This is a genomic window from Amorphus suaedae (assembly GCF_053629675.1).
The window spans coordinates 624,750-682,420 of sequence record NZ_JBRJIT010000001.1 but is presented as its reverse complement, the minus strand read 5'-3'; the positions used below and the strand labels follow the sequence as shown (position 1 = coordinate 682,420).

46 protein-coding genes (2 of these 46 cut by a window edge) are annotated in these 57,671 nt (G+C 70.1%); 32 read left to right on the top strand and 14 right to left on the bottom strand.

From position 1 onward, the window contains the following. Positions 1 to 37, bottom strand: the 5' portion of a protein-coding gene (gene gph, locus AB7M35_RS03015; protein ID WP_453957139.1) for a phosphoglycolate phosphatase. It extends 644 nt beyond the left edge of the window; 37 of the gene's 681 nt are visible here — the first part of the coding sequence; the start codon lies at positions 35 to 37; its stop codon lies off the left edge, out of view. Positions 38 to 249: 212 nt separating this feature from the next. Between gph and rpiA the strand changes: the two genes are divergently transcribed. From rpiA to AB7M35_RS02940, 15 genes are all read left to right on the top strand, one after another. Continuing rightward, a complete protein-coding gene (rpiA, locus tag AB7M35_RS03010) occupies positions 250 to 960 on the top strand; it encodes a ribose-5-phosphate isomerase RpiA (protein WP_453957137.1) in 711 nt (236 codons plus the stop codon). 46 nt (positions 961 to 1,006) lie between these two features. Then, positions 1,007 to 1,552: a DUF2059 domain-containing protein gene (locus AB7M35_RS03005; RefSeq protein WP_453957135.1), complete on the top strand. Its 546-nt coding sequence runs from the start codon at positions 1,007 to 1,009 to the stop codon at positions 1,550 to 1,552. 244 nt (positions 1,553 to 1,796) lie between these two features. Next, positions 1,797 to 3,185 carry a glutathione-disulfide reductase gene (gene gor / locus AB7M35_RS03000; protein WP_453957133.1) on the top strand — a complete coding sequence of 463 codons (1,389 nt, stop codon included), beginning with the start codon at positions 1,797 to 1,799 and terminating at the stop codon, positions 3,183 to 3,185. Further along, positions 3,182 to 3,808 carry a gamma-glutamylcyclotransferase family protein gene (locus AB7M35_RS02995; protein WP_453957131.1) on the top strand — a complete coding sequence of 209 codons (627 nt, stop codon included), beginning with the start codon at positions 3,182 to 3,184 and terminating at the stop codon, positions 3,806 to 3,808. Before gor ends, AB7M35_RS02995 begins: the two co-directional genes overlap by 4 nt. A gap of 337 nt (positions 3,809 to 4,145) precedes the next feature. Beyond that, positions 4,146 to 5,249 (top strand): LLM class flavin-dependent oxidoreductase, encoded by a 1,104-nt coding sequence (locus tag AB7M35_RS02990; protein ID WP_453957130.1) that lies wholly within the window; start codon positions 4,146 to 4,148, stop codon positions 5,247 to 5,249. A 73-nt stretch (positions 5,250 to 5,322) separates the two neighbouring features. Further along, entirely contained in the window at positions 5,323 to 7,410 is a 2,088-nt protein-coding gene (locus tag AB7M35_RS02985) for a hydantoinase/oxoprolinase family protein (protein ID WP_453957128.1), read from the top strand. After that, positions 7,403 to 9,151, top strand: a complete 1,749-nt coding sequence (locus AB7M35_RS02980) for a hydantoinase B/oxoprolinase family protein (RefSeq protein WP_453957126.1) — start codon at positions 7,403 to 7,405, stop codon at positions 9,149 to 9,151. The genes AB7M35_RS02985 and AB7M35_RS02980 overlap by 8 nt, the downstream gene beginning before the upstream one ends. 110 nt (positions 9,152 to 9,261) lie before the next feature. Then, positions 9,262 to 10,827 (top strand): ABC transporter substrate-binding protein, encoded by a 1,566-nt coding sequence (locus AB7M35_RS02975; protein ID WP_453957124.1) that lies wholly within the window; start codon positions 9,262 to 9,264, stop codon positions 10,825 to 10,827. A gap of 108 nt (positions 10,828 to 10,935) precedes the next feature. Further along, positions 10,936 to 11,967, top strand: a complete 1,032-nt coding sequence (locus tag AB7M35_RS02970) for an ABC transporter permease (RefSeq protein ID WP_453957123.1) — start codon at positions 10,936 to 10,938, stop codon at positions 11,965 to 11,967. Further along, a complete protein-coding gene (locus AB7M35_RS02965; protein ID WP_453957121.1) occupies positions 11,964 to 12,845 on the top strand; it encodes an ABC transporter permease in 882 nt (293 codons plus the stop codon). The genes AB7M35_RS02970 and AB7M35_RS02965 overlap by 4 nt, the downstream gene beginning before the upstream one ends. Beyond that, a complete protein-coding gene (locus tag AB7M35_RS02960) occupies positions 12,838 to 14,595 on the top strand; it encodes a dipeptide ABC transporter ATP-binding protein (RefSeq protein ID WP_453957119.1) in 1,758 nt (585 codons plus the stop codon). The genes AB7M35_RS02965 and AB7M35_RS02960 overlap by 8 nt, the downstream gene beginning before the upstream one ends. Positions 14,596 to 14,626: 31 nt before the next feature. Next, the gene (locus tag AB7M35_RS02955) at positions 14,627 to 16,027 is read left to right on the top strand and encodes an aminotransferase (RefSeq protein WP_453957117.1); all 1,401 of its coding nucleotides are present in this window, start codon (positions 14,627 to 14,629) and stop codon (positions 16,025 to 16,027) included. 46 nt (positions 16,028 to 16,073) lie between these two features. After that, positions 16,074 to 17,144 carry an LLM class flavin-dependent oxidoreductase gene (locus tag AB7M35_RS02950; protein ID WP_453957116.1) on the top strand — a complete coding sequence of 357 codons (1,071 nt, stop codon included), beginning with the start codon at positions 16,074 to 16,076 and terminating at the stop codon, positions 17,142 to 17,144. 15 nt (positions 17,145 to 17,159) lie between these two features. After that, positions 17,160 to 18,161 (top strand): transcriptional regulator GcvA, encoded by a 1,002-nt coding sequence (gcvA, locus tag AB7M35_RS02945; protein WP_453957114.1) that lies wholly within the window; start codon positions 17,160 to 17,162, stop codon positions 18,159 to 18,161. Between the two features lie 100 nt (positions 18,162 to 18,261). Continuing rightward, a complete protein-coding gene (locus tag AB7M35_RS02940; RefSeq protein ID WP_453957112.1) occupies positions 18,262 to 20,532 on the top strand; it encodes a molybdopterin-dependent oxidoreductase in 2,271 nt (756 codons plus the stop codon). Positions 20,533 to 20,554: 22 nt separating this feature from the next. Here AB7M35_RS02940 and ssuE read toward each other — a convergent pair whose 3' ends face one another. Then, entirely contained in the window at positions 20,555 to 21,103 is a 549-nt protein-coding gene (gene ssuE, locus AB7M35_RS02935; RefSeq protein WP_453957111.1) for an NADPH-dependent FMN reductase, read from the bottom strand. Positions 21,104 to 21,273: 170 nt separating this feature from the next. Continuing rightward, a complete protein-coding gene (locus AB7M35_RS02930; RefSeq protein WP_453957110.1) occupies positions 21,274 to 21,993 on the bottom strand; it encodes a VIT1/CCC1 transporter family protein in 720 nt (239 codons plus the stop codon). 203 nt (positions 21,994 to 22,196) lie between these two features. Between AB7M35_RS02930 and AB7M35_RS02925 the strand changes: the two genes are divergently transcribed. From AB7M35_RS02925 to AB7M35_RS02910, 4 genes are all read left to right on the top strand, one after another. Beyond that, a complete protein-coding gene (locus tag AB7M35_RS02925) occupies positions 22,197 to 23,582 on the top strand; it encodes a class II 3-deoxy-7-phosphoheptulonate synthase (protein ID WP_453957108.1) in 1,386 nt (461 codons plus the stop codon). Positions 23,583 to 23,732: 150 nt separating this feature from the next. Next, the gene (locus tag AB7M35_RS02920) at positions 23,733 to 24,521 is read left to right on the top strand and encodes a DODA-type extradiol aromatic ring-opening family dioxygenase (protein ID WP_453957107.1); all 789 of its coding nucleotides are present in this window, start codon (positions 23,733 to 23,735) and stop codon (positions 24,519 to 24,521) included. Positions 24,522 to 24,671: 150 nt separating this feature from the next. Beyond that, on the top strand, positions 24,672 to 26,354 hold the full coding sequence (locus AB7M35_RS02915; RefSeq protein ID WP_453957106.1) for an NAD+ synthase: 1,683 nt from the start codon (positions 24,672 to 24,674) through the stop codon (positions 26,352 to 26,354). Beyond that, on the top strand, positions 26,351 to 27,718 hold the full coding sequence (locus AB7M35_RS02910) for a glutamate--tRNA ligase (protein ID WP_453957105.1): 1,368 nt from the start codon (positions 26,351 to 26,353) through the stop codon (positions 27,716 to 27,718). Before AB7M35_RS02915 ends, AB7M35_RS02910 begins: the two co-directional genes overlap by 4 nt. On the opposite strand, the gene AB7M35_RS02905 is transcribed toward AB7M35_RS02910, so the two are convergent. Continuing rightward, entirely contained in the window at positions 27,630 to 29,030 is a 1,401-nt protein-coding gene (locus AB7M35_RS02905; protein ID WP_453957104.1) for a DUF2865 domain-containing protein, read from the bottom strand. The genes AB7M35_RS02910 and AB7M35_RS02905 overlap by 89 nt on opposite strands. Positions 29,031 to 29,300: 270 nt before the next feature. Beyond that, a complete protein-coding gene (locus tag AB7M35_RS02900) occupies positions 29,301 to 29,843 on the bottom strand; it encodes a MarR family winged helix-turn-helix transcriptional regulator (RefSeq protein WP_453957103.1) in 543 nt (180 codons plus the stop codon). 255 nt (positions 29,844 to 30,098) lie between these two features. Between AB7M35_RS02900 and AB7M35_RS02895 the strand changes: the two genes are divergently transcribed. The 6 genes from AB7M35_RS02895 to pyrB all read left to right on the top strand — a co-directional run bounded on the left by AB7M35_RS02895 (position 30,099) and on the right by pyrB (position 41,367). After that, positions 30,099 to 31,724 carry an FAD-dependent oxidoreductase gene (locus AB7M35_RS02895; protein WP_453957102.1) on the top strand — a complete coding sequence of 542 codons (1,626 nt, stop codon included), beginning with the start codon at positions 30,099 to 30,101 and terminating at the stop codon, positions 31,722 to 31,724. Between the two features lie 10 nt (positions 31,725 to 31,734). Beyond that, positions 31,735 to 31,956 (top strand): DUF2783 domain-containing protein, encoded by a 222-nt coding sequence (locus AB7M35_RS02890; protein WP_453957100.1) that lies wholly within the window; start codon positions 31,735 to 31,737, stop codon positions 31,954 to 31,956. Between the two features lie 564 nt (positions 31,957 to 32,520). Then, a complete protein-coding gene (locus AB7M35_RS02885; RefSeq protein WP_453957099.1) occupies positions 32,521 to 34,290 on the top strand; it encodes a type I secretion system permease/ATPase in 1,770 nt (589 codons plus the stop codon). Beyond that, the gene (locus AB7M35_RS02880) at positions 34,290 to 35,603 is read left to right on the top strand and encodes an HlyD family type I secretion periplasmic adaptor subunit (RefSeq protein WP_453957098.1); all 1,314 of its coding nucleotides are present in this window, start codon (positions 34,290 to 34,292) and stop codon (positions 35,601 to 35,603) included. The genes AB7M35_RS02885 and AB7M35_RS02880 overlap by 1 nt, the downstream gene beginning before the upstream one ends. Before the next feature lie 487 nt (positions 35,604 to 36,090). Continuing rightward, on the top strand, positions 36,091 to 40,164 hold the full coding sequence (locus tag AB7M35_RS02875) for a Calx-beta domain-containing protein (protein ID WP_453957097.1): 4,074 nt from the start codon (positions 36,091 to 36,093) through the stop codon (positions 40,162 to 40,164). A 186-nt stretch (positions 40,165 to 40,350) separates the two neighbouring features. Next, positions 40,351 to 41,367 carry an aspartate carbamoyltransferase gene (pyrB, locus tag AB7M35_RS02870; RefSeq protein ID WP_453957096.1) on the top strand — a complete coding sequence of 339 codons (1,017 nt, stop codon included), beginning with the start codon at positions 40,351 to 40,353 and terminating at the stop codon, positions 41,365 to 41,367. Between the two features lie 83 nt (positions 41,368 to 41,450). Here pyrB and AB7M35_RS02865 read toward each other — a convergent pair whose 3' ends face one another. From AB7M35_RS02865 to AB7M35_RS02850, 4 genes are all read right to left on the bottom strand, one after another. Then, entirely contained in the window at positions 41,451 to 44,570 is a 3,120-nt protein-coding gene (locus tag AB7M35_RS02865; protein WP_453957094.1) for an efflux RND transporter permease subunit, read from the bottom strand. Further along, on the bottom strand, positions 44,570 to 45,697 hold the full coding sequence (locus tag AB7M35_RS02860) for an efflux RND transporter periplasmic adaptor subunit (RefSeq protein WP_453957093.1): 1,128 nt from the start codon (positions 45,695 to 45,697) through the stop codon (positions 44,570 to 44,572). Before AB7M35_RS02860 ends, AB7M35_RS02865 begins: the two co-directional genes overlap by 1 nt. Before the next feature lie 217 nt (positions 45,698 to 45,914). Then, positions 45,915 to 46,481: a disulfide bond formation protein B gene (locus AB7M35_RS02855; RefSeq protein ID WP_453957092.1), complete on the bottom strand. Its 567-nt coding sequence runs from the start codon at positions 46,479 to 46,481 to the stop codon at positions 45,915 to 45,917. Positions 46,482 to 46,490: 9 nt separating this feature from the next. Continuing rightward, positions 46,491 to 46,643 (bottom strand): DUF5993 family protein, encoded by a 153-nt coding sequence (locus tag AB7M35_RS02850; protein WP_453957090.1) that lies wholly within the window; start codon positions 46,641 to 46,643, stop codon positions 46,491 to 46,493. Between the two features lie 119 nt (positions 46,644 to 46,762). Between AB7M35_RS02850 and AB7M35_RS02845 the strand changes: the two genes are divergently transcribed. The 6 genes from AB7M35_RS02845 to AB7M35_RS02820 all read left to right on the top strand — a co-directional run bounded on the left by AB7M35_RS02845 (position 46,763) and on the right by AB7M35_RS02820 (position 52,167). Then, positions 46,763 to 47,326 (top strand): hemerythrin domain-containing protein, encoded by a 564-nt coding sequence (locus tag AB7M35_RS02845; RefSeq protein ID WP_453957088.1) that lies wholly within the window; start codon positions 46,763 to 46,765, stop codon positions 47,324 to 47,326. Between the two features lie 279 nt (positions 47,327 to 47,605). After that, complete coding sequence (locus AB7M35_RS02840; RefSeq protein ID WP_453957087.1) at positions 47,606 to 49,108, top strand: alkaline phosphatase; 1,503 nt, start codon at positions 47,606 to 47,608, stop codon at positions 49,106 to 49,108. Positions 49,109 to 49,227: 119 nt separating this feature from the next. Next, positions 49,228 to 49,653 (top strand): hypothetical protein, encoded by a 426-nt coding sequence (locus tag AB7M35_RS02835; RefSeq protein ID WP_453957085.1) that lies wholly within the window; start codon positions 49,228 to 49,230, stop codon positions 49,651 to 49,653. A 1-nt stretch (position 49,654) separates the two neighbouring features. Further along, positions 49,655 to 50,338 (top strand): ABC transporter ATP-binding protein, encoded by a 684-nt coding sequence (locus tag AB7M35_RS02830; RefSeq protein ID WP_453957084.1) that lies wholly within the window; start codon positions 49,655 to 49,657, stop codon positions 50,336 to 50,338. After that, positions 50,331 to 51,653, top strand: coding sequence for an ABC transporter permease (locus tag AB7M35_RS02825; protein ID WP_453957083.1), 1,323 nt, complete (start codon positions 50,331 to 50,333; stop codon positions 51,651 to 51,653). The genes AB7M35_RS02830 and AB7M35_RS02825 overlap by 8 nt, the downstream gene beginning before the upstream one ends. A 22-nt stretch (positions 51,654 to 51,675) precedes the next feature. Next, a complete protein-coding gene (locus AB7M35_RS02820) occupies positions 51,676 to 52,167 on the top strand; it encodes a copper chaperone PCu(A)C (RefSeq protein ID WP_453957082.1) in 492 nt (163 codons plus the stop codon). A gap of 140 nt (positions 52,168 to 52,307) precedes the next feature. On the opposite strand, the gene AB7M35_RS02815 is transcribed toward AB7M35_RS02820, so the two are convergent. From AB7M35_RS02815 to AB7M35_RS02795, 5 genes are all read right to left on the bottom strand, one after another. After that, entirely contained in the window at positions 52,308 to 52,865 is a 558-nt protein-coding gene (locus AB7M35_RS02815) for a TlpA family protein disulfide reductase (protein ID WP_453957080.1), read from the bottom strand. A gap of 302 nt (positions 52,866 to 53,167) precedes the next feature. Further along, positions 53,168 to 54,772 carry an FAD-dependent monooxygenase gene (locus AB7M35_RS02810; protein ID WP_453957078.1) on the bottom strand — a complete coding sequence of 535 codons (1,605 nt, stop codon included), beginning with the start codon at positions 54,770 to 54,772 and terminating at the stop codon, positions 53,168 to 53,170. A gap of 23 nt (positions 54,773 to 54,795) precedes the next feature. Continuing rightward, positions 54,796 to 55,809: an amidohydrolase family protein gene (locus tag AB7M35_RS02805; RefSeq protein WP_453957076.1), complete on the bottom strand. Its 1,014-nt coding sequence runs from the start codon at positions 55,807 to 55,809 to the stop codon at positions 54,796 to 54,798. A gap of 106 nt (positions 55,810 to 55,915) precedes the next feature. Then, positions 55,916 to 56,524 carry a hypothetical protein gene (locus AB7M35_RS02800; RefSeq protein WP_453957074.1) on the bottom strand — a complete coding sequence of 203 codons (609 nt, stop codon included), beginning with the start codon at positions 56,522 to 56,524 and terminating at the stop codon, positions 55,916 to 55,918. A 3-nt stretch (positions 56,525 to 56,527) separates the two neighbouring features. Beyond that, the gene (locus AB7M35_RS02795) at positions 56,528 to 57,172 is read right to left on the bottom strand and encodes a permease (protein WP_453957072.1); all 645 of its coding nucleotides are present in this window, start codon (positions 57,170 to 57,172) and stop codon (positions 56,528 to 56,530) included. A gap of 300 nt (positions 57,173 to 57,472) precedes the next feature. Here AB7M35_RS02795 and AB7M35_RS02790 point away from each other — a divergent pair, with 300 nt between their 5' ends. Next, a protein-coding gene (locus AB7M35_RS02790; RefSeq protein WP_453957070.1) for an IclR family transcriptional regulator crosses the window boundary here: on the top strand, positions 57,473 to 57,671 show its 5' end (the start). It continues 542 nt past the right edge of the window; the window shows 199 of its 741 coding nt (coding positions 1–199); the start codon lies at positions 57,473 to 57,475; the stop codon falls past the right edge of the window.

Genomic DNA, 57,671 nt, shown 5'->3' with positions numbered 1-57,671 from the left:
CGTCCAGGTCGAACACCAGCGTGTGTGGGCGCGTCATGGGAAACTCCGGGTGTGCGGTTCGCCGCCCCGCATAGCAGGAAGCGCCCCGGCGGAACACCGCGGCGGGAGGCCCGGGTCTGCGGCGTTTCACCCGGGAAGCGGCCGCATCCCCGATTCCCCTTTGCCCGAAAATGCTCTAAGTGCACCGGTCAGGTTCGGGCACGGAACGCTTCCGCCCGCACGCAGGCTTGCAATGGGAACGATGGACGCATGAACGATCAGGCTGGCGCGGCATCGATGAAGGAGAAGGCGGCGGCCGCGGCCCTTGCCCACGTCGAACGCGGCATGCGGCTTGGCCTCGGCACCGGGTCGACGGCGGAAATCTTCGTGCGGCTTCTCGGCGAGCGCGTTGCGGAAGGGCTGACCGTCGACTGCGTCGCCACCTCCGAACGCACCGCGACGCTGGCCCGCGAACTCCGGATTCCCCTGTCGACGCTGGACGAACTGCCAGAGCTCGATCTCACCGTCGACGGCGCCGACGAGCTCGACGACCGGCTGCGGCTGGTCAAGGGCGGCGGCGGCGCGCTGCTGCGCGAGAAGATCGTGGCGGCCGCCTCGGCGAAGATGATCGTCATCGCCGACGCCTCCAAGCGCGTCGAAACGCTCGGCCGGTTCCCGCTCCCGATCGAGGTTGTCCCGTTCGGTCTGCAGGCCACGTTGCGCGCGATCGGGTCCCGCAGCCAGGCCCTCGGGCTTGACGGCCCGCTCACCGTCAGGCAAGCGGCGGGCGGTGGATCCTACCTGACGGATGGCGGCCATCTGATCGTCGATGCGGCGTTCGGGCGAATTCCCGAGCCCGAAGCGCTAGCCGAAACCCTCAATTCGGTGCCCGGCGTCGTCGAGCACGGATTGTTCATAGGACTTGCGAGCGCGGCGCTGATAGCCGACACCGATGCAGTCATTCACCTTGTGCCGGCCTGAACCCGTTCGGTCGGTGCGTCAACGAACCAACATGCGGAGATCGTTTATGCGCTTTATCTCCTTGAGCCGTACGGCGGGCGTGGCGATGGCCGCGGCACTCGTAATGGCCGGCTCTTCGAGCCTTTACGCCCAGACGTCGACCGGCTCCGGCCAGTCCGGCGAGCAGCAGACGTTCACGCAGGAGCATCTCCACGCTGCCCAGCGCGCGATCGATGCGTCGAAGGCGACGGAAGGGTTCGACCAGATCCTGCCGACGATCGCCGAGCAGACCACGGGCCTGTTTACCCGCAGCTATCCGGCTCTCGCCGGCCAGATCGAGGAAGTGACCACCCAGGTCGCCATCGAGATGGCCCAGCGTCGCCCGCAGCTCGACCGCACGATCCAGGAAATCTGGGCGCGCCGCTTCTCCATCGAGGAGCTGGACGAGATCACGGCGTTCTACACCTCGCCGATCGGCGAGAAGGTGGCCGACCTCAGCCCCAGCATCTCCGCCCTGTCGGTGGGTGCGTCCAAGCAGTGGGCCGATGCGCTGTCGACCGAGATGGTCGAGGAAGTGCGCCGCCGGATGCAGGCGCAGGGCGCGCCGCTCTAAGCGTGCAGTGACGGCCGGGTCACGCGCCCGGCCGGCTCGGTTTGCGCCAGCGCGCGCGAACGCCCATCTGAGCAGGTGCCCGCCGCCGGGATCGGTGCGATCCGGACCGGGCGGCCGGCGCATCCGGATCACCTGATCTGGAGGGGGATCCGGTCGGGAAACTCCGCGCCCGTGCGGTATCCTCCCGCTTCGGGATCGCAACGGACCGCGACCGGCGGCTGGCCGGTCGGACGGTGAGGGCACAATGGCCGAATTCGATTATGACCTGTTCGTCATCGGCGGCGGATCGGGGGGTGTGCGCGCGGCGCGCATCGCCGCCCAGCACGGCGCCCGCGTCGCGCTCGCCGAGGAGTTCCGCTACGGCGGCACCTGCGTCATCCGCGGCTGCGTTCCCAAGAAGCTCCTGGTCTACGCCTCGCACTTCTCCGAAGCGTTCGAGGACGCCGCCGGTTACGGCTGGAGCGGGCTGGACGGCGCGTCGTTCGACTGGCCGACCCTGATCGCCAACAAGGACCGGGAGATCGACCGCCTCGAGGGCGCCTACCTGCGCAACCTCGAGGGCGCCGGCGTCACCGCGATCCGCAGCCGCGCCACGCTGGAGAGCGAGCACCGCGTCTATCTCGAGGCGGAGGACCGCTGCGTCACCGCCGGCACCGTCCTCATCGCCACTGGCGGGCGCGCCAACGTCGATCCGAAGCTGCCGGGCGTCGAGCACGTCATCACCTCCAACGAGGCCTTCCACCTCGAGCGCTTTCCCGAGCGGATCGTCATCGCGGGCGGCGGCTACATCGCGGTCGAGTTCGCCGGCATCTTCAACGGCCTCGGCGCGGAAACCACGCTCGTCTATCGCGGCGAGGAGATCCTGCGCGGCTTCGACGACGACCTGCGCAACGCTCTTCACGCCGAGATGGAGGAGAAGGGCATCCGGATCATCCTGGGCGACGTCTTCAGCGACATCGAGAAGACCGACGCCGGGCTGATCGGCCGGACGCGGGCAGGGCACGTGCTCGCCGCCGACGAGATCATGTTCGCCATCGGCCGCCGGCCGAACACCGACGGTCTCGGCCTCGACAAGCTCGGCGTGGAGCTGGGCCCCGACGGCGCCATCGTCGTCGACGAATGGTCGCGCACCAGCGTGCCGTCGATCTACGCCGTCGGCGACGTCACCAACCGCATCAACCTCACGCCCGTCGCCATTCGCGAGGGCCACGCCTTCGCCGACACCGTCTTCGGCGGTCGCGAGGTGAAGGTCGACCACGCCTCCGTCGCCAGCGCGGTCTTCTCCAGCCCCGAGATCGGCACCGTCGGCCTGACCGAAACCGAGGCGCGCGCGGCGTTCCGGGTCGTGGACATCTACAAGACGTCCTTCCGGCCGATGCTCCACACCCTGTCGGGCCGCAACGAGAAGATGCTCATGAAGCTCGTCGTCGACGGCGACAGCGATCGCGTCCTCGGCGTCCATATCATGGGTCCGGCGGCGGCCGAGATGATCCAGTTCGTCGGCATCCTCATCAAGATGGGCGCCACCAAGTCGGACTTCGACGCCACCATCGCCGTCCATCCGTCGGCCGCCGAAGAGTTGGTGACCATGCGCATGAAGCCGGAACGGCACGTTCGCGAAGCGGCGGAGTGAGCATGGCGGCCGAGGCGGCCGCCGACGGCGGCGTCTTCCACTATTTCGGCTACGGCTCGCTGGTGAACTCGGCCACGCGGCCCCAGAGCCACGAGGTCATCCCGGCTCGGCTCAACGGCTTCCGCCGGGCGTGGCGTGTCTCCACCCGCCGCTCGCTGCTCTCCGGCGCCTGCTCGCTCACCATCCGCGCCGCCGAGCCCGACAGCGTCGTGCGCGGCGTGCTCGCCTCGGAGAACCGCGTGAGCCTGCCGACGCTCGACCGGCGCGAGCGCCACTACGACCGGCTGACGGTCGGCGCCGAGGGCGTCGCCCCGGAAACCGACTACGCCCACCCGGGCGAGGTCTACGTCTACCGCGTGAAGTCCGCCCACGACCGCTACGGCAGCCGCCGCTTTCCGGTGCTCCTGAGCTATGTCGACTGCGTCCTGCAGGGCTACCTGAAGGTGTTCGGCGAGGAGGGCGTCGCCGAGTTCATGGCCACCACCGACGGCTGGCACGTTCCGATTCTCGATGATCGCGCCGACCCGCTCTATCCCCGCGCCCAGACGCTGTCGCCGGCCGAACGCGTGCTGGTCGACGATGCGCTCGCCACCGCCGGCGCCACCCGCTTCAAGCGCCGCTGACGCCTTCCGGCCATCGCGCCGCCAGCGCCCGATCGACAGAAACTTCGAATTTTCAGATGGTTGGAGCGACTTCCTTGCGCGGGAAGCCGCCCCATTTGGCGTGCCATTTTGCTCCCGGCGTGCCGGGATCGCACGCACCGCTGCCGCCCCTGCGTCTCTTATGCATAGAATCTAGGCGATCGACTTAAGTGACGCTTACGTGTGCACGTCCCGGTTAGCGTCGGTGTCCTGTCTGCAACGAATAATCCGTTGTGGGCTCCGGCATGGGCCCCGACACTCCTGGCATCGACGAACCACCGGCCCTGTCCGGTTTCGCCCGAGCGCTGCGGAGTTGGTCATGAAGTTCGGTCTCTTCAATCTCATGACGCACCAGGACAATCCCGGCGGGATTGCCGGTGTCGTCGACGACACGCGGACGATGGTGGAGCTAGCCGACCAGGGCGGCTTCGACACCGCCTGGTTCGCCGAGCACCACTTCACCAACTACTCGCTCTCCGTCTCCCCCCTGATGATGGCGGCGCACCTGGCCGGCACCACGTCGCGCATCAAGCTCGGCCCCGCGGTGGTGGTGCTGCCGCTCCACAATCCGCTGCGTGTCGCCCAGGAGATCGCGCTGCTCGACCAGCAGAGCGGCGGCCGCGCCGCGCTCGGCCTCGGCAGCGGCTACCAGCGCTACGAGTTCGACCGCTTCGGCATCGACATCGAGCAGAAGAACGAGGTCTTCCTGGAATACTGGGAGGTGGTGGAGCAGGCGCTTTCCACCGGCCGCGTCGCGTTCTCCGGCAAGCACTTCTCGGCGCCCGAGACGGTGTTTGCCATGCGTCCGGCGCAGCGACCGATGCCGCCGCTGTTCATGACGTCGCTGCATCCGACGATCCTCGCCCGGCTCGGGCCGCTCGGCGCGGTGCCGTTCGTCTCCGGCGCCTGGGCCGGCAAGCCCGGCGCCTTCGCCGCCTCGCGCGCGCACGCGCTGAAGTCGTGGGCGTCGGCCGGCCTCGATCCCGCCACCATGCCGCTGGCGGCGCAGCAGTACATCGCCATCACCGACGACAAGGCCGAGGCCCTCGAGGCGGCGGAGCGCGGCCGCTCCTACGCGCGGATGGTGTACGCGCTGCGCGCCTCGATCCTCGCCCTCGACGGCGCCCGGCTGGCCCCGGTGCCGCTGCCCGACGAGGCGAGCCTGGAGGATTTCCGCGACAACTTCGTCATCGGCGATCCGCACCGCTGCGCCGAGCGCATCGTCGAGGACATCCGGACCCTCGATCCGATCCACTACAACTGCTTCTTCCAGTTCGGCGACATGCCCATCGCCCGGGCCCGCCGCTCGCTGGAGCGCTTCGTCACCGAGGTGATCCCGCTGATCGAGAAGGAAGTCGGGCCGCTCGAGGAGATCGGACGGCGCCCGCCGGCGGCGCCGCTGCCAGCCCGCGCCTACGCGTGAGCCCGTCGACCGGGGCGCGCCCGAGCCCCCGGATGGCATGTCAATTGCCTTGGAAAGCGTGGATGGAGTGCAGATGAGCTGGAGAGTGGGAGTGGATATCGGCGGCACCTTCACCGATGTCGCGATGGTGGAGGAGGCGACCGGCCGCATCGGCGTCGCCAAGGTGCCGACGACCCCGCTGGACTTCGCCGAGGGCGTGCTGGCGGGTCTCGCCGGCGGCCTGGCCGGCTCCGATATCGCGGCGGCGGACGTGGCGCTGCTCTCCCACGCCACCACCATCGTCACCAACGCGCTCCTGGAGGGGAAGGGCGCCCGCACCGCCTTCGTCGGCACCCGCGGCTTCCGCGACCTGCTGGAGCTGCGCCGCTCGACCCGCGTTGACCTCTACGACCTCTTCCAGGACCCGCCGCCGGTTCTCGTGCCGCGCCTCCACCGCTACGAGATCACCGAGCGCGTCGACGCGCAGGGCGAGGTGGTGACGCCGCTGGTCGAGGCCGAGGCGGCGCCGCTGGTCGCCGCGCTGCGCGCCAGCGGCGTGGAGACGGTCGCCGTGTCGCTGCTGTTCTCCTTCCTCAACGACACCCACGAGCGGCGTCTGGGCGAGCTCCTGCGCGCCGGCCTGCCGGGCGTCCAGGTGTACCTCTCCTGCGACGTGCTGCCGGAGATCCGCGAGTTCGAACGCGCCAGCACCACCGCCGTCTGCGCCTATGTCGGCCCGCTGCTGAAGAGCTACCTGGAGCGGCTGAGCGAGGCGGTCCGCGGCGAGGGGATGCCCGACCTCCACGTGATGGGATCGAGCGGCGGCGTCGTCGACATCGCCGAATGCCTGCGGATGCCCGCCCAGGCGGTGGAATCGGGGCCGGCGGCCGGCGTCATCGCCGCCGCGCTCGTCGGCAACCAGCTCGGCGAGGACCGCATCATCTCGTTCGACATGGGCGGCACCACCGCCAAGGCCAGCGTCATCGTCGACAGCGAAATCGCCGTGACCGCCGACTACGAGGTCGGCGGCGCCAGCCACGCCAAGCGCTGGATCAACGGCACCGGCCACCCGATCCGGGTGCCGGTCGTCGATCTCGCCGAGGTCAGCTCCGGCGGCGGCTCGATCGCCTGGATCGACCCCGGCGGTTCGCTGAAGGCCGGCCCCCACAGCGCCGGCGCGCTGCCGGGCCCGGTCGCCTACGGCAAGGGCGGGACCCTGCCGACGGTGACCGACGCCAACGTCGTGCTCGGCTATCTGAACCCGGTGGCGCTGCTCGACGGCGGCCTTGCCATCGACCATGCCGGCGCGGTCGCGGCGATCGAGCGCCACATCGGCGATCCGCTCGGCCTGACCGCGTCCGAGGCGGCGGCGCGCGTCATCGAGGTCGTCAACGCCAACATGGTCGAGGCGCTCAACATCGTCTCGGTCGAGCGCGGCCACGACCCCCAGGAATTCGTCATGATCGCCTTCGGCGGGGCAGGGCCGATCCACGCCATGGCGCTCGCCTCCGAGCTCGGCATCCCGCGCGTCATCATCCCGCCGGCGCCGGGGGCCTTCTCCGCCCTCGGGCTGGTCGCCACCGACCTCAAGCGCGATTATTCCCGCACCCTCTACGCCGAGCTCGCCAGCGTCGAGCTGGCGCGCCTCGCCGAAGCGGTGGCGGCGATGGAGGCGGAAGGCACCGCCATGCTCGACGCCGCCAAGGTGCCGGCCGCCCAGCGCCAGCTCCAGCGCTTCGCCGACGTGCGCTACCGCCGCCAGGCCTACGAACTCACCGTCCCGATGGTCGACGGACCGATCACGGCGGAAACCGTGGCGCTCCTCGCCGAGGCCTTCCACCGCAAGCACGAGCAGACCTACGGCCATTCCAACGAGGCCGAGCCGGTGCAGATCGTCAACATCCGCCTGACCGCGCTCGGCAAGCGGCCGGCGCTGACGCTCGCCCAGCCGGGGCGGCCGGAGGCGGCCCGCTCGGCGCGCCGCGACGTCTGGTTCCCCGTCACCGGCTTCGTGGAGACCGCGGTGCTGTGGCGCGAGGGCCTTGCCGAGGGCGCGACCATCGAGGGCCCCGCCATCATCGAATCGCTGGAATCGACCGTTGTGGTGCCGCCGGAATGGTCGGCGCGGGTCGATGCCAGCGGATTTCTCATCGCCGAGAAGCGGAGCCACATCCATGCTTGACCGGGCCGAGCTGGGCGTTGACGCCGCGCGCTTCGAGATCGTCAAGAACGCGCTTCTGTCGGCGGCGGAGGAGATGAAGATCGTCCTCGCCAAGACCGCCTATTCGCCGCTCCTGAAGATGGCGGGCGACTATTCCTGCGGGATCTTCGACGCGAGCGGCAACATGGTCGCCCAGGGGCCGGATCTGCCGGTCCACCTGGGGTCGATGCCGGACGCGGTGCGCAGCGTCGTCGCCGCCTTTCCGAACCCGGATCCGGGCGACGTCTTCATCCACAACGATCCCTACCACGGCGGCTCGCACCTGCCCGACGTCAACGTGGTGATGCCGGCCTACTGGGGCGACACGCTGATCGGCTATGGCTGCGTGCGCGCCCACTGGCCGGACATCGGCTCCGCTACGCCGGGCAGCTACGGCGCGGTCACCGAGATCTACGGCGAGGGGCTGCGGATGCCGCCGGTCCGCATCTACGTGAACGGCAAGCCGGACCCCAACGTCGAGGCGCTCATCTTCGCCAACGTCCGCGCCCCCGGCGAGCGTGTCGGCGATCTGAGGGCGCAGGTCGCCGCCAACCGCCGCGCCGTCGCCCGCCTGCAGGGGCTCGCCGAGAAATACGGCGTCGACGAACTCCTGAAGATCATGAGCCGCATCCTCGACTATTCGGAAACGATGATGCGGGCCGCCCTCGCGCGCGTTCCCGATGGCACCTCGTCCTTCGAGGACACCATCGACGGCGACGGCATCCTGGAGCCCGGCGAGACCGAGGACGCGCAGTTCCGGGTGAAGCTGAAGATCACCAAGACCGGCGATTCCATCGTGCTCGACTTCGACGGCTCCGATCCGCGCGTCTCCGGGCCCATGAACTCGCCGCTGACGGTCACCCGCTCCGGCGTGTTCGCGGCGCTGAAGATGATCCTCGATCCGGGCAGCCTCATCCCTCCGAATTCCGGGGCCTGGCGGCCGGTCGACGTGCGCGCGCCGAAGGGCTGCGTGGTCAACGCCCAGGAGCCCGCCGCCGTCACCTACGCCAACCACGAGATGTCGGTGCGCATCGGCGACATGGTGTTCGCGGCGATGTACGCGCTGACGCCGGGCAACGTGCCGGCCGGCTCCCACGGCACCGGCGGCGTCGTCATCTTCGGCGGCACCGACTACCGCACCGAGGAGACGTTCATCAGCTACGAGGTGACCAAGGGCGGTTTCGGCGCCCGTCCGGTGAAGGACGGCATGAACGCGGTCTCCACGCCGATCGGCAACATGATGAACACGCCGGTCGAGATCCTGGAGATGAGCTTCCCGCTGCGCGTCGAGGAATACGCGCTGGTGCCGGATTCCGGCGGCGCCGGCAAATGGCGCGGCGGCCTCGGCGTGCGCCGCACGTGGCGGATCCTGATGCGCGACGTCCATTGCGCGACGTGCTGCGAACGGGTGCTCACGCCGCCGTTCGGCCAGGCCGGCGGCAAGGCGGGGGCGACCTCGAGGATCGATCTTGAATTGCCTGACGGAACGTCCCGTCCTATCCGGGGCAAGGGCGCGTTCATCGCGCCGGCGGAATCGCGACTGGTCTTTCACGTGGCCGGCGCCGGCGGGTTCGGCCCGCCGTCGGAACGCGATCCGGAACTCGTGCGGCGTGACGTGGCCTATGGCTACGTCAGTGAGGAGGCCGCGCGACGAGACTATGGTGAGAACTGGGGGGAAGCGGCCGGGAAGAGCGCCGACGAGCAGCCGGAGGCTGCCGAATAGGACGCCGGAGGTCGCAGGCCTCCGGGGTTCGCCCGACACGCAGGGGAAGGTCCACGACCATGTTTCGCTTCAACCGACGCAGTCTGTTTGCACTCGCCGGGGCCGTTTCGATGGCCCTTCTCCCGGACGCTCCAGCCCAGGCCCAGTCACGGGCGGAGACGCTCCGCTACGTCACCGGAGGTACCGTCAACACCCTCGACCCGATGATGCTCGGCGCCACGCCGGCGGCGGTCTCGCTGAGTGCGGCCACCTACGACCGGCTCGTCGCCTTCGAGCGCAAGCCCGCCGACCCGGCCGCCGGCACCTACGTGTTCGATTTCGGCGCGATGCGCGGCGAACTCGCCGAGAGCTACGAGGTCAGCCCGGACGGCCTGACCATCACCTTCCATCTCCGTCCCGACGCCAAGTGGCAGGACGGCACGCCGGTCACGGCCGACGACGTGAAGTGGTCGCTCGACCGCGCGGTGACGGCCGAGACCATGTCGAAGGCCCAGCTCAAGACCGGGTCGCTGACCAGCCCCGACCAGTTCAAGGTGGTCGACGACAAGACCGTCGAGATCAGCCTGCCGAAGGTCGACCGGCTGACGCTCCCGAACCTCGCCTCGCTCTACGCGCCGATGTTCAACAGCAAGCTTGTCCAGAAGGAAGCCGGCCCCGACGATCCGTGGGGCGTCGAGTGGCTGAAGACCAACACGGCCGGCAGCGGCGCGTTCAAGGTCGAGACCTACAAGCCGGGCCAGCAGGTGGCGCTCGCCCGCAACGAGGACTGGACCGGCGGCGAGGCACCGGCGTTCGCCCGGGTCATCATGCAGACCGTTCCCGATGCCTCCACGCGTGCCAACCTCGTCGAGCGGGGCGACGCCGACATCACCATCGACCTGCAGACCGAGGACCTGATCGCGCTGCGCGAGAAGGGCACCGCGAAGGTGGTGTCCGCGCCGATGCCGACCGCCTTCACGGCGCTGATCTTCAACACGCGGATGGCGCCGTTCGACAATCCCGGGGTCCGCCAGGCCGTCGCGCTGGCGCTTCCCTACGACGACATGCTGGCGACCGCCGTATCCGGCCTCGGCGGCAAGCTCTACGGCGCGTCGTGGGAAGGCGAGCCGGAGACCTCCGGCTTCCCGCAGCCGCTGCCGCTGCACACCGATCTTGAGCTCGCAAAGAAGAAGCTCGCCGACGCCGGCTATCCGGACGGCTTCGAGACGACGCTGTCGTTCGGCGTGAACCGCGCCACCTGGGCCGATCCGGCGGCCTCGCTGGTCCAGGAGGCCCTCGGCAAGATCGGCATCAAGGTCACGATCGACAAGCTGCCCGATCCGCAGATGGCCGAGGCGGAAACCAAGAAGACGCTCCCGCTGCTGCTGGAGCGGTCCTACGCCATGTTCCCGTCGGCGGAGTACTTCTTCCGCATCTTCATGAGCGGCGAGTCGCGCTGGAACTTCTCGAGCTGGAACAACGAGGAGGTCAACGATCTGCTGCCGAAGGCGCGTTACGAGGCCGACCAGGCCAAGTACGATGCCATCGCGAAGAAGCTCATCGGCATGGCGGCCGACCAGGTGCCGATGGCGCTCCTGTGGCAGCCGACCCAGGACGTCGTCATGGGCAAGGACATCGACGGCTTCACGACCTGGTACCACTACTATGTCGACATCCGCGATCTGGAGCGGAAGTAGGGCGGTGAAGGCGCGCACGCCGCCGCGCGCGGGTGGATGCATCGGCCTCAATGGGCCGGTGCGTCGCCCGGGGCTGCGGCGGGCGTGTCCGACGGGGTGGGTCGAGCCATGACTTTCCTGAGATTCCTGCTCGTGGCCGTGCCGAGGCGTCTGGCCTCGGCGCTTCCGGCCCTGTTCGGGGTGCTCGCCCTGACGTTCGTCCTGATGCGCGTGCTGCCCGGCGATCCGGCCAGCCTGTTCGCCTCCTCGCCCTCGGCCGGCGAGGCGGAGATCACGCTCATCCGGGAACGGCTCGGTCTCGACCGGCCGATCCCGGAGCAGTTCGTCCTCTATCTCGGCGATCTCGCCCAGGGGGACCTAGGCCACTCCATGACCACCGGACAGCCGGTCGTCACCGACCTGTGGCAGCGGCTGCCGGCCTCCATGGAACTGGTGCTGACGGCGCTGATCATCGCGTTCGCGGTGTCGCTGCCGCTCGGCGTCGCGGCGGCGCTGCGTCCGGGCTCGCTGTTCGATCACGCGGTCCGGCTGATCGGCACGTTCGGGGTGGCGGTGCCGACCTTCGTGTCGGGCCTGCTGTTCATCTACGTCTTCTACTACCTCCTCGGCTGGGCGCCGGACCCGACCGGGCGGATCGACATCTTCATGATCACCCCGCCGCGGGTGACCGGCTTCCTGCTGATCGACACCCTGGTTGCCGGCGACTTCGAGGCCTTCCGCTCGGCCCTCGGCCAGCTCGTCCTGCCGGCGCTGACGCTGGCGCTGTTCGTCATTGCGCCGCTGTCGCGCATCACCCGCGCCTCGATGCTCGACGTCATGAAAAGCGACTACGTGCGGGCGGCTGAATCGGTGGGGCTCAGCCCGGCCCGGATTATCGTCGTCTACGGCCTGCGCAACGCGCTGATCCCGGTGCTGACCATTTCCGGCACGGTGATCTCCACCATGCTCGGCTCCAGCGTGCTGGTGGAAAAGGTGTTCGCCTGGCCCGGCATCGCCTCCTATTCGGTCGACGCCCTGATGGCCGGCGATTTCGCGCCGGTGCAGGGCTTCGTGCTCCTGATGGCGGTGCTCTACGTGCTGGTGAACCTCACCATCGACGTGCTCTACCGCGTCGTCGATCCGCGGGTGTCCTTGGCATGAGCGCGAGCGGAGACATCGGGGAGGGCGTCGCGGCCGATCCCGGCCGGCTCGGAGCGCGCCTGCGCCGGCTCAACCCGGTGACGGCCGCGGCCGGCGTCGGCACCGTGCTCCTGATCCTGATCGCGCTGTTCTCGCCCTGGATCGTGCCCTACGACCCGCTCGCTTCCGATGCCGCCGCCGCGCTGTCGCCGCCGAGCGCCGCCCATTGGGCCGGCACCGACCAGATCGGCCGCGACGTGCTGTCCCGGCTGATCGCGGCGGCCCGGCTCGATCTCGCCATCGCCGCCTCGGCGGTGCTGATCTCGTTCGCGATCGGCGCGGTGATCGGCGCCTTCTGCGGCTATGTCGGCGGCCTGCTCGACAAGATCGTCGGCCGCTGCGTCGACGTGCTGATGGCGTTTCCGCTGTTCATCCTGGCGATGGCGCTGGTCGCCGCGCTCGGCAGCGGCGTCTCCAACATCATCTACGCCACCGCCATCATCAACCTGCCGTTCTACATCCGCTTCGCGCGCGCCGAGGTGAACGCGCGGCGCGGCGCCGGCTGGGTGGAGGCCGCCCGGCTCGCCGGCAACAGCCACCAGCGGGTGGTGCTGTTCGTGCTGCTGCCCAACGTCCTGCCGGTGATGATGGTGCAGATCTCGCTCAACCTCGGCTGGGCGATCCTCAACGCCGCGGGGCTGTCCTTCCTCGGCCTCGGCGTGCAGCCGCCGACGCCGGAATGGGGGATCATGGTGGCGGAGGGCGCCCGCTACATCTCCTCCGGCAAGTGGTGGCTGGTGGCCTTTCCGGGCCTCGCCCTGATGATCGCCGTCCTCTGCTTCAATCTGCTCGGCGACGGCCTGCGCGACGTGCTCGATCCGCGAGGCCGCGATGACTGAGCGCCTCCTCGACATCCGCGACCTGAACGTGACCTTCTCGACGGTTGCCGGCGACGTGCGGGCGGTGCGCGACGTGTCGCTCGGCCTCGATCGCGGCGAGATCCTGGCGATCGTCGGCGAGAGCGGCTCCGGCAAGACGACGCTTGCCGCCGCCACGATCCGGCTGATGGCCCCGAACGCCCGCATCGCCGGCGGCAGCATCGACTTCCTCGGCGAGGATCTCGCGACCGCCACGCCGAAGCGGCTGCGGGCGCTGCGCGGCTCGTCCATCTCGATGATCTTCCAGAACCCGCGCGCCGCCCTCAACCCGGTGCGCCGCATCGGCCAGCAGATCGGCGACGCCATCCGCGCGCATCGGCCGATGCGCCGAAGCGAGGCGCGGGAGAGGGCGGTGGACCTTCTGGACTCCGTTCGCTTCCGCGATCCCGGCCGGCTCGTCGATGCCTACCCGCACCAGCTCTCCGGCGGCATGTGCCAGCGCGCGATGATCGCCATGGCGATCGCCTGCGAGCCGGCGCTGCTGATCGCCGACGAGCCGACCACCGCGCTCGACGCCACCACCCAGAGCGCCGTGATGTCGGTGCTGGAGACGCTCATCCGCGAGCGCGGCATGGCAATGCTGCTGATCACCCACGATCTCGGGCTGGCCGCCCAGCACTCCGACCGCGTCGCGGTGATGGAGAAGGGCCTGCTCGTGGAGACGGCGGCGCCGCGCACGCTGTTCCGCCATCCGCGGCACCCGTACACCCGCGGCCTCGTCGCCGCGACGCCGCTGCGCGAGACCCGCATCGAGGACCTGGCGGCCGAGCCGCTGCCGCCCGCCCGGCCGCCGTCGCGCCAGCCGGGGCGGGGGCTGGTCCTCGACGTGCGAAACCTGACCCGTCGCTTCGACGGCGTGGCGGCGGTCGACGACGTGTCGTTCACCCTGGCGCCGGGCGAAAGCCTCGGCCTCGTCGGCGAGAGCGGCTCCGGCAAGAGCACCGTGGCGCGGCTCGTCTGCCGGCTCATCGATCCGTCGGCGGGCACCATCCTGTTCAACGGCCAGGACATCGGCGGCATCCCCGAGCGCAGCTTCCACGCCGCGCCGGCGCGTCGCCGCATCCAGCTCGTCTTCCAGGACCCCACCGACAGCCTCAACCCGCGCCTGACCGCCTTCGACGCCATCGCCGATCCGCTCCGGCGCCTGAACGGCCTCGGCGGCCGGGCGCTTGCCGAGCGGGTCCGCGCGCTCTGCGACCAGGTGCGCTTCCCGCACGAGCTGCTCGGCCGCCGGCCGCACCAGCTCTCCGGAGGCCAGAAGGCGCGCGTCGGCATCGCCCGGGCGATCTCGGTGGAGCCGGACCTGCTGGTCCTCGACGAGCCCACCACCGCGCTCGACGTCTCCGTCCAGGCGGTGATCCTGGTGCTCTTGGAACGGCTGAAGCGCGAGATCGGGCTCAGCTACCTGTTCATCAGCCACGACCTCAACGTCGTGAAGATGATGTGCGACCGCACCGTGGTGCTGCGGGCGGGCAGGGTGGTGGAGGAGGCCGACAGCCGCGAGATCTTCGCCGCGCCGGCCGACCCCTACACCCGCGAGCTCCTGGCCGCGATCCCGCACCTGCGCTTCGAGGACGATCCGCCGGCCGGCGGTCCCGCCGCCGCGTCGTCCGGTCCCGTGCCGTTCCGCGCGAGCCGCCCGGAGCGCAAGGCGGCCGCTCAACCGCTTGAATCCGAGGCCGTCTCCGTCCGCCCGGGAGACCCCGGCTGACGGTGATGGCGCGCGTTTCGTTTTTTGGGAGATGACGATGCAGCCGAATTCCGCCCGCGCCCGCGACCGGGCCTACGTGGTCCACCAGCAGACCAACCTCGCGACCTTCGAGCGCGACGGCGGCACGCTGATCACCGGCGGCGACGGCATCTACGTCTTCGACGAGGACGGCAAGCGCTACCTGGAGGCGATGGCCGGCATGTGGTCGGCCTCGCTCGGCTTCAGCGAGAAGCGCCTCGCCGAGGTCGCCTACCGGCAGATGCAGGAGCTGCCGTTCTACCACGTGTTCCACGCCCGCGGTCACCTGCCGAGCGTCGATCTCGCCGACCGGCTGCTCGCGATCGCGCCCCGCGCGCCGGGCGCCGAACCGTTCACCAAGGTGATGTTCCAGTGCTCCGGCTCGGAGGCGAACGACACCGCCATCAAGCTCGCCTGGTACTACCACAACGCCATCGGCAAGCCGCGCAAGAAGAAGATCATCGGCCGCACGCGCGGCTACCACGGCTCCACCATCGCCACCGCCAGCCTGTCCGGCCTGCCGCTGATGCACGCCGACTACGACCTGCCGCTGCCGGTGTTCCGCCACGCCGACAACCCGCACTACTACCGCCTGCACGAGGACGGCGAGAGCGAGGAGCAGTTCTCCGAGCGCATGGCGCGCAACCTGGAGCAGCTCATCCTCGACGAGGATCCCGACACGGTGGCGGCGTTCTTCGCCGAGCCGGTGCAGGGCGGCGGCGGCGCCATCACCCCGCCGGCGCGCTATTTCGAGCTGATCCAGCCCATCCTGAAGAAGTACGACATCCTGTTCGTCGCCGACGAGGTGATCTGCGGCTTCGGCCGCACCGGCAACATGTGGGGCTCGGAAACCTACGGGCTGCAGCCCGACATGATCTCCTGCGGCAAGGCGCTGTCGGCCTCCTATCAGCCGATCTCCGCCCTGCTGCTCACCCGGAAGATCCACGACGCGATGGTGGCGGAGAGCGCCAAGCTCGGCAACTTCGCCCACGGCTTCACCTTCGCCGCCCATCCGGTCGCTTGCGCCGTCGCGCTGGCGACCCTCAGGATCTACGAGGAGGACGCCATCCTCGACCACGTGCGGGCGGTCTCGCCGGTCTTCCTCGATGCCCTCGGGTCGCTCGGTGACCATCCGATGGTCGGCGACGTGCGCGGCGTCGGCCTGTTCGCGGGCGTGGAGTTCGTCGCCGGGCCGGGCCGCACGGCGTTCGCCCCGGAGCTGAAGGTGGGCGATCGCGTCCAGGCCGAGTGCTTCCGCAACGGCCTCATCGTGCGCTCCATCGGCGACCGCATCGCCTTCACCCCGCCGCTGATCATCGACGAGGGCGGGATCGCGGAGATGACGGAGCTGTTCCGCCGGTCCGTCGCTACGGTGTTTTCGGAAATCGGGGCCAGCGCCAGCGCGGCGGAATGACCGCGCGCGTCGGCGGAACGGCGAACCGGGTGGAGGAGAGTGCGCGATGACCAGGCTCGGACTGTTCAACCTGATGGGTCTCTACGACCACAACACCTCGCCGATGTCGGTCCTCAGGATGACCGTCGACATGGTGGCGATGGCCGAGGATTTCGGCTTCGACACCGTCTGGTTCGCCGAACACCACTTCACCAACCACTCCATCTGCCCGTCTTCCCTGCTGATGGTGTCCCACTGCGCGGCCGCCACCCAGCGGATCCGGCTCGGGACGGCGGTGCTGGCGCTGCCGTTCCACAACCCGCTGCGGCTGGTTCAGGAAGCCGCCTTCGCCGACCTGCTCACCGGCGGCCGGCTCGTGCTCGGGCTCGGCACCGGCTATCAGCCCTACGAGTTCGAGCGCTTCGGCATCGATATGGAGACCAGGGTCGACCGGATGCTCGAGATCTGGGACATCCTGGAACAGGGCCTGACCACCGGCCGGGTCGAGCATCACGGCACGTTCTACGACATCCCCGCCAGCGAGCTGCCGATGCGGCCGTTCGGCATGGCGATGCCGCAGACCTTCGTCGCCAGCCGCCGCGCCGAGGTGGTGGCCCGGTGCGCCAGGGGTGGCCACACCCCGTTCATCGGCTTCGGCCATCGCGGCATCGGGCCGGCGCTCGCCGCCAAGCGCACCATCGCCGGCCACTGGGCCGCCGCCGGCGGCAACCCCGACACCATGCCGCTGGCCGTGCAGCGCTTCGTCTATGTGACCGACGACAAGGAGGACGCGCTGCACGCGGCGCGCTGCGTGCGCGATTTCGCCCGCGCCTGGGTCACCCTCAACGAGCGGGTCCTCGACAAGGAGGGGCCTTTCGTCCGCCTCATGCCGCTCAACGACGAACCGCCCCTCGACGACTTCCTGGAGACGGCGGTGATCGGCCCGCCCGACTACTGCGTGGAGAAGCTGCGGGAGGAGCTCGCCGCCCTCGCGCCCAGCCATCTGTGCTGCATGATGGGCCCCACCGGCATCGGCCGGAGCGAGACGCTCGCCTCGCTGGAGCGCTTCGGATGCGAGGTGCTGCCGAAGCTCGGCGAGTATCTCGATGTCAGCCCCGTCGACGAAATGGCGGCATAGAACATGAAGGATGTCGTGCAGTTTCCGCGAAAGGCCGTCGAGATGGATCGCCCCGCCGACACGACAAGGGAGCAGAGGCCCGCGTCCCGGCGCGGGCCGCGGCTGCCCCCGCTCAACCTCTTTCGCGCCTTCGATGCCGCCGCCCGGCACAACAGCTTCCGTCTGGCGGCAGACGAGCTCTGCGTCACCCCCTCGGCGGTCAGCCAGCAGATCCGCCAGCTGGAGGAGTTCCTCGACACCCGGCTGTTCCGGCGCCTGACGCGCCGGGTGGAGCTCACCCGCGAGGGCACCGTGCTCGCCGGATCGGTGCAGGAGGCGCTGGCGCTCCTGGCAGGAAGCTGCGAGCGGCTGCGCGACCCGAAGGTGCCGGCGGTGCTGTGCATCAACGCCGCCCCCGCGCTCGCTTTGCGCTGGCTGGTCTCGCGGCTGAAGCAGTTCATGGAGGAGAACCAGCACATCAAGGTGTCGCTGCTGGCGTCCTCCGACCCGCTCGACTTCGAGCGCCAGGACGTCGACATCGGCATCCGCTGGGGCAGCGGCAATTTTGCCGGCATGCGCGCCGAGCGGCTGGTCGACGAGCCGATCTTCCCGGTGTGCACGCCGGAGCTGCGCGACCGCATCGCCACGCCGGCCGACCTGCAGGCAATGCCGCTTCTGCAGGCCCAGAACGCCGTGCCGTGGGCGACGTGGTTCGAGGCGGCCGGCGTGGGCGGCGGACTGTCGGGCGCCGAGGCCGTGTTCTTCAACGACGCCGGCCTGATGCTGGAAGCCGCCGCGTACGGCCAGGGGATCGGGCTGTCGAGCTCCATCCTCGTCGAGGCCGACCTCAGGTCCGGCCGGCTCGTCCGCCTGTTCGACATCGACGTGCACGTGGAGGAGGGGTTCTACGTCCTCTCCTCCGAGACGCTGGGCGAGAAGCCGCCGATCGCCAGGCTGCGCGAATGGCTGCAGAGCGAGGCTTTCCTCACCGCCGAGATCGTCGCCGGCCGCGTTGCCTCGGTTTCCGGCGGCCTGTAGATCCTGTGTCTGGCCGGCACGCGGTGGTGCGCCGGCCGCACATCACCCAGGACGGCGCGACGCCGAACCCATTGAACCCTCCAGCGGACGGGCCTCCCAGATGCATCTGTTCGGTTCGCATTTCGGCACCTACGAGGTCGCGCGCGGCGCCTCCGGCGATCCGGAGCTGCATCCGTTCGCGGGCGATCCGGCGCCGTCCCCGGTGGGGGCCGCCTATCTTGACCTCGCCACCCATCCCGAGCGGGTGCTCACCCCCATGGTGCGGCGCGGCTGGCTGGAGGCGCGGTCGGACCTTGAGGCGCGCGGGCGCGGGCGCGGTCGCGACGATTTCGTGCCGCTCGGCTGGGACGAGGCGGCGCTGCTGGTTGCGGGCGAGATCGAACGGGTGCGCTCGGCCTATTCCAACGAGGCGATCTTCGCCGGCTCCTACGGCTGGGCGAGCGCCGGCCGCCTGCATCACGCCCAGAGCCAGCTCAAGCGCTTCCTGAACCTCTGCGGCGGCTTCGTCTCCTCCGCCCACACCTACAGCTACGGCGCCGCCACCGTGCTGCTGCCCCGCGTCGTCGGCGCGCGCGCCAGGGCGGAGGCCGACGCGCCGAGCTGGGACCTGATCGCCGCCCACGCCGACGCGCTGGTCTCGTTCGGCGGCTTCCGGCTGAGCAACGCCCAGGTGGGGGCGGGCGGCGTCGGCCGCCACCGGGCCGGTGAATGGCTGGGGCGCATTCTGGACAGGGGCGCGCGGGTGATCGTCGTGAGCCCGGTCGCCGCCGACGTACCGGACATCCCCGGCCGCGAGCGCATCGAGTACATCCGGCTCAGGCCCAACACCGACACCGCCGTGCTGCTCGCCATCGCCCACGAGCTGGTCGTCACCGGACGGGCGCGCACGGATTTCCTCGCCCGCTACGCCGTCGGCTACGAAGCTTTCGCGTCCTATCTCCTCGGCGAGCCCGACGGCACCCCGAAATCCGCCGAATGGGCCGCCGCCATCAGCGGCATGCCGGCCGACACCATTCGCATGCTCGCCGGCCTGATGGCCGAGGGCACGGTCGCCCTCAACGCGGCGTGGTCGTTGCAGCGGGCCCGCTTCGGCGAGCAGCCGTTCTGGGCGCTGGTCGCGCTGGCCGCGATCGCCGGACAGATCGGCCGCCCGGGCGGCGGCTATTCCTTCGGGCTGACGGCCACCAGTTCCATCGGCCAGCCGATCCGGCGCGTCTCCGGCCCGTCGGTGCCCCAGGGGCGCAACCCGGTGAAGACCTTCATTCCGGTGGCCCGCATCACCGAGCTTCTCGAGCGTCCCGGCGAAACGCTGTCGTTCGACGGCCGGGAGCTGCCGCTGCCGGACATCCGGCTGGTCTGGTGGGCCGGCGGCAATCCCTTCCACCACCACCAGGACCTCAACCGGCTGGCGCGGGCGTGGCGGCGGCCGGAGACGGTGATCGTCAACGAACCCGTGTGGACGGCCACCGCCCGCCACGCCGACATCGTTTTGCCGGCGAGCCTGCCGTTCGAGCGCAACGACATCGTCGCCGCTTCCCGCGACAACTGGCTCGTCGCCAGCCGGATGGTCTCGCCGCCGCCCGGGTCGGTGCTGTCGGACCGGGACATCTTCGCCCGCATCGCCCGCGAGTTTCAGCTTGAGGACACCTTCACCGGCGGGCTCGACGAGATGGGGTGGATCGAACGGATCTACGACGGCTACCGGACGAACCATCCCGAGCTTCCGTCCTTCGAGGCCTTCTGGGAGGCCGGATACGCGGCGCTCGACGCCGATGCCGACGCGCCGGCGCCGTTCGTGCCGCTGGCGGACTTCATCGCCGATCCCGACGGCGCGCCCCTCGACACCCCGTCCGGGCGGATCGAGATCGCCTCCGCGACGATCGCCGGCTTCTCTTATCCCGATGCGCCCGGCCATCCCGCCTGGCTGGAGCCGGAGGAGGGGGCCGGGGGCGGCCATCCGCTGCACCTCCTGTCCCCGCAGCCGGCCCAGCGTCTCCACAGCCAGTTGGAGGGTGCGTCGGTGGCCCAGGGCGCAAAGCGCAACGGCTGCGAGGTCGCCGACCTCAATCCCGCCGACGCGGCGTCGCGCGGCATTGAAGACGGCGACATCGTCGAGATCTTCAACGGTCGCGGCCGCTGCCTCGCCGCGGCGCGCCTCAACCCGGAGATCGCGGCGGGGATCGTCGTGCTGCCGACGGGCGGATGGTTCGACCCGGTCGCGCTCCCCGACGGCTCCATCGTCGATCGCGGCGGCAATCCCAACACGCTCACCTCCGACCTGCCGACCTCGACGCTCTCCCAGGCGAGCGCGCCGAACACCTGCCGGGTCGAGGTTCGTGCCGCGTCCGCCGAGCTCCGCCGTCTGCTCTGAACGGTCGGCGCGGCGCCGTCTCTCAGACCGCGGTTTCCGCAAGCGCGCCGACGGAGGCGAGGGAGCGCGCGAACGTGTCGACCGCGAGCATCAGGTCCGCGCGCGCACGGTCGTCGGCGATCGGCTCGTCGCCGGTGCCGAACCAGGTGTCGAGCACGAAATAGCCCGGCACCACGTGATGGGCGCCAAGCGACTGCAGCACCGGCCGCAGCGCGTAGTCGAGCGCGAGCACGTGGGCGAGGCTTCCACCCGTCGCGAGCGGCAGCACCGCCTTGCGCCTCAGGGCGAACTGCGGAAGCAGGTCCAGGAACGTCTTCAGGATCCCGGAATAGGACGCCTTGTAGATCGGCGTGACGATGACGATCCCGTCGGCGCCGGCCACCGCGTCGATTGCCTGGGCGACGGCCGGGTGGCGGACATCGGCGGTCAGGAGTGCCTCGGCGGGAAGCCCGGCAATGCGGATGTGCCGGGCTGCGATCGCCTGGCGGGCGAGCAACGCGTTGACGTGCTCGGCGAGGAGCGCGCTGCGGGAGGCCGGCGAAGCGCTTGCCGAAAGGGTGACGATGGACATGGGTGGCCTCGACGGCAGCGGTGGAAGGGCCAGCGGCGGCGCAGGTCGCCGGCTGAGGGCTCGACCACGAGTCTGCAGAGCCAACCCGCCGCCGACAAACGGCGACTTCTGGTCCGTTCGTTACCGCTGCTAATGCTTGGGGCGCGCGCTGCCGGGCCGTGCCTTCCGGTTCAGAACAGCCCGGCGAGGCCGACGCCGACACCGTAGGCGACGCCGGCGGCCGTCAGTCCGATCGCGAAGGTCTCCAGGCCGCAGATGGCCCAGTTGCGCGTCGACCAGCGGCTGCGCGCCGATCCGATGCCGAAGAACACCGCGCCGGTCAGCGCGGTGGCGATGGTCGGCGCCTCCGGCAGGCCGAGGATGAACGGCATCAGCGGCACCGAGCCGCAGATCACGAACGAGGCGAACGTCGCGGCAGCCGTCTTCAGCGGGTTGGCGATGACGTTCGAGCGGCCGTACTCCTCCGCCAGCATGGTGTCGATCCAGAGCTCCGGCCGGTCGGTGATCAGCGTCACCATCTCTTCCAGCGGATCGCCCTCGAAGCCCTTGTTGCGGAAGATCTCGCGGATTTCCTGGCGCTCGCCCTCCGGGTAGACCCGCACGTGCCGCCGCTCCACGCCGCGCAGCCGCCGGTAGTCCTCCGCGTCGGCGCGGTTGGCGGAATAGTTGGCGGCGGCCATGGAGAAGCCGTCGGCGCACAGGTTCGCCGCGCCGAGGATCAGCATCACCTTCGGCGAGAAGTCCGCGCCGATCGATCCGGCCACCACGGCGAACGTGGTGACGGTGCCGTCGATGCCGCCGTAGACCCAGTCGCGGAGATAGGAGACACTGGGGCCACGGGCGAGCCGGCGCCGGATCGCCTCGGGCGCGTGGCTGTGATCGATCTCCATGCCTCAATCCGCTCCAGGCCGTCGGCGCCATCCGGTGGCGCGCCCGCGGGAGACCCGAGACGGGGTCCTCCCGGGAGGGCGCCCCCATGATGGGTGGCCAATACACTGCCCGCGTGTGTATAACGGCGTCCCGCCGACGCGGCGGGGGTGAAATTTTGCCTTCTGGCGCCTCGATGAGGCAGCGACTGTTTGGAATGATACCGATGAACGAGCCGTGGACACCAGCATCTTGGCGGTCGAAGCCGATCGCTCAGGTCCCCGAATACAAGGACGAAGCAGCCCTTGCCGCCGCCGAGGATCGTCTGTCGACGTATCCGCCGCTCGTTTTTGCAGGCGAGGCGCGCCGGCTGAAAGCGGAGCTCGCCGGTGTCGCCGCAGGCAAGGGTTTCCTGCTCCAGGGTGGTGACTGCGCGGAATCCTTCGCCGAGCATCATCCCGACCAGATCCGCGACTTCTTCCGCGTCTTCCTGCAGATGGCGGTGGTGCTGACCTATGCTGCCGCCTCGCCGGTGACCAAGGTCGGCCGTATCGCCGGCCAGTTCGCCAAGCCGCGCTCCTCGGCCACCGAGAAGCAGGGCGACGTGGAGCTCCCGAGCTACCGCGGCGACATCATCAACGACATCGAGTTCACGCCCGAGGGCCGCGCCGCCGATCCGGCGCGCCTGGAGATGGCCTACCGCCAGTCGGCCGCGACGCTGAACCTGCTCCGCGCCTTCGCCCAGGGCGGCTTCGCCAACCTCGACAACGTGCACCAGTGGATGCTCGGCTTCGTCTCCGACAGCCCGCAGAGCCACCAGTACCGCACCATCGCCGACCGCATTTCCGAATCGCTGTCGTTCATGCGCGCCTGCGGCATCGATCCGAGCAACGCCCCGCAGCTGCGCTCGACCGACCTCTACACCAGCCACGAGGCGCTGCTGCTCGGCTACGAGCAGGCGCTCACCCGCGTCGATTCCACCACCGGCGACTGGTACGCCACCTCCGGCCACATGGTCTGGATCGGCGACCGCACCCGCCAGCTCGACCATGCCCACGTGGACTTCTGCCGCGGCGTGAAGAACCCGATCGGCCTGAAGTGCGGCCCGTCGATGTCGTCGGAGGACCTGATCCGGCTGATCGACGTGCTCAACCCGGCGAACGAGCCCGGCCGGCTGACGCTGATCGTCCGCCAGGGCGCCGACAAGGTGGCCGACCATCTGCCGGGCCTGGTCCGCGCCGTGACCCGCGAGGGCCGCTCGGTGGTGTGGTCGTGCGACCCGATGCACGGCAACACGGTGTCGATGAACGGCTACAAGACCCGGCCGTTCGACCGCATCCTGCGCGAGGTGGAGACCTTCTTCGCCATCCACCGGGCCGAGGGCACCCATGCCGGCGGCATCCATATCGAGATGACCGGCAAGAACGTCACCGAGTGCACCGGCGGCGCGCGGGCGGTGACGGCGGAAAGCCTGTCGGACCGCTACCACACCCACTGCGATCCCCGGCTCAACGCCGAGCAGGCGATCGAGCTGGCGTTCCTGGTGGCCGAGAACGTCCGCAAGGAACGGCTCAGCCAGGGCTTCCAGGTGCCGTTCGCCGCCGCCGAATAGGCGTCGGCCGCGCCATCGTTCGGGCTTCTGTGAACACTGCGTCTCCGGCAGCGCCCCTGCCGGAGACGATCGGCGATCCCTATACTTGAGGGAACGCCGCAGACCGCGCCCGACACGGGGGCCGCCGGTCCGGTCGCCACGGAGTTCCCGATGCTGCCCTCCCTGTTCGTCTCCCACGGCTCGCCGATGCTGATCCTGTCGGACACGCCGGCGCGCCATTTCCTCGCCGGCTACGGCCACGAGCTGCCGCGCCCCGACGCCATCGTCATCGTCTCCGCCCACTACGAGACGCGCCGGCCGGCGGTGCTCGGCGTCGCTGCGCCGCCGATGATCTACGATTTCGGCGGCTTCGACCCGAAGCTGCGCCAGATCGTCTATCCGGCGCCGGGCGACCCGGCGCTCGCCGAGCGGGTGGCGGGGCTCCTCGCCGACGCCGACCTGCCGGCCACCGTCGACACCCGCTGGGGCTACGACCACGGCACCTGGGTGCCGCTGGCGCTGATGTACCCGGACGCCGACATCCCGGTCGTCGTGGTGTCGGTCCAGCCCCACGAGGACGCCCGCCACCACTTCGAGCTCGGCCGCGCGCTGGCGCCGCTGCGCACCGACAACATCCTGGTCGTCGGCTCCGGCTCGCTCACCCACAACCTCGGCGCCATCCGCACCCAGCTCGGCCGCAACCCGGTCGAGGCGGACGCCCCGGAGTGGGTGGTGGCGTTCGCCGACTGGATGAACGCGAAAATCGCCGAGGGCGACGTCGAGGCGCTGCTCGACTACCGCGCCCAGGCGCCGTACGCGGCCGAGAACCACCCGACCGACGAGCACCTGATGCCGCTCTACGCCGCCCTCGGCGCGGCGGGCGCGACCGGGCAGGGCAGGCGGGTCCACACCTCCCACGAGTACGGCGCGCTGATGATGGACACCTACGCGTTCGGCTAGCATCAGACCTGCCGCCGCGCCGATTGCGGTTCCGGGGACCGCGCGCTAAGAGCAGGGGGCGCCCATGCCGGCGATGGCCCGCCCGACCCGGGGAGGGCCGCCGCGGCCACCGTCTCGTTCCCCCGCGCCCGAGCGCGCGCCCCGAGAGCAATGACGATTTCCATGCCCGACGCCGCCTCCACGGTCCGCATCGCCGTCGCGCAGCTCAATCCCGTCCTCGGCGACATCCAGGGCAACCTCGCGCTCGCCCGCGAGACGCTGAGGACGGCCGCTGGTGAGGGCGCCGACATCCTGGTGTTCTCCGAGCTGTTCATCTCCGGCTATCCGCCCGAGGACCTGGTCCTCAAGCATGCCTTCACCGACGCCTGCCGCGCCGCCGTCGAGGCACTGGCGGCGGAGACCACCGCCGACGGCCCGGCCGTGCTGATCGGCACGCCGTGGCGCGACGACGGCAAGCTCTACAACGCCGTCGCCTGCCTCGACGCCGGCGCGGTGACGGCGCTTCGTTACAAGGTCGCGCTGCCCAACTACGGCGTCTTCGACGAGATGCGCGTGTTCGCCTCCGGCCCGCTGCCGGGGCCGATTTCGGTGCGCGGCGTGCGCGTCGGCGTGCCCATCTGCGAGGACATCTGGGTCGAGGACGTGGTCGAGTGCCTGGCGGAGACCGGCGCGGAAATCCTGATCGTCCCCAACGGCTCGCCCTACGACCAGCTGAAGGCCGACACCCGCATGCAGGTGGCGGTCGCCCGGGTCGTGGAGAGCGGTCTGCCGATGATCTACGTGAACCAGCTCGGCGGCCAGGACGAGCTCGTCTTCGACGGCGCCTCCTTCGGGCTCAACGCCGACCGCTCGCTTGGCTTTCAGCTCCCCCAGTTCGAGGAGGCCGTCGTGGCCCTCGACTGGCGCCGCGAAGGCGAGGAGTGGCGCTGCGTCGACGGTCCGATCCACGCGCTGCCGGAGATCGACGAGGCCAACTGGCGCGCCTGCGTCTTCGGCCTGAAGGACTACGTGAACAAAAACGGCTTTCCGGGCGTCGTGCTCGGCCTGTCGGGCGGCATCGATTCCGCCATCTGCGCGGCGATGGCCGTCGACGCGCTGGGTCCCGAGCGCGTCCATGCGATCATGCTGCCCTACCGCTACACCTCGCCGGACAGCATCGCCGACGCCGCCGAGGTCGCCGGCCTGCTGGGCCTGCGCTACGACACCGTGCCGATCGCGCCGGGCGTGGAGGGGATCGGCACGTCGCTCGCCCCGCTGTTCGCCGGCCGCGAGCCCGACGTCACCGAGGAGAACGTCCAGTCGCGGGTGCGCGGCACCATTCTGATGGCCGTCTCAAACAAGTTCGGCGCCATGGTGGTCACCACCGGCAACAAGTCGGAGGTCTCCGTCGGCTATTCGACGCTCTACGGCGACATGAACGGCGGCTTCAATCCCATCAAGGATCTCTACAAGACCGAGGTCTACCGTCTGTCGGCCTGGCGCAACGCCCACCGGCCGCCGGACGCGCTCGGCCCGGACGGCGTCGTCATTCCCGAGCGCGTCATCACCAAGGCGCCGACGGCCGAGCTGCGCGAGAACCAGACCGACCAGGATTCGCTGCCGCCCTACGACGAGCTCGACGCCATCCTCACCGGGCTGGTGGAGGAGGAGCTGAGCGTCGCCGAGATCGTCGCCCGCGGCTTCGATGTCGAGGTCGTCCGCCGCATCGAGCGGCTGCTCTATCTCGCCGAATACAAGCGCCGGCAGGCTGCCCCGGGCGTGAAGATTAGCCGGCGCAACTTCGGGCGCGACCGTCGCTATCCCATCACCAACAAGTTCCGCGACCGGACATGACGGTCCGGCTCCGCTTCGCCCCGTCGCCCACCGGCTTCCTGCACATCGGCAACGCCCGCACCGCGCTCCTCAACGCGCTGGTCGCCCGGCGCGAAGGCGGTGCCTTCGTGCTGCGGCTGGACGACACCGATCTCGCCCGTTCCGAGGAGCGCTTCGCCACCGCGATCGTCGAGGACCTGGAGTGGCTCGGCATCCCGCCCGACGAGGTGGCGCGCCAGTCGGAGCGCTTCGAGCTCTACCGCGACGCCGTGGAGCGGCTGAAGCGGGCGGGGCTGCTCTACCCCTGCTACGAGACGCCGGAGGAGCTCGACATGCGGCGCAAGCGCCAGCTGGCGCGGCGCCTGCCGCCGATCTACGACCGCGCCGGCCTGCGTCTCGACGCCGCCGGGCGCCAGCGCCTGGAGGATGAGGGCCGGCAGCCGCACTGGCGCTTCCTGCTGCCCAACTTCGATGACGACCCGTCCCGCATCCGCCCGACGCCGGTCACCTGGGACGATCTCTGCCGCGGCGAGCAGAGCGTCGATCTCGGCTCGCTGTCCGATCCGGTGCTGATCCGCGAGGACGGCACGTTCCTCTACACGCTGCCCTCGGTGGTCGACGACATCGAGCTGGAGATCAGCCACGTGCTGCGCGGCGACGACCACGTCACCAACACCGGTGCCCAGATCCCGATCTTCCACGCGCTGGGCGCGGCCCCGCCGGCCTTCGGCCATCACAACCTGCTGGTCCGCGCCGACGGCGAGGCGCTCTCCAAGCGCTCCGGCGCACTGTCGCTGCGGTCGCTCCGGGAAGAGGGCTTCGAGGCCCTCTCGATCGCGTCGCTGGCGGTGCTGACCGGCACGTCCCAGGCGATCGAGGCGGTGCCGAGCCTCGACGCGCTCGCCGCCCGCGTCGACCTGTCCGGGATCAGCCGCTCGCCTGCCTCCTTCGATCCGGCGGACCTCAACGCCCTGAACGGCCAGATCCTCCAGCACCTGGACTACGCGGACGTGTCCGAGCGGCTCGCCGGTCTCGGCATCGGCGGCGGCGAAGCCTTCTGGCTCGCGGTGCGCGACAACATCGAGCTCCTGTCGGAGGCGGCGGACTGGTGGCAGGTGGTGACGGGCCCGGTCGTGGCCGACATCGCGCCGGAGGACCGGGCGTTCCTGGCCGAAGCGGCCGAGGTGCTCCCCGAGGAGCCGTGGGACGAGACGACCTTCTCCGTCTGGACCAAAGCGGTCGGTGCGGCCACCGGCCGGAAGGGCAAGGCGCTCTTCCAGCCGCTGCGGGTCGCCCTTACCGGGCGTTCTGCCGGGCCTGAGCTGCGCCGGCTGATACCGCTATTTGGTCGGCGTAGTACGTTGGACCGACTTTCCGGACATTGAGATCCTGCTCGGTGATCGGCCGGGCTTCCGACACGCCCGGCTCGTCGGCGGACGGCCGCGCGACGACGTCGACCACCGCCGCTCCGTCCGAGGAGGCGTCCTCGCTGCTGCTGGGCGGCCGGGCAACGGTTGCCGCCGGCGCGCCGCGCGAAGCCGATCCGGTGTCGCTGAGGCTGCCGATCGCCGTGAGCCCGGCAAGCTCGCTCGCGGCGTCCGTGGCCTTGTCGGCGGCGGTCGCGGAGGGCGTGTCGCCTTCGGTGGCGAACGCGGCGACCTGCACGTCTTCCGTCTGCTGGGGCTCGTCGGCGACCACCGCGTCGTCCGCCGAGGGATCGGCCTCCGCGTCCGCGGCGCTGGCCGACTTCACCTGCGGCGTCTTCAGTTCGCAGCCACAGTTGCCGGAGACCGTCGTGCGGTAGGCGAACGCCGTCGGCAGCTTGGTGTAGCGCTCGCCGGACACCGTCGAGACCATGTCCTCCGGGTCGAGGCTGGCCGGATGCGAGTACAGCGACACGTCGGCACCGGGGCAGCGGCCCTGGCAGATGGCCAGGTCGCGCTTGTACGAGCTCGAACTCGTCGAATAGCTGATCGGGAAATAGAAGCCGTCGCAGAGGCGGACGCACCAGGTCTTCATGCCGCCGCCGTGGTAGATGCCGTGCACGCCCTCCACGCCGCCGCTGACGGTGGCGCGGGTCGCGGTGCTCCGCACCTTCTCGGCGGGGTCGGTGGAGGCCTGCTGCACGCGGGTGCCGTCTTCGCGCAGCCGCTCAACGCGTCCGCGCCCGAACAGGGTGGAGAAGAAGCCGGTCTTCTGCTTCACCTCGGAGCCGAGGAAATTGTCGGGCCGCGTGCCGTGGATGATGACGCTGCCGTGGGTGGTCATCCGGTCCGGGTTGTAACCCCCGTCGTTGGCCGACGGTTGAGCCGCCGCCTGCTGGGCGCGGCTCGGCCGGGTCGCCTGGCGCTGCGGCTCGGGCTTGCCGCAGTTGGCGGCGATGGCGCGCTGGAGCTGGCGCACCCGGGTCGGATTGCTGGCTCGGGCGCCGCCCTGGGCCTTCAGTTCGGATAGGCGGGCGTCGATGCCGGCGCAGGCGCGCGGACGGCCCCAGCCGTTCTGGCCGCGGCAGCCGTTGGCCACAGCCTGGCGTTCGAGGGAGGCGATCTGGGATTTCACCGCGGCGCTGCCGCCTGCGCTCAGCCGGGCGAGTTCCGACTTCAGCGCCGAACAGCTCTGGGCCGCAGCACCGCCGACACCGAACGCAAACGCGCCGGTCGCGACAGCGACGATCGCGAGGGTTTTACGGAGCGGCATCCACATGTAGGCGCCTTTCGCGACACGATACGAACCGGTCCGGCAGCAGGTGCTGGGCACGCGTTGCCGGGGTCCCTTCGTTAGTCCCGTTGGCCCGGCACGATCAAATCAAATCGCCGAGCGCAGGCCCGGACGATTCGCGATGTGCCGCTCTTGCAACACGTAAGTTGCTCGCCCGGGGCAGCTTTCCGCAGCCCCGGCGGCTCTTAACCAATCCGCGCAATTATTTGAAACACATGGATTTCTTGCATTTCGGCAGGGCCGCGACCTCTAGTCGAGCCGGTCTTCCGCCACGGCCCGCGCCAGGTCCCGGGAGCGCGAGGTGAGCCGGTCCAGCATGGACCGGAGCAGCCGCTTCTCGTCGCCCGACAGCATGGACTCCAGGGCCTTGTTGAAGGCCCTGGCCGAGGGCACCAGCTCGCCGTAGATGCGGCGGCCCTCGTCGGTCAGCTGCAGCAGCGCCTCGCGCTGGTCGGCGCGGTTGCGCTCGCGCTTGACGTAGCCGCGGGCGGCGAGCGCCGACACCGCGCGCGACACCTTCGTCTTGTGCATCTGGGCGTGGCCGCCGATCTCGGTGGCGGTCATCGTGCCGCGCTGGCCGAGGTTGGCCAGCACCCGCCATTCCGGCACGCCGATCCCGTAGCGGTCGCTGTAGAGCCGGGAGAGCGACTGGCTCATCGTGTCGGCGAGGACGGCGAGCTGGTAGGGGAGAAACGCCTCCAGCTCGAGCACATCGGCCGCGTCGCCGGGTGCGGTGTGCCTGTTTGACGCATGGCGCGCTTCGGGGTCGAGGTTGGTTGCGTCTGTAACCAATTTCGCCTACCAATTTCACTTCGGATACCGTCGGCGGACGCCGAGAGCGAGGCCAGCGCGGATGTGCCCGTCGGGCAGGTCCGCACGCTCGTAAGAGCCCTGGCCGCTTTCTGCGCCGCCCTCCACATGTACCACAAGCCCACCGGCGTCGAGCCGATCCTTGTTGCTTTTGCAACCGGTTTGGTTCGAAACAGCACCTGACAGACCCTCGAAGGCGCCGCGCAAGATGGCGCCGCGACACACGGGAGATCGACCATGGCCGAGGACCGCGGGAGTGACGGCGCCTACGAGCGCGCCAGCGTCTTCCAGTTCGCCTATCGCCGCTGCGCCGACCAGGATGCGCCGTCGCCGGTGCGCCGGCCGGTGGTCATGGTGGGGGCGGGGCCCGTCGGTCTGACGCTCGCCATCGATCTCGCCCAGCGCGGCATTCCCGTGGTGCTCCTCGACGACGCCGACCGCATCGGCGAGGGCTCCCGGGCGATCTGCTTCTCCAAGCGCACCCTGGAGGTCTGGGACCGGATGGGCGTCGGCCAGCGGATGGTCGACAAGGGCGTGACCTGGCAGATCGGCAAGGTCTTCCTGGAGGACGACCTCGTCTACCAGTTCGACCTGTTGCCCGAGGCCGGCCACCGGATGCCGGCGTTCATCAATCTCCAGCAGTACTACGCCGAGCATTTCCTGGTCGAACGGGTGCTCGAGCTCGACGCCATCGACCTGCGCTGGCGCAACAAGGTTGTCGCCGTCGACCCCCGCGACGATGGCGTGCTGGTCTCCATCGACACTCCCGACGGGCCGTACCAGCTCGACGCGGAATGGCTGGTCGCCTGCGACGGCGCCCGTTCGCCGGTCCGCGCGATGATGGACATCGGCTTCACCGGCCACGTCTTCGAGGACCGCTTCCTCATCGCCGACGTGAAGATGACCGCCGATTTCCCGAGCGAGCGCTGGTTCTGGTTCGACCCGCCGTTCCATTCCGGCCAGTCGGCGCTGCTCCACAAGCAGCCCGACGACGTCTGGCGCATCGATCTCCAGCTCGGCTGGGACGCCGATCCGGAGGCGGAGAAGCGGCCGGAGCGGGTCATTCCGCGCATCGAGCAGATGCTCGGGCACCGCAACTTCGAGCTCGAATGGGTGTCGGTCTACACCTTCCAGTGCTGCCGCATCCCGCGCTTCGTCAACGGCCGCGTCGTGTTCGCCGGCGATTCCGCCCACCAGGTCTCGCCGTTCGGGGCCCGCGGCGCGAACTCGGGCGTCCAGGACGCCGAGAACCTCGCCTGGAAGCTGTCGCTGGTGCTGACCGATGCCGCGCCGGCCTCCCTCATCGACACCTACGACGACGAGCGCTCCGCCGCCGCCGACGAGAACATCGGCCACTCCACCCGCTCGACCGACTTCATCGCGCCGCGCTCGCCGTTCGAGCGGCGCCTGCGCAACGCCGTCCTCGATCTTGCCCGCGAGCAGCCGTTCGCCCGGCGGATGGTGAACTCCGGCCGGCTGTCGATGGCGAGTGTCTACGACACCGCGCTGTCGACCCCCGACGCCGAGCCGTTCGCGGGCTCGGCCCGGCTCGGCGCGCCGCTGCCCGACTGCCCGATGCGGACCGCCAGGGGCGAGGACACCCATCTCCTGAACTGCCTGGGCGACGGCTTCACGGTGCTCTATGTCCGCGACGGCGGCCGCCCCAACGCGGTCGAGGGGGCGGAGCTGCGGGTGATCGGCGAGGACGTCCTCGACAGCGAGGGCCTGTTCGCCCGCCGGATGGACGCGACGCCGGGCGCCACCTTCGTCGTGCGGCCCGACCAGCATCTCGCCGCCCGCTTCCGGTCGTTCGACGGCGAGCGGGTCGCCCGGGCGATCGCCCGCGCCAGTGGTCAAGCGTGAGGAGACGGCAATGAGCAATCTCGTGACGGAGTCCCGTTTCCCCAATCCCGACGCCGCCTACCAGGCCATCGTCGACGCCCACCGGGGCCTGTCGGACGCCGACAGCGCCGACCTGAACGTCCGCCTGCTGCTGGTGCTTGCCAACCACGTCGGCGACCTCGACGTGCTCCAGGAGGCGATCGCCGTCGCGAAGGCGGCGCTCGTTGACCCGGGCCGCACCGACCCCGCCTGATCCTCCGGCGGTCCGTTCGCGGGCGTTCCCGGCCCGCGCGCCCGGCGCGCGCAGAAGCGCGCACGAACGCGCAGAATCGCGCGGAAACGCGCAGCCGCGTCGCTGCGCGCGCGCAGGGTTTGTGGCGCGAACCTTACCGATTCGTCATGATTAAATCTTGTCCACGTGGTTGAAGTGCCGGTGACGGCCGCCATCTTCCGTGCCACAAGAGTATTCCCCGGGACCGCAGCATGTCTTTCGGCTGCATGATCTGTCTTCGGGGTGGGTGGGCGCGTTTTTCTGTAGTTCGAGTCTTGGTGTGATCCTGTGGTGCGTCGAAAATTGACGCCACCAGCGGGTTGCATGTGCGTTTCTTCGGTCGTTTTCGGGTGGACACATCCGAAAACGGGCGAGATGCTGTTGTTCTGGCCGTAATGCTGTCCGGACTTCGTGCAAGATCGCGAAGGCCGGTCGGGACCACGGTCACGCGCTTCCGGAGGGCGGTCCGGAGCGGATTGAGCGGACATCTGTCCGTCCATCGATGCGACCTGCGGCGGTGAGGGCTGCTGCGGGAAGGAGGCCGCCTTGACGCCGCGATCGTCCCGTTCCGCCTTTTCCGGCCTGCGCCGCACCTTCGTCGGCGTCGGCGCGTTCAGTGCCGTGGTCAACATCCTGATGCTGGCCGGCCCCATCTACATGCTGCAGGTCTACGATCGTGTGCTCACCAGCCACAGCGTCCCGACGCTGGTCGCGCTGTCGGTGATGGTCGGCTTCCTCTACGTGATGATGGGCGTGCTCGACGCCATCCGGCAGCGGGTGCTGGTGAAGATCGGCCACCGCATCGACGAGCGCGCGAGCCCGGCGGTATTCGCCAAGATCCTGCGCGGACCGCTCTCGGACGACGCCGAAACGGCGCGCCAGCGGCCGCTCTCCGACCTCGACCAGATCCGTCAGTTCTTCAGCGGGCCGGGGCTGTCGGCGCTGTTCGACCTGCCGTGGATCCCGGTCTACCTGGCGATCGTCTACCTGATCCATCCCGTCCTCGGCCTGGTCGCGACCGGCGGCGCGCTGATCCTGCTGGTCATCGCGATCGTCACCAACCAGCGCGCCCGCAGGCTGGCCGCCGTGGCCGCGTCGGCGGGGGCGGAGCGCGCGACGATGGCGGAAGCCGCGCGGCGCAACGCCGACGTGGTGGCGGGCCTCGGCATGGAGCAGGCGCTGGCGGTCCGCTGGGCGGCGGTCAACGACCGCTTCCTCGGCGCCAGCGCGCGGGCCGGCGAGGTCGTGGCGACCTCCAGCACGCTGACGCGGGTGGTGCGGCTCGGGCTGCAGTCGGCGGTGCTGGGCACCGGCGCCTATCTGGCCATCCAGGAGCAGCTGACCGGTGGTGCGATGATCGCCGCCGCCATCATCATGGCGCGCGGCCTGCAGCCGGTGGAGACGGTGGTCGGCAACTGGCGCGGCATGCTGTCGGCCCGCGCCGCCTTCGCCAACCTCAGGACCGAGCTCGCCGGCGTCGAGGCGCTGGCGCCCATCCGGCTGCCGGCGCCGGTGCGCGACCTCATGGTCGACCGGGTCACCATGATGCCGCCGCGCAGCCAGACGCCGGTGCTGCTGGATGCCTCCATGCGGGTCGCCGCCGGCACGATCGTCGGCGTGATCGGCGCCACCGGCAGCGGCAAGTCGACGCTGGCGCGTGCCATCGTGGGCGCATGGAAGCCCATGCGCGGCCGGGTCACCCTCGACGGGGCGCCGCTGGAGCAGTGGCCCCGCGCCGATCTCGCCCGCCATCTCGGCTATCTGCCCCAGGACGTGGAGCTGTTCGACGGCACGGTCGCCGACAACATCGCCCGCTTCGACGCCGATCCGGACGCCGATGCGATCATCGCCGCCGCCAGGGCGGCCGGCATCCACGAGCGCATCCTGTCGCTGCCCCGGGGCTACGCGACGGTCATCGGCGAGCGGGGCGTCATGCTGTCGGCCGGCCAGCGCCAGCGCGTCGGTCTCGCCCGCGCGCTCTACCGCGATCCGTTCCTGGTGGTGCTCGACGAGCCGAACGCCAACCTCGACGCCGAGGGCGAGGTGGCCCTGTCGGCGGCGCTGGCTTCGGTGCGGGCCCGCGGCGGGATCGCCATCGTCATCGCCCACCGGCCGGGCGCGGTGGTCACCGCCGACAAGATCGCGGTGATGGAGGCCGGCCGGATCGCCCGGTTCGGGCCGCGCGAGGAGATCCTCGGCAAGGGCGCGACCCGGGCGGCGCCCCAGCGCACCGAGCGGCGGCAGACCGGCGAAGCCCCGCGCGGCGCCCCGGTTGCTGCGCCGGCTAACAAACGTATCGTCGCGGAGGTGAAGTGATGGGCGTCGAGGGAGGATTCCAGCCGGTGTCGCGGCGCCTCGGCCGCGAGCTGGCGGTCGGCGGACTGGTCTGCGTGTTTCTGGTGGCCGGGGTCGGCGGCTGGGCCGCGACGGCGGAGCTTGGCGGGGCGGTCATCGCGCCCGGACAGGTGGTGGTGTCGTCGAACGTCAAGACGGTCCAGCACCGCGACGGCGGGATCGTCGGTGAGATCTACGTGGAGGACGGCACGCCGGTGAAGGCGGGCGACCTGCTGATCCGCCTCGACGCAACCGCGGCCCGGGCCCGCAAGGCGATCCTCGACGCCGAGCTGGTGGCCCTGGAGGCCCGCTACGCCCGCCTCGACGCCGAGCGCGAGGAGCGCGACAGCCTGCGACTGGGCGAGGCGCTGGCCGGCCGCATGGACGAGCCGTGGGTCGCCGAGGCCGTCGAGGGCGAACGGCGGGTGCTTGCGGCAGGCCGCGAGACGCTGGCCGGGCAGGCGGCCCAACTGGAGGAGCGGCAGGCGCAGCTTCGCCAGGAGATCGTCGGGCTGGAGGCGCAGCGCGACGCCAAGGACGCCGAAATCGGGCTCATCGGCGACGAGCTGGTCGGCCTGCGCTCACTGCTGGCGAAAGGGCACGTTCCCAAGACCCGGGTGATGGCGCTCGAGCGCAACGCGGTCCGGCTGCGCGGCGAGTATGGCGAACTGGTCGCCCGGATCGCCATGACGGAAGGCCGGATCAGCGAAACCCGGATGCAGACCCTGCAGCTGTCGCGCGACGCCCGCGAGGCGGCCCAGGCGGAGATCCGCGAGGTGGCGACCCGGCTCTCCGACCTGCGCGAGCGGCTGATCGCGGCCGAGGACGATCTCGCCCGCATCGACATCCGGTCGCCCAGCGAGGGCGTGGTGCACGAGCTCGCCGTGCACACGGTTGGCGGGGTGGTGGCGCCGGGCGAGGCCGTGCTGCAGATCGTGCCCCACGACGACCGGCTGGTGATCGATGCCCGCGTCGCGCCCACCGACATCGAACAGCTGAAGATCGGCCAGGCGTCGGTGGTGAGCCTGAACGCGTTCGACACGCGCGAGACGCCCCAGCTCAACGGCGAGGTGCTGCGCATCTCTCCGGATCTCAGCCAGGACCCGCGCACGGGCGCGTCCTACTACACGGTCCGGGTGGCGCTGAGTGAGGTGGAGCTGGCGCGCCTCGAGGGCAAGGAGCTGGTGCCGGGCATGCCGGCCGAGGTGTTCATGCAGACGCGCGCCCGCACCGTGCTCGGATATCTGCTGGAGCCGCTGCAGGCGCAGATGCGCCGGACCTTCCGGGAGGGGTGAGGGCGGACGGGTGCGCCCCAATGGGCCGGGAGGTCGGTCAAGCCACCGTAGATCGGCAGATGATCGGAGCGCGGGAAGGCGCCAGGTCATCCGGCAGGACGTGTGGCGGCCGGGTCGATCGAAGCGGCCAAGATGAAGTGACGGATCTGATCTGGATTAGGCTTGGTTTGCCCGGCGAAGGACTTCGGCAAGTGGCGGCCCGGGCAGCCGCCGTATTTGGACCATTTTCGAAAACCTGAATGCCCGATCTGAAGACGCCCGAATCTGCCGGCCGCCGTGGCCGGAAGCGAGGGGGCAACGAACTCCGGGGGGCGGCGACCAAGCCGGGCCCGGATGAGCGCGGATGGTTCCGGTGGGCGGACCGGACCTCTGCACCGAAAGGCCCGTGAGGAAATCCGAACGGGCTGACGCCGACGCCTGGCCGGACATGGGATCCGGGCGGCCGTTCGGTGGGACGTGGCGAACACGAGGAGGCTTCGAGGCTGCCATGGTTGACGTTGTCTGGAGTGAATTCGAGGGCGACCGCCCCGCCTATTTCAATCCCTACGGCCTGGGCTATCCGGTCGGTTCGCCGGAAAGCTGGGCATCGGGCGGCAACGCCGAATGGCCGGCCGGGAGCGGGCCCGACACGGGCACGATCTACGTCGTCGGATCCGACGACCTGAGCGGCTACGACCCCGCCACCGACATACTGGTGTTCGGTTTCCGGGACGGCGACGCCGTCACCGAGATGGGCGCGCACAACTACTGCGTCCTGTGGACTGCCGATCCGGACGGCACCTACACGCTGAACGTCATGCCGGTGAGCAGTTGGGAAGGTCAGGAGCCGATCGCCAGCATCGCCGGCATCGATCCGGCGGACCTGCCGACGCTGATCAGGAGCTGGGCCCCCACCAACAACCACTTCCAGGACGACCTGGTCGCCTCTGGATATGCGATCGATCCCGCCAGCGACTTCCCCGACAACCAGATCGTGGTGAAGACGGGCGTGGCCGGCGAGACGACGAGCTACGACTTCGCGGCCCTGCACGCCCTTCACGGCGACGACATCGTGCTCAATTTCACGACCTTCAGCGGCCGGGAAATGAAGATCGCGTACGACGACGCCTCCGACACCCTGACGATCTCCCATTTCGGCGACAGCTGGGGCGGCTACAACGACGCCTGGGGCAAGACCGTCATCACCAACGTCGAGCCCGCCGATCTCGCCGGGCTCGAGCAGCTGTGGCGCTACGATTCCGCGCTGGAGGACGGTCGGCTGCAGAAGGACCGCTTCAACACCTTCCTGGAAGACAACTCCGAGGGAGGCGACGGCGGAGCCGGCACCGATCCGAACCTCGTCCTGGTCATCGATTCGACCAGCGCCGGCATGGACCACGTGCACCTGCACGGGGCGGACGACTACATCCGCGTCGACGTGGACGCGGACGATCTCAGCACCTTCGTGGACGACGACGGCTATCTGAACCTCAAGGTGGATTCGACCGGCTTCGTGGCCATGGTGATGATGCCGGCGGCGGAAGAGCTCGTCGATACGCTGGGCGACCGCATCCGGTTCGCCGACGCCGATGCGCGCGCCGAGGTCGAGCAGGTCCTTTCGACGCTCGCCGGGACCGACGGGGGAACGGGCGGCGACACCGTCGGGGAGACCGGCGGCGACACGGGCGGGGGCACGCCGCCGGACCCGACGGCCGGCGAGATCCTCTATGCCGCCAGCAACGGCGATCTCGTCTACGAGGTGCGCTCGTCGTGGACCGGCGGGTTCGTCGCCGATCTGAGCTTCACGCCGGATTCGGCGGTGGGCAGCTGGCAGGTCGCCTTCACGCTCGACGCCGAGATCACCAACATCTGGAACGCCCGCATCGTCTCCCACGAGGGCAGCACCTACGTGGTCGAGAACGTCAGCTACAACGGGTCGCTCGGCGTCCGCCAGTCGACGGCGTTCGGCTTCCAGGCCTCCGGCACGCCGGACGCGCTGACGGCGGTCACGCTGAACGGCGCGGCGGCGCCGTACGACGGCGAGGGCACGACCGATCCCGATCCGGTGCTGCCGGAGCTGACGATCCACGACACCCTCGTCGACGAGGACGCCGGCACGGCGACCTTCTCCGTTCACCTGTCGGAGGCGTCCGACAGCGACGTCACGGTGGCCTTTGCCACCGCCGACGGCTCGGCCACGGCGGGCGCCGACTATGCGCCGCACGCCGGCAGCCTGGTGATCGCGGCCGGCGAGACGGAAGGAACCGTCACCGTCGAACTGATCGACGACGCCGACGTGGAAGGCGACGAGACCTTCACCGTCCAGCTCGCCAACGCCGACGGCGCGACGATTGCCGACGGAACGGCGGTCGGCACCATCCAGAGCGACGACGTCGCGCCGGTGGTGCCCGCCGTGTCGATCCTCGACACCAGCGTCGACGAGGAGAGTGGTGCTGCGACCTTCACCGTGCGCCTCTCCGAGGCAGCCGGAAGCGACGTGACCATCGACTTCGAGACGGTGGCGGGAACCGCCGAGGCGGGCTCGGACTTCGTCGCCAGGACCGGCAGCCTGGTCATCGCGGCCGGCGAGACCGAAGGCACCGTCACCGTCGACCTCGTCGACGACGCCGCCGTGGAGGCGGACGAGACGTTTCAGGTGCGGCTGACCGGCGCCGACGGCGCGACGCTTGGCGACGCGACGGCTACCGCCACGATCGCCAGTGGTGACGTCACCGCGCCCACCGATCCGCAGGTCACGGTGTCGTCCGGCCACAGCGTGTCGGAGGGGGCCGTGGGCGGCGGCGGCGGTGCGGCGACCTTCGCCGAAGGGCCGCTCTCGACCAGCGGCAATGCCATCGTCGATTCCGCCGGCAACGAGGTCGAGATCCGGGCGGTGAACTGGTTCGGGCTGGAAACCGACGTCTCCGCGCCGCACGGGCTGTGGGCGCGCAACTGGCAGGACATGATGGACCAGATGAAGGAGGAGGGCTTCAACGCCATCCGCCTTCCGTTCTCCGGCGAACTGGTCGCCACCGGGGGCACGCCCCAGGGCGTGGACTATTCCAAGAACCCGGACCTGGCGGGCCTGTCGGGCCTGGAGATCATGGACAAGATCGTCGGCTACGCCGATGCGATCGACATGAAGATCCTGCTGGATCACCACCGGGTCGACGCCGGCAACGGCGCCGAGGCGAGCGGCCTCTGGTACAACGACACCTACAGCCAGCAGGACTGGATCGACCAGTGGACCGAGCTTGCCGAGCGCTATGCCGGCAACGACGCGGTGATCGGCGCCGACCTGCACAACGAGCCGCACGGGCAGGCGACCTGGGGCGGCGGCGGCCCGACCGACTGGGCGCTGGCGGCGGAGACGGCCGGCAACGCCATCCTGGCGGTGAACCCCGACTGGCTGATCGTCGTGGAAGGCATCGGCGACTACCAGGGCGACAACTACTGGTGGGGCGGCAACCTGCAGGGCGTCGCCGACCGGCCGGTGGTGCTCGCCCAGGACGACAAGCTCGTCTACTCGCCCCACGACTATCCGGCGTCGGTCTATGCCCAGCCGTGGTTCTTCGACGGCTCGAACCTCGCCGAGGTGTTCTCCGAGCACTGGGGCTTCATCCACGAGCAGGGCATCGCGCCGATCCTGATCGGCGAGTTCGGCTCCCGGCTGGAGACCGACGTCGACCGGGCCTGGGCCGACGCGATCGTGCGCTATCTGGGCGGCGACTACGATCTCGATGGTGCCAGCGACCTTGCTCCGGGCGCGTCGGGCATGAGCTGGGCGTGGTGGTCGTGGAACCCGAATTCGGGCGACACCGGCGGCATCCTCAATGACGACTGGACGACGGTGCGCCAGAACGCCCTCGACGCGCTGGAGCCGCTGTTTCAGGACGAGGACGGTGGGGGTGACGGCGGGCCGTCGACGGTGACCTTCACCGTGGCGCTCGACCAGGCCTATTCCGACGAGGTGACCGTGTCGTTCGAGACGCTCGACGGGACGGCGGTGTCCGGCCAGGACTACCAGGCGGTCTCCGGCGAGCTGACGTTCGCGGCCGGCGAGACGGAAAAGACCGTGGCGGTAGCGATCCTCGACGACCAGGCGGCGGAGGGCGACGAGACGTTCCAGCTCTCGGTGACCACCTCGGGCGGCGACACCTCCGTCGGCACGGCGACCATCCGCGACGACGACGGCGGCAGCGGGCCGGTCGGGCCGGTCGACCCGGGCGATCCGGTCGATCCGTCCGACCCGCCGGTGACCGGCGACGGCGAGCTGTCGTTCGAGCTGAAGATCGTCAACGACTGGGGCTCCGGCGCCCAGTACGAGATCGCCATCGCCAACGAGGGCGACGCGGCGGTCGACGGCTGGCACCTGGGCATCGACCTGCCGTTCGAGATCACCCAGATCTGGAACGGCACGCTGGTGGCGTCCTCGGACGGCCACTTCGCCATCGAGAACGCCGAGTGGAACGGCGCGCTGGCACCGGGGCAGGAGGTGTCGTTCGGCTTCATCTCCGACGAGGGCAACTTCGACCTCGACGCGCTGCTGCGCGGCGCCGACGCCGAGCTGTTCGCGGCCTGACGCGCGACGTCGGCCGGCGCGGTCCGATCGCGGCCGCGCCGCCGGCGACGAAACGGCCGGGCGGGAAGCGGTGGGAAAAACGCCGCCGTTTCCCGCCTGCCGATTGATCGGCCGGGCTTTTCCCGGCACTGTCCGGTCCCGATCGGCAGCGGCAATCCGGACCGCGTTCCGCCATCGGGAGATCCCATGCTCGATATCGGTCACGACGTGCTCACCGCACGCCAGTTCGAACGCTCAGACCTGACCCGTCTCGCCGCCGTCGCCGACGCGCTGGAGCCGATCGCGCGGGGCGAAAAGGTCTGCCGCGTGCTGGAAGGCGCGGTGATGGCCAACCTGTTCTTCGAGCCGAGCACCCGCACCCGCATCTCGTTCGGCGCCGCCTTCGCCCGCCTCGGCGGCGCGGTGCTGGACACCTCCGGGCTGGAGACGACCTCGATCGTGAAGGGCGAATCGCTCTCCGACACGGCGCGGGTGATCTCCGGCTACGCCGATGTGATCGTGGTGCGGCATCCGACGCCGGAGGCCGCCAAGATCATCGCCGGCGCCGCCCTGGTGCCGGTGATCAATGGCGGCGATGGCGAGGCGGAGCACCCGACCCAGGCGCTCACCGACTTCTACACCATCTCCAAGGAGCTGAAGGCGCGCGGCAAGGAGATCGACGGGTCCACCATCGTCATCCTCGGCGACCTGCGCTTCGGACGCACGACCCATTCGCTGATCACCCAGATGTCGGTGTTCGACGACATCACCTTCCATCTGGTGTCGCCGGAGGCGCTGGCGATGCCCGAGCGCTACGCCGACATCGCCCGCGAGCGCGGCCATACGGTAAAGGTGTTCCGGACCCTGGAGGAAGGGCTCGCCGGCGCCGACGTGATCTACGCGACGCGCTACCAGAGCGAACGCTTCCAGATCGATCCGCAGGTGCGCGAGGCGGCCGAACGGCTGCGCCTCGACGCGGCGAGCTTCCGCGCCCACGCCCCCGAGGACGCGGTGATCCTGCACCCGCTGCCGCGCGACGAGGTGTTCGGCGAACTCGCCACCGACATCGACGCCATGAGCAACCTCGCGGTGTTCCGCCAGACCGACAACGGCGTGCCGGTCCGCATGGCGCTGTTCGTGACGATCCTCGGCGTGGCCGACACCTTCCAGGACATGGTCCGCGAGCCCACCTGGCCGCTGCGCCGCCGCCCCGCCAACCCCTGAGGGCCGCAACCCGTCACCCGGGCTCCGGGGCTCGGGCGGTCAGGCTCTGCCTGTAGAGGGGCCCAGCGCACCCGGTCGGTCGCTCAGGATCCCGCCGGGTGCTCCGGCGGGCGTCGGACGGCCCCCGACAGCTCCGCCTCAAGCGCGCGCTCGATGGTGGCGCGCGGGCGGGTGAAGCGGGCGAGCAGGTCGTAGAGCACCGGGGTCAGGAACAGCGTCAGCACGCTCGACAGCACCAGCCCGCCGACGATCACCGTGCCGATGGCGATGCGGCTTTCCGCGCCGGCACCGGAGGCCAGCACCAGCGGCACGGCGCCGAGCACGGTGGAGACCACCGTCATCACGATCGGCCGCAGGCGCAGCACGGTGGATTCCACCACCGCGTCGCGGACGCTCATCCCCTCGTCGCGCAGCTGGTTGGCGAACTCGACGATCAGGATGCCGTTCTTGGCCATCAGGCCGATCAGCAGGATCATCCCGATCTGGCTGTAGATGTTGAGCGACAGCCCCGCCAGCGACAGCGAGAACACCGCGCCGGCGACGCCGAGCGGCACCGTCAGCATGATGACCAGCGGGTGGACGAAGCTCTCGAACTGCGCCGCCAGCACCAGGAACACGATCAGCAGCGCCAGGCTGAAGGTGAGCAGCACGCCGCTGGCGGTCTCCTTGAACTGCAGCGACTGGCCGGCCAGCCCGATCCGCGCCTCGGCCGGCAGCGATTCCGCCGCCGCCTGCTCCATGTAGGCGATGGCGTCGCCGAGGGCGTAGCCGTCGGCGAGCGAGCCCTCGACCTGGATGGAGGGCAGCCGGTCATAGCGGCGGAGTTCCGCCGAGGCCGCGCCTTCCTCGACGCTGACGAGGGCGGACAGCGGCACCAGCGATGAGCCGTCGCCGGCCCGGATGAAGATGAAGTCGATGTCCGCCGCCGAGGCGCGGTCCTCGTCGGAGGCCTGCAGGAGTACCGGATACTCGCGGCCGCGGTCGATGAACGACGTCGCCTCGCGCGAGGCGAGCAGCGTCTGCAGGGTCGAGGCGATGGTCTCGACCGAGATGCCGAGATCGTCGGCGCGGGTGCGGTCGACCGTGACGTTCAGCTGCGGCTGGTTCTCCTCGTAGTCGAGCTCGACGTTGCGCAGCCCCGGGTTTTCGCGGGCCTTGGCGAGCAGCGTGTTGGCCCACTGCTTGACGCTCTCGAAGTCGGGTCCGCTGACGACGATCCTGAGCGGCGTGCTGGAGCCGCGCAGGCCGAGGCCGGCCGGGCTGACGGGGAAGCCGCGGGCCGCCGTCACCGAGCCCATGCTCTTCAACAGCTGGGCGACGATCTGGCGGAGCGACTTCTCGCGCTTCTCCCAGTCGGCGAGGCGCAGCACGACAAAGGCGCGGTGCGGACGGTTGAACGAGCCGGTGTAGGTGAAGATCGTCTCCACGTCGCCGGATTCCCGGAGCGGCTCGGCGATCTGCTCGATCTGCCTGGAGGCCTGGTCGGTGAAGGTGACGGTGCTGCCCTGGGGGGCGGTCAGCGGCACGAAGACGACGCCGCGGTCCTCGCTGGGCGTGAGCTCCTGCGGCAGCGTCACGAACACCATGGCGCCGGCGAAGGCGACGGCCAGCGCCACCGCGATCACCACCAGCGGCATCCGCACGCAGGCGACCAGCAGGCGGCGGAACCGGCGCAGCAGGAAGCCTTCGCGCGCCGTGTCGCCCGCGCTCTCGCCGGGCTTTGCGCGCTTGGCCCGCAGCACCTTGGAGGCAAGCGCCGGGCAGGCGGTCAGCGCCACGAAGGTGGAGATGATCACCGCGCCGGCCATCACCAGCCCGAACTCGACGAACAGCTTGCCGACCTGGCCCTGCAGGAACGACAGCGGCACGAACACGGCGACGAGGGTGAAGGAGGTGGCGATGACCGCGAAGGTCACCTGCCGGGTGCCCAGCGTGGAGGCGACCAGCGGGCTCTCGCCGAGATCGATGCGACGCTGGATGTTCTCCAGCACGACGATGGCGTCGTCGACCACGAGGCCGATGGCGAGCAGCAGCGCCAGCAGCGTCAGCACGTTGATGGAGAAGCCCAGCGCGCTGATCAGGATGAAGGTGCCGATGAGCGCGATCGGGATGGTGATGGCCGGCACCAGCGTGGCGCGCCAGGACAGGAGGAAGACGAGGATCACCAGCACCACCAGCACCAGCGAGATGCCGAGCGCGGTGACCACCTCCTTGATCGAGGCGGCGACGAAGATGGCGTCGTCGGACGACACCTCGATGGCCATGCCCTCGGGCAGCGTGCGCGACAGCGAGGCGATCTCGGCGCGCACCGCGTTGGAGATGGCGATGGTGTTGGACTGGCTCTGGCGGATGACGGCAAGGCCGACGGCCACCTGGCCGTTGTTGCGGACGATCGTGCTTTCGTCCTCGACGCCGCCGACGACCTGGGCCACGTCGGAGAGGCGGATCGGATAGCCGGCGACGCGGTCGATGACCACGTCGCGGAAGGCCTCGACCGACGGGATGCGGCTGTCGAGGCGGACAGTGAACTGGCGCGCCTCCGTCTCGATTTCGCCCGCCGGCAGCTCGACGTTGGCCTTCTTGAGGCCCGCCTCGACGTCGGCGACGGTGAGGTTGCGGGCCGCCAGCGCGCGCCGGTCGAGCCAGACCCGGACCGCGAACGGGCGCGCGCCGTAGATGTCGACGCTCGCCACGCCGTTCACGGTGGCCAGCCGGTCGATCACGTAGCGGTCGACGTAATCGGTGATTTCCGCAGCACTCATCCGGTCGCTGGTAACCGCCAGCCGCATCACCGGGTCGCTGTCGGAGTCGTTCTTGACGATCTGCGGTTCGTCGGCATCGAGCGGCAGGTCGGAGCGCACCCGCGCGACGGCGTCGCGCACGTCGTTCGCCGCCTCGTCGATTTCCCGGTCGACGTTGAATTCGACGGTGACGCGGCTCCGGCCGCGCCGGCTCTGCGACGAGATCGTCTTCACCCCGGCGATGCCGGCGACGGAGCCCTCGACGATCTCGGTGATGTCGGTGTCGATGATCTCCGGGGAGGCGCCGGTGTAGTTCGTCGAGACCGTGACCACGGCGGTGTCGATGTTGGGCAGCTCGCGGATCGGGATGCGGGTCAGCGCACCGATGCCGAACACGATGATCAGGAGGCTCGCGACCGCGGCAAGGACCGGACGGCGGATCGACAGATCGGAGAGCGACATCAGCCCCGATGCCCCTCCGTGCGCATGTCCGCGGCGCTGGGCCGGCCGGCCGGTTCGTCGGCCCCGTTCAGCACGTTCACCTTGCGGCCGTCGCGCAGCGACTGGATGCCGCGCGTGGCGATCACGTCGCCCTCTGCGACGCCCTCGGTGATCTCGACCATTCCCTTGCGGCGCTGGCCGGTTTCCACCTTGCGCTGGCGCGCCGTGTCGCCCTCGACGACGAACAGGTAGGTCGTCGGCCCCTGCACCAGCAGCGCTTCCTCCGGCACGACGACGGCCTGGCGCGACGAGAGGTTGAGGTCGAGGCGCATGAACATGCCGACCGGCAGGGTGCGGTCCTGGTTCGGCAGGCGGGCCCGCACCCGGAACGAGCGCGAGGTCTGGTCGATGCGGCTGTCGATCGCCTCCACCTGGCCGGTGAAGCGGCGGTCAGGGAAGGCGGCGCTGGTCGCCTCGATCGCCTGGCCGGCGGTGATCTGGCCATAGACGGTCTCGGGCAGGCGGAATTCGATCTCGACCTCGCTCAGGTCGTCGAGCGTGGTCAGCACGGTGTCGGTGTCGACGCGGGCGCCGAGATCGATCGAGGTGATGCCGAGCACGCCGTCGAACGGGGCACGGATGGTGCGGTCGGCGAAGCGGCGCTCGGCGCGGGCAAGCGCCGCCTGCGCCACCGCGTTGCCCGAGCGCAGCTGCTCCAGGCTCGCCTGGCTGATGGTGTTGGAGCGGATGAGGGTCTGGGCGCGCTCCAGCGCGCGCTGCTTCTCCTCGACGGCGGACTTCACCTCCTCGAGGGTCGCGATCTCCATCTCGTCGTCGAGGCGGGCGATCACCGCCCCCGCCTTGATCTCCTTGCCGGGGGTGATGTCGATTTCGGTGATGCGGCCCTCGGCGGACGGCACGATGTCGACGGACTGGAGGGCGCGGGTGGTGCCCACGGCTTCCACGTTGCGGTCGAGGGTGACGAGCTTTGCCCGCTCGACCTCCACCGACACCGGCTGCGACCCGCGCTGGGAACCGGCATCGGCCGTCTCTGCCGGCGGTTCAAGATAGGTCTGGTAAAGGATGTATCCGCCGTAGCCGAGGCCGGCGAGACCGATCACGATAAGAAGTTGCCGAAAAAGTCCCATCCGCCTCCGCCAGTCGCACTACAGACATCCTCGTTCCGCTGTGACACCAGGCGCGGGGCGAACACGTCATGCACGGTAGATCTCGAACAAATACCATACGTGCGGGCGCACTCCTCAGACCATTTATTGTGCGCACTCACTTTTGAAGCCGGCTGTCCGGGCTGCGGTCCGCTCCACCTGCCGCGATGAAGCGGGCTCCGCCGTCCTCGGAAACGCGTCAGCGCGCCGTCGAGCGGAACTGGTCGAGCAGCTGATAGGTGGTCGGGTTGTCGGGGCAGAGGCCACCGCCGCACTCCAGCACCGTCGAGACGCCGTTGGCGAGCACCATCAGGGCGAACAGACCGACGGCGAAACCGCCGAGCGCGCCGCGGCCGCCGCGACCGTGCCGGCTGTCGCTGAACTGGCTTTCCAGCAGCAGCATGATACCCGAGCCGGCCACCACCACCGCGAACAGGACGAACGCCCAAGTGTAGTAGTGCAGGCCGAGGAACGGGTCGCCGTAGGCGCCGGTGCCCGGCACGACGTGCAGGGCGATCTGGCGAAGCGCGACCGCCGCGCCGACGGCGGCGCCCAGCAGCATCAGGCCGTAGTGGGACGGACGCGGCGCGCACAGCACGTTGAGCGCCAGGCCGGCGCCGACGATGACGAAGCCGACCCGCTGGAGAAGGCAGAGCGGGCAGGGCAGCTCGCCGTAGACGAGCTGCCCGACGAAGGCCACCAGCAGCACGACGGAAATGGCGATGAGCCCGAGGGCGTTCAGGGGACGGGCGAGGGATCCGAGCATGGTGCCGCCCTACAGATCGATGTTGAGGGCGTCGGTCGCGTGGAAGCGGAACAGGACCAGCGTCAGCACGATGGTCGCGATCACCGTCCACACCGCCGGCAGGCGGGCGTTCATCCACGCCAGGATGCAGGCCAGCAGAATCCCGAAAAAGGGCAGCGCCATCATGGGATATTCCTCCCCCCGTCCTATATTGGGTCCAGCCTGGAACCCATCGCACCGTTCGTGCGTGATGACCTAAGCACCGCTTCCAGGCAGCCGCAACCAAAGGACTTCACATGGAAATGGACGACCTCGAAGCCCGCTCGGGCCTGCCGGATGCATTGCGGGTGCTGCTGGAGAAATATCCCCGGGATGGCTGGGCGAACGGCACGCCGATGGGCGGGCTCACCCAGTTCTGGCTGGAGCGGCACCTGATGTTCCGGCAGCTCCTGACCCAGCTCGTCGAGGACGGACAGGCGCTCGTCGACGCCGACATGGCGGCCGAGGACTACGGCAAGCGGCTGTCGCGATTCGGCGGCTTCCTGGTGAACCAGCTTCACGAGCACCATCACGTCGAGGACGCCCACTATTTCCCGCTGCTGGCGGCGAAGGAGCCGCGGCTCGCCCCGGGCTTCGAACTGCTGGACCGCGACCATGTCGCCCTCGACGGGCATCTGACGACCTTCACCCAGGAGGCGAACGCGCTCCTTCAGGCGCTGCAGGCCGGCGCCGCCACCGGCGGGGAGGACGGCCGTCTCCTGGCGACGCTCGGCCGGCTGAACGGTTTCCTCGACCGCCACCTGACCGACGAGGAGGAGATCGTCATCCCGGTGCTGCTCGAGTACGGCGAAGGATCGCTCGGCTGACGCACGCCGGCGGAGCGGTCATCGGTTCGGGGCCGGGCAGGCGGGTCGCGACCGGGGAGTTGTTCCGTCGAGATCGACTGAACGTTATAATATTACATCTTCGCCGAACTGGTGTTCGGGCGGGTTCGTCTCGGCTTTTCCGGGTGCGTACGGTGCCGAAGACTTGGCGCTGAAGTATTCGTCATTTCACTGTCATCGAACCTGCGCGCGACTGTCACGAACAGCGTGTACCTGCCGGCCGAGTAGTCCAGTCAGTGACTCGAAGCCCAGGAGCCTCCCATGCACCGTCACGTCCTTCTTTCGACCGTCGCGCTCGGCCTTGTGTCGACCGCAGCCTTCGCGCAGGAGCCGTCCATCGTCCAGAAGGACAGCCAGTGGTACACCGATGCGCAGTCCCGCATCGAGGAGATGGCCTCCCGCCAGGTCAACACCGGCAAGGCCAAGAACGTCATCCTGTTCATCGCCGACGGCAACGGCATCGGCACCAACTACGCCGTGCGCCTCTATGACGGCCAGCAGAAGGGCATGCTCGGCGAGGAGAACGTGCTTCCCTACGAAGCCTTCCCGAACGTCGCGCTGGTGAAGACCTACAACATCAACGCCCAGACGCCCGATTCCGCCCCGACCGCGGGCTCCATGAACACCGGCGTGAAGCAGCGCTTCAACACCATCAACCTGAACGAGAACGCCATCCACGAGGACTGCGCCTCGGAGAAGGGCAACGGCCTGACGACGTTCTCCGAGATCGCCAGCAGCGAAGGCAAGGCCGTGGGCGTGGTGTCGACCGCGCGCATCACCCATGCCACCCCGGCGGCGGTGTACGCCAAGACGGCGAACCGCGACTGGGAAGGCGAGGCGGACGGCGACTGCGCGGACATCGCCACGCAGCTGCTCCAGGCGATGCAGAACGGCACCGTGGACTTCGCCATGGGCGGCGGCCGCGCCTACTTCCTGCCGGGCGACGTGAAGGACGACGAGGGCAAGGGCGGCAAGCGCAAGGACGGCAAGAACCTCGTCCAGGCCGCCAAGGACGCCGGCATCCAGTACGCCTGGAACACCGAGACGGTGAACGGCCTCGACCTCGACGGCAAGACGCCGGTTCTGGCGCTGCTCGAGAGCAGCCACATGAAGTACGAGGTCGACCGGACCGACGCCGACGAGCCGTCGCTGACCGACATGACCAAGGCGGCGATCGAGTACCTGTCCAAGAACGAGGGCGGCTACTACCTGGAAATCGAATCCGGCCGCGTCGACCACGCCAACCATGACGGCAACGTCTTCCGCGCGCTCACCGACGGCGTCGAGTTCGCCAAGGCCGTCGCCGCCGCCGACGAGATGACCAACGACGAGGACACGCTCCTCATCGTCACCGCCGACCACGAGCACGCCATCGCGTTCAACGGCTACTGCGGCCGCGGCTCCGCCATCAACGGCCTGTGCATGGGCGTCGCCCGCGAAGGCATCAAGAACACCGGCGAGCCGGAGCTGGCCGCCGACGGCAAGCCCTACACGGTGGTGGGCTACCTGAACGGCGTCGGTTCGGTGCTGAAGCAGGAAGGCAACGACTACACCGGCTCGCGTCCGGAGCTCACCCAGGACGCAGCGCTGGACAAGGACTACATCCAGCAGGCGCTGATCCCGATGTCGTCGGAGACCCATTCGGGCGAGGACGTCGCGGTGTTCGCCAAGGGCCCGTGGGCGCACCTGTTCGACGGCATGATCGAGCAGAACTACATCTTCCACGTGATGAACTACGCCGCCAACGGTGGCGCGGCCCAGTAAGGCCGACGCCGCTTTCGAGCGGCTGCGACGGATCGGAAAGGCCCGCCTCGGCGGGCCTTTCTCCGTTCTGTCATGTGGATCGGCTATGGGCTGGGTGACTTTCAGATGAGGCGGGACCGATGAACCGGAGACACTTTCTCGCTGGACTTGCGGGCACGCTCGCGCTGCCGCGGATCGCCCGCGCCGCCGACGAGCCGCTGCGCATCCGTGCGCTCTACGACAAGGGGTTCGTGTTCTCCAGCGCCGCCGAGGCGCTGAACGGCGACCGCGTCACCTTCCGCGGCTTCATGGCGCCGCCGCTGAAGGCGGACTCGACCTTCTTCGTGCTCACGGCGCGGCCGATGGCGGTCTGCCCGTTTTGCGAATCCGAGGCCCAGTGGCCCGACGACATCCTCGCCGTCTACGCCAAGCGCGTGGTCGACGTGATCCCGTTCAACGTCGAGATCGTCGCCCGCGGGCGGCTGGAACTCGGCACCTACGAGGATCCGGAGACGGGCTTCGTGAGCCGCGTGCGCATCCTCGACGCCACCTTCGAGCGGGTGTGAGGTGGGGTTACCGCTCGCCATCGACGGGCTGAGGGTCACCGGCGAGGGCGGCCGCGCCATCCTGTCGGTCGACCAGCTGCGGGTCGCCGCGGGCGAGGCGGTGAGCGTCCGCGGACCATCCGGCGCCGGCAAGTCGACGCTGCTCAATGCGCTGGCAGGGCTGATGCCGGCGGCGGCCGGCGCGATCCGCTGGGGCGAGACCGACATCGCCGCGCTGTCGGATGGCGGGCGCTCGGCCTTCCGGCGCGACGCCATCGGCATGGTGTTCCAGGACTATCTGCTGTTTGAGGAACTGACGCCGCGCGCCAACGCGGCGCTCGCCGGCGCCTACGCGCCGCGCGGCCGGCGGGCCGACATCGACGCCCGCGCCGGCGCGGTGCTGGAGCGGCTGGGGATCGGCGCGCGGGGTAGGCGCGACGTGTCGAGCTTCTCCGGCGGCGAACGCCAGCGGGTGGCCGTCGCCCGGGCGCTTGCCACCGACCCGTCTATCATCCTGGCCGACGAGCCGACCGCGAGCCTCGACCGCGCCTCCGCCGACGCCCTCATCGACGATCTGGTGCGGCTGGCGCGCGACGGCGGCAAGACGCTGATCGCCGTCAGCCACGACCCGGCGCTGCACGCCCGCATGGACCGGGTCGTCGACGTGGTCGACGGGCGGCTGCTGGAAGGCGCGAACGATGCCTGACGCGCTCCTAGACCTGTGGGCGGGCCTGCCTGCCGACCTCCAGGACGCGCTCCTGCTCGTCGCGCTGCTGCTGCCGGCGCTTCTCGTCGGAGTGGGCGTCGTCGCCGGCTACCGGCCGTTCGCGCTGGTCCGGGCGCTGCTCTGGCGCTTCCGCTGGACCAATCTCCTGTTCGTGGCGCTGATCGCCGTGTCGATCGGCATCGGCGTCGGGCTGATCGCCCAGGAGCGCGGCCTGCGCCAGGGCACGGCGCGGGCGGCGGAGAAGTTCGATCTGATCGTCGCGGCGCCCGGCAGCGAACTGACCATGCTGTTCGCCGCCGTCTACCTGCAGCCGAGCGACGTGCCGCTGCTCTCCGGCGCCATCTACGACGAGATCGCCACCCACGAGCACGTGAGCCTGGCAGCACCGATCGCCTACGGCGACAGCTTCGAGAGCTCGCCGGTGATCGGCACCACGGCCGATTTCGTCACCCATCTGTCCGGCGATCTCGCCGGCGGGCGGCTGTTCGCGGCCCGCCAGGAGGCGGTGATCGGATCGCGCGTGCCGCTGGAGATCGGCGCCACCTTCGAGGCGGCGCACGGCGTCGGCGCGGCGGCCGAGCACGGCTCCCACGCCGGCTACGCCTACACCGTCGTTGGCCGCATGCAGCCGTCCGGCAGCCCGTGGGACCGCGCCATCCTGGTGCCCGTCGAGGCGGTCTGGGACGTGCACGGCCTGCCGCTCGGCCATGCGCGGGAACGCAGCGACCAGATCGGTCCGCCGTTCGATCCGGAGGAGTTCCCCGGCACCCCCGCCGTGCTGGTGCGCGCCGACGAGCTCTGGGCGAACTACGCGCTGCGCTCCGACTTCACCCGCGACGACACCATGGCCTTCTTTCCCGGCGCGGTGCTGGCGCGGCTCCACGGGCTGATGGGCGACGTGCGCGAGATCATGTCGGTGATGGCGATCGTCACCCAGGTGCTGGTCACCGCCGGCGTGCTCGCCGGGCTGGTCATCCTGACGCGGCTGTTCGCACGGCGGCTGGCGCTGCTGCGGGCATTGGGCGCGCCCCGCCGATTCGTGTTCGCGGTGGTCTGGACCTACGCCGCCTGCCTGATCGGCACCGGCGCGCTGGCGGGGCTGGCGCTCGGCGTGGCCGCCACCTCGGTCATCTCGCGGATCGTCACCGAGCGCACCGACATCCTGGTGCGCGCCGGCCTCGGCTGGCCGGAATTCCACCTGATCGCCGGCTTCGTCAGCCTCACGGTCCTGCTGGCGCTGACGCCCGCCTTCATCGCCTCGACCCGCCCGGTGGTCGCCGACCTCCGGGCCTGAGACCCCGTCAAGGAGCCCAGCCATGCTTCGCGCCATCGCCCGCGCCTGCCTCGTCCTCGTCGCCGCCACGTCGGTGGCGGTCGCCTCCGGGGACCATGACGAGGACCATCACGTCAGCGACCTCGGCGGCGTGCGCGCCGTCCATGCCTGGACGCGCGCCACCGACGGCGACACGGCGCTGGTGTTCGTGGAGATCGAGAACGGCTCGGACGCGACCGCGGTGCTCCAGGGTGCCGAGAGCGAGGCGGCAGGCTCGGTGGAGCTGGTGGGCTTCCGGATGAAGGACGGGCAGCCGACCTACGTCGTCCTGCCGCGGATGCCGATCGCCGCCGGCCGCGAGCTGGTGCTGGAGCCGGAAGCGCTGGCGCTGCGCCTCACCGGGCTGCGCGCGCCGCTCGCCAAGGGCGAGGAGATCGAGCTCGAGCTCCGGTTCGACATCGGCCACATGGACGTGCACGTCGCCGTCGAGGCCGAAAACGCCACCCGCCACAGCCACGCCGGCCACGCGCACTGACATCGCGCTGCCCGCCGTCCGCCAGGCTGTCGGGCGGATGCTGCCCGCGCGTCCCGGCAGCCCGGAACGCAAAAGATCCGCCGCCGGTGCCGGCGACGGATTGTGTGATCTCGGCCGGCCGCGCCGGCCGGCTTTCCGGATCAGTTCGACGCGGTGCTGAAGGGCTGGCCGGTGAGGGCGTGCAGGAGGTCATCCCGCACCTTCGGATCGGTCCAGCTCATCGTGCCGGACCTCATCGCCACCACGCGGTGGTTGGCGTCGAGGAGGACGGTGCTCGGCACGCCCTTCAGGCGGAAGATCCGCGGCGACCAGCCGTCCGGGTCCTGCCAGACGTCGAAGCCGGTCACGCCGAACTTCGAGCGCAGCGTTCCGGCGACATGCTCGTACGACATGCGATCGATGGAGATGACGACCAGGCGCTTGCCCAGCCCCTGCCGCTTCAGATCGTTTGCGAATGCCGCGACTTCCGGAAGCTCGCGCCGGCACGGGGCGCACCAGGTGGCCCAGAAGTGGACCAGGACCGGGCCCGAGGGCAGCGCGGCTTCGAGCGGCGTGTCGCCGTTCGGACCGCGCAGGTCGACGCGCGTGAAGTCGATGACCTTCGGGGCAACGGGCTGGAGCGTCTGCGCGCTCGCGGTTCCGGCGGTGAACAGAACGGCGAGGCAGGCAAGAGCTGGCAGCAAGCGGAAGCGCTTCATCGAATGTCCTTCTTCTGTGGAAAGACGGCGCCCCGCCGGCCTGGCGAGACACCTCATATACCATCGTGTTGCGCCGCGAAATGCTTGCGCCGAACCAAATCGATGGCGGGCTTTCAACGGATCGGAGCAGCTGGACTTACATATGTTGCATCCGCCCTCCGCGAACGGCCGCTGCGATACATGAGCATGCTTGCGTAAAGATCGCACACGGCCCGCTCACGCCGGTGTGTGGGGACGCGAGAGGGGCAGAACAGACGCCGGCATCTGCGCGCCGGGTGCCGGCCGAAGGCGGATCAGCGGCGTCAGCCGTGTCCGGTGACGCGCCGGGCAAGGGCGGCCGGATCGGACGGCAGCGCGTTGCCCCGCCACGCCACGTGCAGGTCCGGCCGCAGCAGCAGGAAATCACGACCGTAGACGTCCCTCGGATCCGCGTCGGAGAGTTCGAGGATCGCAAACGGCGCGCCGATGGCCGCGAACGCCGCGGCGAGGGGGGCGGGATTCGCCGATGCGCCGCCGAGCATCATGAGGGTGTAGCCGTCTCCGAGCCGGTCCTGGATGGGGGTGCCGTCGTCGAGCCACGTGTGGGGCAGGCGGAAGCCCGGCCAGGCCGACGGCTCGTACGCCATGAAGCCGGCATCGGGCGCCTCGCCGTCCTCCTCGGCGATCAGCGGCGAGCCCGCGTAGCGATAGCCGAGCTCGGCGCCGATCATCTCGTTGGTCTTGCGCTGCTCGACGTCGGCCACGGCGGCGAGGTGCTGGCGGGCGGCGGCGCCTTCCGGGGTGGCGTCACGGATCTCCGGGCGCCATTCGCCGCGCCACTTGCGCCGGCCCGCCGAGGCGTGGCGGGAGGCGGCGACGTTGCGCGCCCCGATCTGGCGCCGCTCGGCCTCGTAGGAGGTAAGAAGCTCCGGCCCGCCCCAGCCGGCCAGCGTCGCCGCCAGCTTCCAGCCGAGATCGATGGCGTCGCCGACGCCGGTGTTCATTCCGAGCCCGCCGGTCGGCACCACCAGGTGCACGGCATCGCCCGCCAGGAACACCCGCCCCGCGCCGTAGCGCTCGGCCAGCAGCAGGTTCTGCTTCCACTCGCCGACATAGAGCATCTCGTAGTCGACCGGTATGGCGACGGTCCGCTCGAACATGTCGGCCATCTCCGCGTCGGACTCGACGACGGAATGGAGGGTGAAATGGCGGGTGTCGTCCTGGGTGATCAGGAACGTCGCCCGGTCGTCGGCCACGTGGTAGTGGCGCCCCTTGCCGATCGGGATGCGCTCGAACAGGTCGTCGGCCCGGTAGAGCGCCTGCCGCAGCCGCAGGAGGTCGCCGTCGCCGGCAAGCTTGATGCCGAGGCGTTTGCGCACCAGGCTGCCGCCGCCGTCGCAGCCGACCATGAAGGCGGCCCGAAGCGTCTCCGTCGCGCCGTCGGTCGTCCGCAGCGTCGCGGTGACGGAGCCGGCGTCCTGCGTGAAGTCCTCCAGCGCGCAGCCGTAGCGCACGGTCACGCTCGGCAGCGCCTCGCAGGCCGCCTTCAGCAGCGGCTCGAGGGTGTACTGGGAGATCAGCTGGTAGGGCTCCAGCGCCAGCGAGCCGTCGCGGGTCTTCGCGATGGCCGCGCGCGCCTCGGTGACCGACGGGTAGGGCAGGTGCAGGAGCGGCGGCTCGACCAGGCTGGTGACGATGAACACGTCCATCGGCGCATCGGCCGGAAAGCCGGCCGCGCGGATGGCATCGGCCATGCCGAGGCGCCGGTAGATCTCCATGGAGCGGGCGTTGCAGCGCTCCATCTTCGGCAGGAATTCGGGCGCTTCCTTGCGTTCGACCAGCGTGCAGCGCACGCCGCGACGGCCGAGGTCGAGCGCCAGCGTCAGCCCGACCGGTCCGGCGCCGACGATGAGGACGTCCGTTTCCATGCTGCCGGACCCGGCGGCGGCGTTCAGCCGCCCAGCCCGAACAGGGCCTGGGCGTTGCGGAACGAGATCTTCTCCCGGTCCTCCTGGCTCATCTCGATGGATTCCAGCACCTTGATGGTGTCGCGGATGTAGCCCGGTCCGCCTTCCGGATCGAACGGGCAGTCGGAGGCGAAGACGGCGCGGTCGGGGCCGTAGAACTCCAGCCCGCAGACGGTCGCCGCGCGCGACCCGAACACCGCCGTGTCGGCGTAGAAGTCCTTGAAATAGTCGAGCGGCCGCTTCTTCAGCCGCTGCAGGACGGGGGCGAGGTCCTCGTCGGAGGTGCGCTTGCCGAGCTGGTCCCAGCCGGGGCCAACGCGGCCCTCGAAATAGGGGACCATCGCGCCGAGATGATGGGCGACGATCTTCAGATCCGGGATGCGGTCCATGATCCCGGAGAAAACGAAGCGCGCCATGGCCGCGCTGGTCTCGTAGGGCCAGCCGAAGGTCCACCAGATCTCGTAGGCGGATTTCTCCTCCGTGGCGTAGTCGGGCATCCGGTTGTTGCGCGACGGATGCAGCAGGATCGGCCGGTCGTGCCGGGCGCAGATCTCGTAGATCGGCTCGAAGCGCGCCTCGTCGAGCGGCGCGCCGTTGACGTTGGTGTGGATCTGGATGCCGTTGGCGCCGAGCTCGGTGAAGGCCCGCTCGGCCTCGCGGGCGGCGGCATCCGCATCGTTCATCGGCAGCGCCGCCACGTAGCCGGCGAAGCGGTCGGGATGCCGGGCCACGAGGTCGGCGAGGCCGTCGTTGGCGAGCTTCGCGAGCTCGATCGACACCTCCGGCGGTCCCATGGCCTCCAGCGGCGGCATGCCCAGCGAGATCACCTGGGTGTAGTCGCCGAACCCGTCCATCACCCGGAAGCGGGTGTCGAGGTCGAAGATCGCCGGCACGTTCTGCATGCGCTTGCCGATGCCGGCGCCGGCGCCCTCCAGCGACTGGATGCGCTGCCACAGGCGGTCGGGAAAGAAGTGGTTGAAGGCATCGATGTAGCGCATGGCGATTCCCCGGACGGCGGTCGGCCGGGCATGCGGGTGCGCCGGCGCGTTGATCTTGCCCGGAGCCTAGCAAGCGCTCGGCGCGCCTGTCCAGCCGATTCCCGTATTATGGGATTTTGTGCGTATCCGGTCGCTCCGCCGACACGGTGGGAAGCGGCGACGCGGCGGCCGCGGGCGTGCGGAGGCCGGCCGGGTCGCCGTCGGGCGGAGCGGCGGCGCCGTGCCAGGCAAGCATCAGTCCGCCGGCGATGACGCCCGCCAGCGCCGGCAGCATGAAGGCGGAGGCGAGCCGCACCACCAGGAACCGGGCCCCCAGCAGCGGCAGCTCGTAGCTGACCACCCGGTGGAAGGCGAAGATCGACCACGCCGCCAGCAGCGCCACCATCTGCGGCTGCCCGGCGCCGAGCTGCCAGATCACCAGCGCCAGCGGAAAGGTGAGCATCGGCCCGCCGGGAATGAAGGCGCCGACCGCGCAGGCGATCAGGATGCCCTGGAAGCCGCTGCCGGGGCCGATCCAGCTGGAGACGTGCTCGGTGGGGACCAGATGGGCGATGAACGTCGCCGCCAGGATCGCCAGCGGGATGCGGAAGATCAGCACGCGCGCCTGGCGCCCGGCGATGGCGAGCGCGGTGCGGATCCGGCCGGGATCGCGCACCGCCAGGTAGGCGACGATCGCCGCCAGGATGAGCGCTAGCAGGATCAGCGACGGATCCATGGCTCAGCCCTCCGGATCCGGTTTCAGCCGCAGGCCCGGATAGGCCCGGCAGATCATCCGCGCGAACAGCCCGGCCAAGAGCGGCAGCGGCAGGCTGGAGACGAACCGCAGCATGCCGAAGTCGAACCCCATGAACGGGATTTCCCAGATCAGCAACCGGCTCAGGCTGATGGTCGCCCAGGCCACCAGGAAGGCGATGAGCGCGCCCATGTCGGCTCCGGAGCGGGCCAGCGCGTAGACCAGCGGGAACGAGGCGAACGGGCCGCCCGGCATGACGATGCCGAACAGCGTGGCGAGCGTCAGCCCCTTGAGGCCGGATTGTTCGCCGAGCAGCCGGCCGACCTTGTCGCGGGGAACGACGACCTGCGCGAACGCGGCCACCAGGATGCCGAGGGTGAGCTGCGGCACCACGCCGGCCACCGTCCAGGCGGCGTCGCGGGCCTCGGCCGCAACCACCGGCGATCCGTAGAGCCACCAGCTGGCGCCGCCCGAGGCGAGGCAGAGGGTGAGGAAGAAGACGATCGACCAGTCGATCCGGCGCCGCTTCGCCGGAGGCGCAGGGGGCGAGGCGGCGGCGGACTGGGCGGTCGATGCGGGACCCGGCGCGGTCGGGTCGGGGCGCTCGGATGGGGTGCGGTCGTCGGCCATGGGTACGCGGGCCCGGACTGGGAACGATGACGGCGGACGGACGCGGCGATCCGGTCCGCCACCCGGGCGGCCGCGCGAACGGCCGACTCGGGGACAGGGGCGGGCGCGAGCCTACAGGAATCGCCCCGGCTGCGGCAGGGGCGCGGCCTCGGCGTGGCGACGGCCCTCCGACGACAAGCCTGATCTCATTATATGCGATTCATATTCGAGCGCGGTTGGACCCGTTCTCCGCGCGTCGCCCATTGATCTCCACGGCCGGAGTTCCCAGAGTGCCCGGACCAGCGCCCGCCGGAGGACCACGTGCAAAGCCATACAAGGATGCTCGCCATTCTCGACCTGTTCGACGAGCGGGCGGTGTCCTGGAGCGTGGAGGACATCCACGCCGAGCTCGGCTACACGCGCTCGACCCTCTACCGCTACCTCAAGGTACTGACCGACGCGGGCTTCCTCACCTCGATGCCGGGGCTCGGCTACGCGCTCGGGCCGCGCATCATCGAGC

What these genes read in the sequence shown, in the direction of transcription:
- AB7M35_RS02800 (WP_453957074.1), bottom strand. Translation starts at nt 56,524, where the DNA reads ATGGATCCGTCGCTGATCCTGCTAGCGCTCATCCTGGCGGCGATCGTC.
- AB7M35_RS02950 (WP_453957116.1), top strand. Translation starts at nt 16,074, where the DNA reads ATGACCAGGCTCGGACTGTTCAACCTGATGGGTCTCTACGACCACAAC.
- AB7M35_RS02860 (WP_453957093.1), bottom strand. Translation starts at nt 45,697, where the DNA reads ATGGGACTTTTTCGGCAACTTCTTATCGTGATCGGTCTCGCCGGCCTC.
- AB7M35_RS02940 (WP_453957112.1), top strand. Translation starts at nt 18,262, where the DNA reads ATGCATCTGTTCGGTTCGCATTTCGGCACCTACGAGGTCGCGCGCGGC.
- AB7M35_RS03005 (WP_453957135.1), top strand. Translation starts at nt 1,007, where the DNA reads ATGCGCTTTATCTCCTTGAGCCGTACGGCGGGCGTGGCGATGGCCGCG.
- AB7M35_RS02880 (WP_453957098.1), top strand. Translation starts at nt 34,290, where the DNA reads ATGGGCGTCGAGGGAGGATTCCAGCCGGTGTCGCGGCGCCTCGGCCGC.
- AB7M35_RS02865 (WP_453957094.1), bottom strand. Translation starts at nt 44,570, where the DNA reads ATGTCGCTCTCCGATCTGTCGATCCGCCGTCCGGTCCTTGCCGCGGTC.
- AB7M35_RS02980 (WP_453957126.1), top strand. Translation starts at nt 7,403, where the DNA reads ATGCTTGACCGGGCCGAGCTGGGCGTTGACGCCGCGCGCTTCGAGATC.
- AB7M35_RS02840 (WP_453957087.1), top strand. Translation starts at nt 47,606, where the DNA reads ATGCACCGTCACGTCCTTCTTTCGACCGTCGCGCTCGGCCTTGTGTCG.
- AB7M35_RS02850 (WP_453957090.1), bottom strand. Translation starts at nt 46,643, where the DNA reads ATGGCGCTGCCCTTTTTCGGGATTCTGCTGGCCTGCATCCTGGCGTGG.
- pyrB (WP_453957096.1), top strand. Translation starts at nt 40,351, where the DNA reads ATGCTCGATATCGGTCACGACGTGCTCACCGCACGCCAGTTCGAACGC.
- AB7M35_RS02985 (WP_453957128.1), top strand. Translation starts at nt 5,323, where the DNA reads ATGAGCTGGAGAGTGGGAGTGGATATCGGCGGCACCTTCACCGATGTC.
- AB7M35_RS02960 (WP_453957119.1), top strand. Translation starts at nt 12,838, where the DNA reads ATGACTGAGCGCCTCCTCGACATCCGCGACCTGAACGTGACCTTCTCG.
- AB7M35_RS02920 (WP_453957107.1), top strand. Translation starts at nt 23,733, where the DNA reads ATGCTGCCCTCCCTGTTCGTCTCCCACGGCTCGCCGATGCTGATCCTG.
- AB7M35_RS02930 (WP_453957110.1), bottom strand. Translation starts at nt 21,993, where the DNA reads ATGGAGATCGATCACAGCCACGCGCCCGAGGCGATCCGGCGCCGGCTC.
- ssuE (WP_453957111.1), bottom strand. Translation starts at nt 21,103, where the DNA reads ATGTCCATCGTCACCCTTTCGGCAAGCGCTTCGCCGGCCTCCCGCAGC.
- AB7M35_RS02915 (WP_453957106.1), top strand. Translation starts at nt 24,672, where the DNA reads ATGACGATTTCCATGCCCGACGCCGCCTCCACGGTCCGCATCGCCGTC.
- AB7M35_RS02955 (WP_453957117.1), top strand. Translation starts at nt 14,627, where the DNA reads ATGACGATGCAGCCGAATTCCGCCCGCGCCCGCGACCGGGCCTACGTG.
- AB7M35_RS02815 (WP_453957080.1), bottom strand. Translation starts at nt 52,865, where the DNA reads ATGAAGCGCTTCCGCTTGCTGCCAGCTCTTGCCTGCCTCGCCGTTCTG.
- AB7M35_RS02795 (WP_453957072.1), bottom strand. Translation starts at nt 57,172, where the DNA reads ATGGCCGACGACCGCACCCCATCCGAGCGCCCCGACCCGACCGCGCCG.
- AB7M35_RS02970 (WP_453957123.1), top strand. Translation starts at nt 10,936, where the DNA reads ATGACTTTCCTGAGATTCCTGCTCGTGGCCGTGCCGAGGCGTCTGGCC.
- AB7M35_RS02975 (WP_453957124.1), top strand. Translation starts at nt 9,262, where the DNA reads ATGGCCCTTCTCCCGGACGCTCCAGCCCAGGCCCAGTCACGGGCGGAG.
- AB7M35_RS02895 (WP_453957102.1), top strand. Translation starts at nt 30,099, where the DNA reads ATGGCCGAGGACCGCGGGAGTGACGGCGCCTACGAGCGCGCCAGCGTC.
- AB7M35_RS02805 (WP_453957076.1), bottom strand. Translation starts at nt 55,809, where the DNA reads ATGCGCTACATCGATGCCTTCAACCACTTCTTTCCCGACCGCCTGTGG.
- AB7M35_RS02925 (WP_453957108.1), top strand. Translation starts at nt 22,197, where the DNA reads ATGAACGAGCCGTGGACACCAGCATCTTGGCGGTCGAAGCCGATCGCT.
- AB7M35_RS02835 (WP_453957085.1), top strand. Translation starts at nt 49,228, where the DNA reads ATGAACCGGAGACACTTTCTCGCTGGACTTGCGGGCACGCTCGCGCTG.
- AB7M35_RS02845 (WP_453957088.1), top strand. Translation starts at nt 46,763, where the DNA reads ATGGACGACCTCGAAGCCCGCTCGGGCCTGCCGGATGCATTGCGGGTG.
- AB7M35_RS02810 (WP_453957078.1), bottom strand. Translation starts at nt 54,772, where the DNA reads ATGGAAACGGACGTCCTCATCGTCGGCGCCGGACCGGTCGGGCTGACG.
- AB7M35_RS02905 (WP_453957104.1), bottom strand. Translation starts at nt 29,030, where the DNA reads ATGCCGCTCCGTAAAACCCTCGCGATCGTCGCTGTCGCGACCGGCGCG.
- AB7M35_RS02890 (WP_453957100.1), top strand. Translation starts at nt 31,735, where the DNA reads ATGAGCAATCTCGTGACGGAGTCCCGTTTCCCCAATCCCGACGCCGCC.
- AB7M35_RS02965 (WP_453957121.1), top strand. Translation starts at nt 11,964, where the DNA reads ATGAGCGCGAGCGGAGACATCGGGGAGGGCGTCGCGGCCGATCCCGGC.
- AB7M35_RS02825 (WP_453957083.1), top strand. Translation starts at nt 50,331, where the DNA reads ATGCCTGACGCGCTCCTAGACCTGTGGGCGGGCCTGCCTGCCGACCTC.
- gor (WP_453957133.1), top strand. Translation starts at nt 1,797, where the DNA reads ATGGCCGAATTCGATTATGACCTGTTCGTCATCGGCGGCGGATCGGGG.
- AB7M35_RS02855 (WP_453957092.1), bottom strand. Translation starts at nt 46,481, where the DNA reads ATGCTCGGATCCCTCGCCCGTCCCCTGAACGCCCTCGGGCTCATCGCC.
- rpiA (WP_453957137.1), top strand. Translation starts at nt 250, where the DNA reads ATGAACGATCAGGCTGGCGCGGCATCGATGAAGGAGAAGGCGGCGGCC.
- AB7M35_RS02875 (WP_453957097.1), top strand. Translation starts at nt 36,091, where the DNA reads ATGGTTGACGTTGTCTGGAGTGAATTCGAGGGCGACCGCCCCGCCTAT.
- AB7M35_RS02820 (WP_453957082.1), top strand. Translation starts at nt 51,676, where the DNA reads ATGCTTCGCGCCATCGCCCGCGCCTGCCTCGTCCTCGTCGCCGCCACG.
- AB7M35_RS02990 (WP_453957130.1), top strand. Translation starts at nt 4,146, where the DNA reads ATGAAGTTCGGTCTCTTCAATCTCATGACGCACCAGGACAATCCCGGC.
- AB7M35_RS02910 (WP_453957105.1), top strand. Translation starts at nt 26,351, where the DNA reads ATGACGGTCCGGCTCCGCTTCGCCCCGTCGCCCACCGGCTTCCTGCAC.